A 53,910-nucleotide genomic window follows, 5' to 3' on the forward strand; every position below is an offset into this window, starting at 1 on the left:
GGGTGAGGTGTGCGTGCGCGGCCAGGGGCGGCATGATGCGCGGGCCCATGGCCCGGGGCGGCCTGGCAGCGCCGCAGCCCGACGGAGGCCGTGGCGATGAGGCCTGCGAGAACCACCAAGAGGAGCAGGGAGACCCACATCTGCAGACTTCCGGGATGGGCCCATCCGGCCCATGCCGCGGCTGCCGTCCACAGGAAGGCCCCGGCCGAGTGGAAGCCGCGAACCCGGCGCAGCTGCGAGGCTCCAGCCTGCGTACACCAGCCTCAACGTACTCATCGACATGACTAGACACTTTCTTGAACAGGATGCACTTCCGGATACGGCACGCTGGTGCCGCAGGAGAGACGGACGGCGCATGAGCAACGGTCAGTACGTGCGATACGTCGCGCTGGGCGACAGCCAGACGGAGGGGGTCGGTGACGGCGTCGACATCACCGGGCTGCGCGGCTTCGCGGACCGCCTCGCCGAGAGGATCGCGGCGGTGAGTCCGCTGGGACACGACCGGATCTCCGCCGCCCTCGCGCACGCGCTCGCCCTGCCGGGCAGCGACGACTCGTGGACCCGGGAGCTGGCGCCCGACCCGGCCGCGACCGCCGGCGCGGTACGCGCGGCAGCCGCCGAACTACGCTGGGCCCTCGCGTTCCTCGGCCCCTGGCTGCTCCGCCGCCTGCGCGGCCGTTCCTCCGGCGACAGCCGCGCCGCCCGGCGCCCGGAACCGCTGCCCGTGGAGATGCCGCCAGTCAGCCCCTGAACAACAGGAGCGCCGCGCGGCCCTCACTCGACGATCACGGTCAAGCGGAGCGAATGTGCCCTTCCGGCGGGGTAGCGCAGTGCATCCGGATCCCCCTGCGACCAGAAGTACTCGTGAGGCGTGCACCAAGCCGTCCGGGACGACACTCTGGGAGGACCGTGAAACTCCAGGCCGAACCTCCCGTGGATCACCACCTTGTACCGAGCGGGCGCCGCCCTGTGCGGTCGCACCCTGCTCGTCTTCGCTGGGTGGGCGTCGCGAGCGCCCTGAGCTCGTTCGACGCCTCAGGCGACCACCGCATCGCGGGCATGACGAGCACCACCTCGCTCAGCGCGACCCGGGCGGCGACAACGACCGACGCTGACGGTCGACGAACGGAGCTTGCCTCACCACCGAAGTAGGGCGCCTTCACGCATGTCCTCAAGGGAGGTTGTCATGACGGGCTCATGGAAACTGGACGGACGTGCCGCGGTCGTGACGGGAGCGGCCCGCGGTCTGGGCGCCGATCTGGCGCGGCAGCTCTCCGATCGCGGGATGTCCGTTGCCCTTCTCGGGCGAGAGGCCTCGACCCTGGAGTCGGTGGCCGAGACGCTCCGCACGCCGGCACACGTGGTCGAGGTCGACGTGACCGACGATGTCGCGATGGGATTCGCCGCCGAGAACGTGCAGCGTCATCTGGGCGCTCCGTCGGTCGTCATCGCAAACGCCGGGGTCGCCGAGGGAGGGCCCTTCGAGACGTCCGATCCGCAGACCTGGCGCCGCGTCGTCGAAGTCAACCTCATCGGAAGCGCGATCACCGCGCGTTCGTTCCTGCCCGGCCTGCGCGCCACCCGTGGATACTTCCTCCAGGTGGCCTCGACGGCGGCCTTCGGGTCGGCCCCGATGATGAGCGCCTACTGTGCGTCCAAGGCCGGCGCAGAGGCCTTCGCGCGGTCGCTTCGCGCCGAAGTGGCGCACGCGGGCATCGGCGTCGGCGTCGCCTACCTCCACTGGACCGACACCGACATGATCCGCGATGTCGAGCACCACACAGTGCTCCGGGAACTGCGTGGGCACATGCCCGCGCCTGCCCGCCGCGTCTATCCGGTCGCCCAGGTCTCTGCCTGGATCGCCCGCGGGGTCGACCGACGTTCCGCAGCCGTCTACGCCCCGCCATGGCTCCGACTCGCCCAACTGGGACGACCCTTCTTCCCTCTGGCCGTCGACCTGCTCTCCCGGCGAGAGCTACCGCGCCTCATGGCTGAACACCGCTTCGAACAAACCGGCCTGCTCGGCACAGGCGGCCGTGTCGAGGAGGCATCACTCGGCTGGTACACCGACGACGGCCGGGGGGACTTGCGGAAGGAGGGCTGAGCTCCCGCTTCAGAGAACTGCGGCTGATGAGGCGTGAATGACGCCCGCCAGGGCGGCGGGACGAGCCGTCGTCCCAGCTCGCATTCGTGCACGACCGCATCGGTTGACGAGCCGCCCGGGAAGCCTGAGAGACCGCCCTCGCCGTACCAGCACCCCGCTGCCCGAGCAGACCCTCCTGACGGCCCGTCCACTCCCCCGACAGCTCGCTCGTTCGAAGTGAACAATCCGAAGGCGACTCTCTGGACCTCTGCGCGTGTCCGACAGGGGCGTCGGGCCGGAGGCCAGGGACCATCCCTGCGCTGGGGCGGGGAGCAGGTGGACGAATGGCCCTCGGTGCCCTCTGCCATGGGGCTACCGCCGCGGGCATACGGGGAGCAGGCCGTGTTCGCGCCGGCCATCCACATGCGAAGAAGGGTGCGGCCCATCAGCATGGATGCATGAGCGCTCACCAGGAGGCGTGTCGTGTGGCGGTGGCAGCTTCTCTTCTCGCGGTCCTGACGGCTTGTTCGGACGCCTCCGGAGACAGCGGCCCCGCACGCTCGGCAGCCCCTGCCCACACCGGCACGCCTGCGGGGGCTCCCCCCGGCGCCGAGGTCCTCGGGACGGCACGTCCCGGTCAGCCCTTCACCGTCACGGTCCTCGCCTCAGACACCGCTGACGACCCTCACCGATGGCAGTTCACCGTGCGCACGGTGGTCTGCGGCAAGCCGCTCGATCCAGCCGTGACGGCCTACGCGGCCGACTCGGTCGGCGCACCCACCGCCACCCCCTCACCCGAAGCCGGTAAGCAGTTCTGTGTACTCACCATGGACGCGGTCAACGTCGGCGAGAGCGAGGCGTCCTGGCACGCCGACAACCGCGTGAACCTCAACGTCGCCGACACCCGATACTCGATGTCGCAGACGGACTCCGAATACACCTCGGACTACGACCAGTACGGGAACAGCAAAGGACAGACGGCGCCGGCTTTCGGCCTCAACCCCGGCAGCAAGGGGCCGGTGCACGGAGTCTTCCAGATCCCTGCCGGGGAGAAACCCACCAGCATCTGGATCACCTCCGGCACAGCCATCGAAACGTTCGACGGCGTCCAACCGGGCTATCTCGTACTCCTGACATAAGCCGGACGCCGGGACAGGTACATCCGGGTACCGATGCCTCACTCACGCACCTCGACTGCCTCGACTTCCTCATGGCGGCCGCCACGGTCGCAGGCCAGACCCGTCGGGCGGCGGTGCCGGCGGAACAGTTACGGGGCGCGGGGGCGCCGGCCGGTACGGGACGTACCGGCGGCGTCTTCGTACGGGCGGGTGTGTCAGTCGCGGATGGGCACGGGTCCGCACAGTTGGTTCCCCGGATCGGCCGGATCGTCGCTGATCCAGAACTGGATCCACAGCTCGGTGAATTCCGGGCGGCTGAGGTAGCCGTCTCCGTCCTGATCGAGGTGGGTGAAGACGTCGCCGACCTCGACGCTCTCGCCGTGCCACGTGTCGACCAACTGCTGATGCTCGGAGGGGGAGATGCGTCCGTCACCGTTCTCGTCGATGGCGTCGAAGACCGTCTCGGCGGTCGCGGCGACGACCTCACGCATCGTGGGCAGCCGGTCCACCATGGCGAGGAGCTCGTCCAGGTCCACCTTGCCGTCGCCGTCCGCGTCCACGTGGGTGGCGAGGTGGTCCCACCAGCCCAGCATGACCGAATCCACGCGTACCGACAGTTCGGATCCCGGTGTCACGCGCGGCAGACACCGCCAGCGCTCCGCCAGGGCCTGGAAGTCGCGCTGATCGAGATAGCCGTTGTCGTCGGCGTCGAACGCGCGAAACATATTGTCGATCTTGGTGCGCTGGAACTCACTCGCCACAGTCTGCCCTCTTCCGCCGGGGTCCGGTCCTCGGCGATCCTGCCCGCGAATGATCGCTCCGCAACGGCGCCCGGTGGCACGAGGAGGCTCGCGCGACCCCCGTTCGCGCCCCACCCGCGATGTTCACTCCGTGGGCGCGCGCCGCGCCACGCTCACGCCTCGGGTGCCAGCCGGCCGCCCGAAAGAGCCTGGTCAGCCCCCGAGAACCGCAACTCGATCCGTGGCGGCCGCACATGGAACCACTGCGCCACGACTCGTATCGGGTGTCGACAGGACAGGGCACTCCCGGAGTACGGCTACGGCTTGCGGCACCCGGCCTGCTTGGGCTGTGGTCGAGCGTTTCGCAATGGCTCGTGTGCGCCCGAACGCTCCGGTGGCCTGGTCACCCCCTGCCCGATACCCGCCGGGCCTCACGCAGCGGCTCAGCGTGCAACTGCTCGAGGCCGGACCTGCCGTCGGACGGCTTCGGGAGCAGCTCGACGGGGGCGAACACGCAGCCCGCCAAAGGGAAGCCTCGTCAGTCAGCTCTGATCGTCGATCCGTTGACCGATGTGTTCCAGGAACTTCTGGATGGACACCTCAGTTCCCTCGAAGCCATCGAACCAGGACGCGGTCGTCGACCTCCAGACTCGCCCGCTGGTGGCCACGGCGAACAGATGGCCGCCACCGTCACTGGCGAACACGATGCCGGGCGACCCGTCGTCCACCTGTACCGGGCCGTACCCACGCACGTGCTCGGCGACCGTTGCGGGAGAGTGGATGAAGTATCCGTTCTCGATGTCCGGCAAGGAGACCTCGCTGATCACCCGGTACAGGGTGGTCAGGTCGGAGGGGACGGGCATCAGGTCCACGAGCGCGGCCGTCGCCTCGTGGCTCTCCTCCGTCGCGAGCGCCAGAGCGTTCTCACCAGGGGGAAATCCGTGGGTCTCCAGGAACGACGACATCAGAGGCCCGAGTGCTGAAGAAACCTGCTTGCACCAGCTGTCCACCCATGGCGCACCAAGCCGCTCTGCCGCCACGTTCATCCCTTCCGCACCCGACGCTCATGCCCACAAGCTGATGAGAACCTACCGAACAGCACCGTGCGCGTAAGACCACGAGCCTTCATCCACGTCAGGCTGGACCGGCCCGGCGGATGCCAGAGCCACTGGAGGTCCTCGGCCGGTTCACCCCCGGCCGGCCGCCCTCCCGCCCCTGCGGTCGCGCCGGTGACCGGCGCCGTCCGGCAGTTCGGCACCGACCCCGGTGACCGGGCCCTCAGGGTACGTATCCAGGCCCTCGCGCCGTACGGCTTGCGGCGACGTCAGAGCTCAGCCCGTCGTGGACGGTCGCGGCCCATCGCCTCCGTTCGCGCCAGTGCGGAGAAGCTCCACGCCGCCACACCGGCACGGATCCGGATCGCTTCCCGGCCGCGTTCGGGGCCGGGTGTCCGCTGCCGGTTTCGCGGCTGCCCCGGGTGGTCGTGCGAGGTACCGGGAGCCCGAGAGTCGAGCGTGGGGGCCAGAGCTCGACGGGGCCCGAGGGCAGAGCGGGGTGCAGCCCAGAGCTCAGCGGGACGGGGCCGCGCCCGGTACCACGATGGGGCTCCGGTGCCGCGGCAGAGTTCCGTGCGACGGCGGGATTCCGGTACTGGATTCCGGTACGGCGACAGGGTCCGGACCGCGCGTCGCGGTCCGGACCCTGCCTCGTGCGGTGCTGCGGCCGCGGTGCGTCAGCTGCGTGCGGTGTCGTCGCTCGCCGCCGCGGCATCCTGCTCTGCGCGGGTCTTCTCACGCATCTTGCGCACCAGCTCTGCCTTCTTGTCCGCTGCGCCCTGACGGTCGAGGTTGCGGTGGGGACCGTTGTTCTGCCGTTCGGCGCGGGACAGCTTCTTGCGCTGGCCGCCACCCTGGCCCACGGGGTTGTTGATGTTCTTGCTGTCAGTCACGGGTTCTCCCGGTGATGGTGTGAGGTGATCTGCGGATTCATCGGTGAGGGACGGGCGACGGCGTCGAGGGACACCCGTAGGGGCCCGTCACGCCCTCACTCGTAAATCGGCTTGTGGAAGAACATGACAAAGACGTTACCCGGTCCCGTCCGCCCCGCAGACCACGCTTTCACCGCCCCGGCACCGACCGGGCCCCCGCGACGCCAGGCCTGGGCCCGGGAGCGGGGGCGGGGACCCGGGGCCAACTGATTCGTTCCGGGATGCTCTCGACACCGCCCGAATCCGCTGGCGATCACCACCCGCCCGGGACCGGGCCCGACAGCCGGACAGCCGGACAGCCGGACAGCCGGACAGCCGGATAGACCACGCCGCCGGTCCGAAGGGCACGGTGCGGGCGGACACCAGGGCAGGCTCAACAACAGGGCGCTCTCTGTCGGCGGCATACCGTTCACCCGCTGGGCCCACGTCGTTCGGCGCCCCGACGACCCACCTCGCCGATGACACCGGTCCCCGCCCCGTACGCCATCACCATCACCATCAGGGCCGAAAAGGGTCGCGGAGGGCAGCGGGACCGCGCCACCTCGACCAGCAGGGGACCCGTCGCGGATCGATCCAGGTGAGGTCTGTACCTCCGTAGTACGCGGTGACAACGCCGCCGTACGCGTCGGTCGCCCTCGCGAGCAGCCGCCCCGGGGACGCCTGGGCCCGGCTCTGGTCCCCGGGCGGGGGCGGGGTACCGCTTCCCTCTCACGCTCTACGGACCATACTGGTCGGGCCCTGATCGCCCACCGAACGGTTCCATGGACAAGAACAGCACTTCATCGACCACCGTCCCCGACACCGCCTGGCTCGGGCGTGGGCGTCACCTCGGGCCCGAGCCCGAACGGGACGTCCGGCGCAACCTGCTCGCCCTCAAGGCGGCCCGGGTGATCGACGACTTCCTGGACCTCGACCCCGTCGAGGCGGCGCGTTCCACCGACCTGTACCCCCGGGACGAGTCCGCCGACCCCGGCCCGTCCGCCCGCCGCCTCTTCGAGGCCCGCTGGCGCGTGGCCGACAACGTCACCGTACGCGCACAGCTGACCACCTACGATCCCGAGTCCCGCCGCGCCAAGAACGAAGGTGTCCACTGGGTACTCGCCGCCGAGGCCGAGCGTGCGTGGGAGGCGAGCTGGCCCTCACCGGCCACCATGTTCTGGCCCGACAGCGACCAGGTCGCATGGGACCACGAGACGGTGGAGGACGTACGCCTGCGCACCACGAACCACCTGCCCAAGGACGACGACGAGCTGCGCCGCCTGCTGCGGGCCTGCACTCGGCAGAGCTGGTTCATCCATGTCGTGGTGCACGAGGCGATGACACCGGACGCCCTGGGCCGTCGGCCGATCACGGCGTTCCTGCCACCGAGCCTGCGCCACCGGGTGGTCGAACATCGGGCCACTCCGGAGCAGGCGCTGATCGCCGACTTCGTGATGAAGCGTGAACTGGGTGTCGGACTGCCGCGCGGCGGCGCCGTCGTCCTGTCCCCGGCACCCCAGACGCCCGCTTACGACGCGGAACACTTCACGGTGCGCAATGTCTTCCTGGACGGTACGGAACCCACCCAACTCCTGGACAAGATCGTCGAGTTCGCCTCGCTGCGCCAGCCACTGCCGGCCGACGCAGAACAGGCCCTGACACGGCTGCGCCAGGGGTGGCACCTGCTCACCGCCGACGAAGAACTCGTCCACGCACAGGCCATGGTCACCAGGTACGCCAAGGCACTCCAAGCCATGACAGCGTCCTGCGACCTGTACCGGGAGGCCGCCGAGTCGGCACTCGACGCCCTGGCCGAGGCGAACAGCAGCGACGGCACCCCCCGGACAGCAACACCGGCAACGGCCAAGGACGACCCCTCACCGTGGAAGACCCTCACCAAGACACTCAGCCGCTTCCGCAGCCCCAACCCCCAGACACCGGATGCAGAGACCCAGCAGCATCCGCACAGCCTGTGAACTTCGCGAAACAACAGACCGGTCGGGCACGGGCCCGGGCTCTGGCTCGGGCCCGTCGATCGTGGATCTCGCCGCTCCCTTAGCAGGACGGGAGTCCTCGGTCCCTCCGGGACAGCGGGCGGCGGGCGCACCGAAGCCCGCCGCGCCGAAGTCCTCCGTGCCGACCGTCCGTGTGCGGATCAGGCGGCCTTCCCCCCAGGCCGCGACGCTGTCCGGGGGACGCAGAAACGCTACGGCCGAAGGGTGCGGGGGCCTTCGACCTGGCCACGCACCGGAGCGCGGTGAACGGGGCATGACTACGGAAGAGGAAACCCCCGCGCCACATACGAGATCAAGGATGTCCGCGACGACTCCGCCCGCTCAGCCGGCGGCGCCACCGGCTCCCAGCTGCCGTTCGGCGCTCTCCAGCAGCATGTCCAGCGCGACCGGGTACGCGCTGTGAGGCATGCGCTCGGCCAGCAGCCCGGCGGTCGCCGCGATGTGCGGGTACGCGTCGGCCGGCAGTCGGGCGTACGTCGACTCCCACATCTCCTCGTCCGCCTCGCGCGCCTTCGCCGTGAGCGCGAGGGCGCCCGCGTCGAGCGCCGCGAAGGCCAGGCACTGATCGATGTAGGCGTGATAGATCCGTACCGCGTCGACATCCGCGAACCCCGCGCCGCGAAGGCTCCCGAGGATCGCCTCGTCGGCGGCGATCTCCCGCGGCCGGCCGGTCACCCGGCTCGCGGTCAGCAGCGCGGCCTGCGGATGGGCGAGGTAGGCGCCGTGGATGCGCAGGCCCAGTGAGCGCAGGTCCGCACGCCACTGCCCCGTCGCGACCCAGCCGGCCAGCGCCCGGCCGATCAGCTCCTCGCCGATGGCGAGTGTGAGCCCGTCCATGCCGTCGAAGTACCGGTACAGGGTGCTGGGGTCCGCCCCCAGCGCGGCGCCGAGCCGTCGGGCCGACAGGCCCGCGCTCCCGTGCTCGCGCACCATCCGCAGCGCCGTCTCGACGATGAGCCGCTCGGAGAGCACTGTCCCCTGACGAGTGGGGCGCCGCCGTCTGCGGGCCTCCTCAGGAACCACTTCCTTCGCCATCGCCACGCTCTTTCGTGTCGCCGTACGGGTCTGCCGCCTTATGCCAACATCATTGACCTTAACTCGGCACGCCGGGTTCCATCAGCCCCCTGAGGCACTCGCCTCACCGAGAAAGGACTGTGCCATGCGTGTTCTGCTTGTGGGCGCCGGCGGTGTCGGGAGCGCGATCACCAAGATCGCTGCCCGCCGCGACTTCTTCGACGGCTTCGTCGTCGCCGACTACGACCTGGCCCGGGCCGAGGCCGCGGTCGCGGCCCTGGGGAGCGGGGAGACAAGGTTCAGCGCCTGCCGCGTCGACGCCTCCGACGAGGCGGCGGTCACCCGGCTGCTCACCGAGCGCGGGTGCGACGTCCTGATGAACGCCACCGATCCGCGCTTCGTGATGCCCCTGTTCAACGCCGCGCTGGCGGCGGGCAGCCACTACCTCGACATGGCCATGTCCCTCTCCCGCCCGCACCCCGACGACCCGCACGGCATCTGCGGGGTGAAGCTCGGCGACGAGCAGTTCGAACGGGCCGCCGAGTGGGAGAAGTCGGGCCGTATCGCGCTCGTCGGCATGGGTGTCGAGCCCGGGCTCTCGGACGTCTTCGCGCGCTATGCGGCCGACGAACTCTTCGACGACATCGAGGAGATCGGCATCCGCGACGGCGCCGACCTGTCCGTCGAGGGCTACGACTTCGCGCCGTCCTTCAACATCTGGACGACGATCGAGGAATGCCTGAACCCTCCCGTGGTGTACGAGCGAGAGCGCGGCTGGTTCACGACCGCCCCGTTCAGCGAGCCGGAGGTCTTCGACTTCCCCGAGGGCATCGGCCCCGTCGAGTGCGTCAACGTCGAGCACGAGGAAGTCCTCCTGATCCCGCGCTGGGTCGAAGCCCGCCGGGTCACCTTCAAGTACGGCCTCGGCCAGGACTTCATCGGCAAGCTCCAGACCCTGCACGCCCTGGGCCTGGACTCCACGACGCCGGTCACCGTCCGAGGAGAGGACGGCAGCCCCGCCCGTGTCTCGCCCCGCGACGTGGTCGCCGCCTGTCTGCCGGACCCGGCGGCGCTCGGAGACCGGATGACCGGAAAGACCTGCGCCGGAACCTGGGTCAAGGGCACGAAGGACGGCCTGCCCCGCGAGGTGTACCTCTACCACGTGGTCGACAACCAGTGGTCCATGCGCGAGTACGGCTCCCAGGCCGTCGTCTGGCAGACCGCCGTCAACCCGGTGGTGGCCCTCGAGCTCCTCGCCACCGGCGCCTGGTCCGGGCCCGGTGTCCTGGGCCCCGAAGCCCTCCCTCCGCGCCCCTTCCTCGACCTGCTCACCTCGTACGGCTCCCCCTGGGGCCTGCGCGAACAGGAACCGATCTCCACCAAGTCGGACGGCGCCCCCGGCCCCGCCTGACACCGCCTCGGCGGCCGCGCCCATCCGGAGAGCGGCCGCCCGGCTCCGGCCGCAGGCGTGTCGGGAAAGTTCAATACCGACGCGGGCAGGGTCCCTAGCGTGGGCGGCATGAACGAGATCCACGCACACCTCGCAAGCAGTGCCGCCGAAGCCGCCCGGGTCGCCTGTGGCGTCAGCCCCGAGCAGCTCGCCGGGCCCTCCGGCTGCACCGACTGGACCGTCCGCGAGCTCGCCAACCACCTCGTCCTCTACACCTCGCATGGCCTCGAACACCGCGCCTTGCGCACCCAGCTCCCCGACGAGCTGGTCGCACGCGACTTCACCGCCGACGCCGACTGGTCCGAGCAGTACGCCGCCCAGCTCGACCGGGCACTCGCCGCCTGGGCGAAGCCCGAAGCATGGGACGGCGACATCACCCTCGGTGGCGACGACACGATGCCGGCCGGCGAGATCGCCGCCATGCTGCTCGCCGAACTCGCCCTGCACGGCTGGGACCTGGCCCGAGCCACCGGCCAGGACTTCACACTCCCCGAGGACACCGGCACCTACCTCCTCGACGTCGTCCAGCGCTACGCCGAGACGTACCGCGCGTACGAAGGCTTCGCCGCCCCGGCTCCGGTGGACGCCGACGCACCCGCCTTCACTCGCGCCCTCGCCGCCAGCGGCCGCACCCCCTGAAGCCCGCCACGCCCAGGCGCGGCCGAGGACAGGCCGGTCGGATTCTGGTGCACGGGCCGGTGTGCCGACCCGTGCACGCAGCAGTTCGAGGGCGAGATCCGGCGGTTCGAGACGGGCGGGCAGCGGCGGGAGGTGCCGGACGGAGTTCGGCGCCTGGTCGACCGCCCACAACCGCTTCCGGCAGTGGCATGACGCCGGCGTCAACACCGTCGAACGCCTGATCGACAAGCTCACAGCACGGTGCCCCCGGGCGACGCGCTCAGGTGCCGGACGCCGGGGGCAGGCAGGGCTTGAGTCAACGGTCGACCAGCCGTGGACGCGGGCCCTCACCCGTGGATTCCGCGTCGGTGTCGTCGGTGCCGACCGGGCCGCGGGGAAGCATCCGGTCCAGCCACTTCGGCAGCCACCAGTTGGTCCGGCCGAGGAGTGTCATGGTCGCCGGAACCAGCACCATGCGTACGACCGTGGCGTCGATGAAGATCGCGGTGGCCAGGCCGAGCCCGAACATCTTGGTGGAGGGGTCCTCGGCGACGGCGAAGGACAGGAAGACCGCCACCATGATGAGGGCGGCCGAGGTGATGATCCGGGCGGTGCCCGAGACGCCCTCGACGATCGCCGTGCGGTTGTCGCCGGTGCGCAGGTACTCCTCGCGTACGCGGGAGAGGAGGAACACCTCGTAGTCCATCGACAGGCCGAACAGGATGGCGAAGAGGAACATCGGGATGAACGACACGATCGGAACCGTCGCTTCCAGCCCGATGAGTGCGCCTCCCCAGCCCCACTGGAAGACCGCGACCATGATGCCGTAGGACGCGCCGATGCTCAGCAGATTCAGCAGTACCGCCTTGAGCGGTACGAGGATCGAGCGGAAGGCCAGCATCAGCAGCAGGAACGACATCGCCAGCACGGCGGCGACGAACACCGGCAGGCGCTGGCTGGTGCGTTCGCCCACATCGGACAGGCTCGCGGCGGCACCGCCGACGTGGGCCCTGGCCGGGCCGGGCCCGATCGCCGTGGGCAGCACGTCGGTGCGCAGCCGGGCGATGGTGTCGGCCGTGGCCTTGTCCTGAGGGCTGGTGGTCGGGAACACCACGAGGGTCACGACGCCGGTGGCCCGGTCGATGTGCGTCGGCGCAACGGACGCGATCCCCGGATCCGCCGCGACCGTCCCGACGAGACGGTCCAGCACTCCCGGATCACCGGCGGGGTCCGCGGCGATGACGAGGGGACCGTTGGTGCCCGGGCCGAACCCCTCGGCGACGAGGTCGTAGGCCCGGCGCTCGGTACGGCTGTGGGGCAGTGAGCCGTCGTCGGGCAGGCCGACGCGCAGACCCAGCACGGGCAGCGTCGCCGTCAGCAGCAGCGCCGCCGCGCCGACCGCGTACGGCACCGGGTGCCGGCTGACGTGCCCGATCCAGCGACGCCACCCGGCGGCGTGGGCGGCGCCTGCCGCCGGGTCCCGCCGCCGTGCGAGTCGGCCCGGCTTCCTGGCCTGCAGAGCCCGGCCGATCCGGCCGGCACGGGCCAGGCGTGGGCCGGCGGCACCGAGGAAGGCCGGCAGCAGCGTCACCGACGCGACCACCATGATCAGAACGACGATCGAGACGGCGAGCCCGCCCACCGTCATGAACGGTACGTTCGCGACCGCCAGGCCGAGGATCGATACGACGACGGTGCCCCCGGCGAAGACCACGGGCCTCCCCGCCGTGGCCACCGCTCGTCCCGCCGCCTCGCGGGGATCGAGCCCGCGCGCGAGGTACTCCCGGTGTCTGGCGAGCACGAACAGTGCGTAGTCGATGCCCACTCCGAGCCCGACCATGCTGCCCAGGACGGGGGCGAAGGTCGGGACGTCCGTCACCCCCGCCAGTACCGTCATCGTGGCAACGCCGACGGTCAGCCCGAAGACCGCCATGCCGATCGGCAGCGCGGCGGCGACGAGCGAACCGAACGCCAGGAACAGAATCGTGGCCGCGGCGAGGAGGCCGATCAGCTCGCTCGCGCCGCCGTCGGGGTCGGAGAAGGCGTAGAAGAGGCTCCCGCCCATCTCGATGCGCAGGGGCAGCTCGGCGCGCAGCCGGTCGCCGAGATCGACGAGGGCGTCGAGGTCTTCGGCCGACAGCCGGCTCTGGTCGGGGTACTGCACCCGGACGACCGCGATCCGCCCGTCGGCCGAGACGAGGCCGCCGCGCACGGTGGTGTCCCCGCCTGCGCCGAGTGCCCCCGCCGGGTCGCTCGTGCCGAGCACGTGCGGCAGCCGCTGAACCTCGGTCTGCAGCCGTGTGAGAGCGGTGCGCGCGGTGCCGTGGTCGAAGAACGTCGCACCGCCGTCGAGGGGGGTGACGACCACTTGGGCGGTCATGCCCTCCTGGCCGGTGCCGGCCCGCTCGATCAGTTGCGCGGCCCGTTGGGAGTCCAGTCCCGGAGCGGTCATCGAGTCCGCGGTCCGCCCGCCGACGGCGACGGCGGCGAGGACGGCGAGCGTGGCGGCGACCAGCCATGCCGCGATCACCCGCCAGGGATGGCGGGCGGCGCTTGTGCCCAGGCGCAACAGGGCTTTCGAGAGCATCGGGTCCTCCAACCACCTCGTCGGCCGTCCTTGTACGGCCTCCGATGCCGAGGTTCGTCGCCGCGGCGCTCCGCGGCATCGGCTCGCGGGCCGCGGATCCGTCGACCCCAGGGCCGAGTGACACCCCGTACTTTCGGCCGATGCGCGGCACGGCGCGGCCTCTAAGCTGAGAACCGTGCTGCGAGACGACCTGCGAACCCTGTGGACCGAACCCCGGCCGGCCGACGCGCCCGCCCGGGTGTGGCGGGACTGGGCGCTCCTCGCCGCGAGCCTGGGCGCTGTGGTGCTGGAGGCCATCCTGCGCGAGAACGTCGTGTGGCGGCCGGTGGCGGTGGTGTTCGCCGTATGGCTGTGCCTGCTGCCCCTGTGGCGCCGGACCCGCCCTCTGGCGATGGTCACGCTGGGGTTCGGCTCGGTGATCCTGCTCCAGCTGGCCTCGCTGGTCGCCGCACCGCGCGAGCACGTCGGCCTGGACACCGGCCTGGTCGTGCTCGTGCTGGTGTACGCGCTGCCCCGGTGGGGATCGGGACGGGAGATCGTGCTGGGCAGCGCGGTGATCCTCACGGCCTTCACGCTGGGGGTCGTCGCGGACGACATCCCGGCCGCCGAACAGGTCGGGGGCTTCGTCTTCCTGTGGCTGCCCGGCTTGATCGGGGCGGTCGTGCGGTTCTGGGGGACCGCTCGCGAGCGGCAGTTGGAGCAGGTACGCTCCCGCGAGCGTGAGCAGCTCGCCCGGGAACTGCACGACACAGTGGCCCACCACGTGTCGGCCATGGTGATCAGTGCCCAGGCGGGTCGGGTCCTCGCGGGCACCGACCCGTCCGCCGCCGTCGAGGCGCTGGAGGGGGTCGAGGAGGAAGGGGCGCGCACGCTGGAGGAGATGCGGGCCATGGTCGCCGCGCTGCGCGACCGCGAGGCCGGCGCCGAGCTGGCGCCGCCTGCCGGTGTCGCGGATCTGGAGCGGCTGGTGCGCACCCCGGGTGGTCGCCTCAGGGTCGACCTGGGTCTCGACGGCGAACTGGACGCGCTGCCCCCGGCCGTGGACGCGGCCGTCTACCGCATTGTGCAGGAGTCCGTGACCAACGCGATGCGCCATGCGGTCGACGCGACCGAGGTCGTCGTCCGGGTCACCGCGGAACGGCAGACGGTACGGGTGAGCGTGCGCGACAACGGCCACCGCACCGGCCGAGGCCGTGTCGGGTACGGACTCACCGGACTGCGCGAGCGCGCGACGCTGCTCGGCGGCACACTACGGGCCGGCCCCGGCGCCGACCAGGGCTGGCATGTCGAAGCCGAGCTGCCGAGAGGGAGGACCGAGAGCGGTGCCCATCCGCGTCCTCGTCGCTGACGACCAGACCATCATCCGCACCGGGCTGCGGATCATGCTGAACGCCCAGCCCGGCATCGAGGTGGTCGGCGAGGCCGCCGACGGACAGGAGGCGGTACGTCTGGCCCGCGAACTGCGCCCCGACGTATGCCTGTTCGACATCCGCATGCCCGTGATCGACGGGCTCGAGGCCACCCGGCTGGTCGCCGGCCCGGGCGTCGCCGACCCGCTGGCCGTGGTCGTCATCACCACGTTCGACCTCGACGAGTACGTCTACGGCTCACTGCGTGCAGGCGCCCGCGGATTCCTCCTGAAGGACACGGGAGCGGACCTTCTGGCCCAGGCCGTACGGTCGGCGTCCGACGGCGAGGCGCTCATCGCGCCCAGCGTCACCGTCCGTCTGCTCCAGGCATTCGCGGACCTGCCCGCCGGCCGGCCCGCGGCCCAGCCGGTCTCCCCCGTCACCGCCCGCGAGGAGCAGGTGCTCCTCGCCGTCGCCCGCGGGCTGACCAACACCGAGATCGCCGATGCACTGCACATCAGCCTCAGCACGGTGAAGACGCATCTGGCCAGCCTGATGGCCAAACTCGGCGCCCGCAACCGGGTCGAGATCGCGATGTGGGCCTACGAAACGCGCCGCATCCTCCCCGGAACCTGAGCCGGGTGCCGGGCCATGTCCCATGAGTCCCCGCCCGGCACCGGTGCACCGGTCGGCTCGCGTCGGCTCCACGTGCCTGGCCGGGCCGCTGGGGGTCAGAGCCCCGTCGGGTCGGTGTCGCAGGTGGCGCGGCGGCGGCCGATGGTGACCAGGGCCGCCCAGAGAGCGTCGAGCTCCCCGCGGCGCACCTCGTGGATCGATCCGTCCAGGGGTTCGGCGCCCGGGCCCAGCGGCCGGTCCGGCTCTCCGGCGTCCCTGCGGAGGACGATCCCGGTGGGTGGATCCAGGGCACGCAGGTCCCGTAGGAGACGGTAGCGGGCGAGGTCGGCCTCGGGGTGGGGCAGGTGGCGGGTGATCACCGCGATGTCGGGCAGCAGCACACGGGCCTGGGCCAGGGCGATCCGGGGCTCGTAGGCGTGGGCGACGATGCGGAAGTGCGGGCTGGAGTGGACGCGGGCGCGCACCGATTCCAGTTCGGCGCCCTCGGGCAGGCCTGCTATCAGCACGGTCATCATCGAAGCCATTGTCCCTCCATCCGGCCGCCCGTGCCTCGCCGTGACGGCGGTGGAGGCCGCCCGGCGTGGTCCGCCCGCGGGCCGACGCCTCTCAGCCGCTCATCGTGCTGCCCGCCGCCGAAGGAGGCAGCCGCCGGTGGTCCTGCCGGCCCCGGATGACGACTCCGCCGGCCGCGCTCGCACGCCGCCCGGGTCCGAGGCGCCCGCAGGAGGGTGCGGGTGGTCCTCCCGAGGGCTTCCCCGGGTCACGTACCGGGACCAGCCGGCCACCGGCCGGGCCCCACCTCCGTGCCGGGTGGGGCAAGACCGCCTCAGTCCACCAGCACCCCCGGGTTGAGGATGCCGTGCGGGTCGAGGGCGCCCTTGGCGGCGCGCAGTGCGAGGGCGAAGGGCTCCGGCCGCTGGCGGTCGTAGCCCGGCCGGTGGTCGCGGCCGACGGCATGGTGGTGGGTGATGGTGGCCCGATGGCGGTGGAGCACCTCCCCCACCACGGCCTTCAGCTCGTCCCAGAAGGCGACCTCGTCCCCCGGGCGGCCCGCGGCGAGCACGGTGAAGTAGGGTGCCGCGCCGTCCGGATAGACGTGCGTGAGACGGCAGTTGACGGTGGCCGGATGGCCCGAGATCTTGAGCGCCGCCTCGCTGACCGTTCTGCGGACGTCCTCGACGAGGGCGGGTATACGGTCCCAGGTGGCCGCCGTCTCGAAGGTCTCCGCGACGGCGCCCATCCGCGCCAGGCCGTCCCGGAGGTAGGGCATCCGCAGGAAGGCCGACCGCCACGCGTTCACCGCCTCGTCGGCGGGAGCACCGTCCGTACCGGCGCCGGACGGCTCGCGTCGGCCCCCGTGGGAGCGGGCCAGGTCGACTGCCTGGGCGAGCCGGGCGTCGACCGGGGCGTCGGCGGACTCGAAGCCGAGCACGAGGACGGCCGAGCCGTCCCGAGCGGCGCCGGCCAGCGCGGCTTCGCCGGAGTCGAGCAGCCGGCAGTTGGCGGGGCCGAGGTCGGACTGCGCGAGGGCGCGGACCGCCCCGAGTGCGGCGCCGAATTCGTCGAAGGCGAGCGAGGCGGACGCCTTGTGGACCGGGCGGGCCTGGAGCCGTACCCACGCCTCGGTGATGATGCCGAGCGCTCCCTCCGAGCCGAGGAACATCCGGTCCGGCGAGGGACCCGCGCCCGAGGCGGGCAGCCGCCACGACTCCGCGGTGCCGGCCGGGGTGACCACCCGCAGCGACTGGACGAAGTCGTCGATGTGCGTGCGGCCGGTGGCGTAGTGGCCGCCGGCCCGGGTCGCGAGCCAGCCGCCGAGGGTGGAGAACTCGAAGCTCTGCGGGAAGTGCCGGAGTGTCAGGCCGTGCGGACGCAGCTGGTTCTCCAGGCTCGGGCCGAGCGTCCCCGCCTGGATGCGGGCGGCCCTGCCCTCGGTGTCGACCTGCAGCACCCGGTCCATCCTGGTCAGGTCGAGGGAGAGCACCGCGCGATGCCGGTCGCCTCGGTACTCGACCCCGCCCACCACCGAGGACCCGCCGCCGAAGGGCACGACGGCGACCTGGTGTCCGCCGGCCCAGTCCAGGAGGTCGACCACCTCCCGCTCCTCCGTCGGGAAGGCGACCAGGTCGGGGATCCGGCCCGGACGGCCTCGTAGGGCTCGCGCGATGTCCCGGTACGCCTTGCCCATCGCGTGGGCGGCGCGGTCGTCCGGGTCGGTGCTGATCAGCCGCGACAGGCTCGCGGTGGGCTGGACCACGGGTGCCCCGATGCCCAGATCGGCGATACGGGGCACGGGGAGCGGGCGGGCCAGGGTTCCGGGCAGCAGGGCTCCCATCGCCGCGCACTCGGCGTCGTCGGGGTGGGCGCTTTCCCATCCCCAGCCCCACCAGGACCGGAGGGGGGCGGGCGGGATCGACTGCGTCGTCGTGCCGGACATGGGCGCTCCAGAGGCCGCGAGTGAATTTACCGAGAGGTAAATTACTTACTGATAATATCCGCGCATGGCAACCCCTCGTTCGAAGGCAGGCACCAAGGGCGTCCCCCGGCACCTCCGTCGGCAGCAGATGCTGGAGGCCGCCACGGAGGAGTTCGGAAGCCGCGGATACGCCGCCGCCTCCCTGGCAGCCGTCGCGGAACGCGTCGGGGTCACCAAGACGCTGCTGCACCAGTACTTCGGCACGAAGGAAGACCTGTACGTCGCCTGCCTGGCGCCCGTCGGGGAAGGCCTGCTCGACACGATCCGCACGGCAATGGGCGACGAGGGAACGACCCCGCACACTCCCCTGCGGGTACTCCGCGGCATCTTCGTCGCACTGGAGGGACACCGGGAGGCCTGGTTCGTCCTCTACGACCGCACCCTGCCGCCCGACGGTGAGGCCGCCCGGACGGCGGCGATCCACCGGTCGGCCATCGACGCGCTCGCGGCCGACGGCACCACCGAGCTGCTGCGCGCCGCCGGATCCACCGACCCCATGGACGCCGACGTGCTCCGCCACGTCTGGACGGACCTGGTCGGGACCCTCGTCCGCTGGTGGGTCAAGCATCCCGAGGAGACGCCGGAGGCCATGACACGGCGCTGCGCCCGTCTCTTCACGGTCGCCGCCGCACTCGCTGCCGATCCCGCACCTCCGAGCTGACCAGGAGGAGCAGGAGGAACCGGCAGCCGGGAGGGGAGACGCCCCTCACGATGCCCGCACCACCGAAGCACGCTTGCAGTCGCTGCAGCGCCACCAGCGCCCGGTGCACCGCACCCACCGCATGCACCGACGGCTGGAGCGGGGTCTGCGACGGTCACACCCTCCGGGCGGCTCGCCCGAAACGCACCGCCCCGCGTCGCAGACGCCGCCCACACTCGCACCTGCGGCGTGGAAGTGGCGGTCCGCACCGTGCGGCTCTCTTCACCGTCACATGCCGGTGACGTCCCTGGCCCGCTGGAGTACGGAGTCGAGCGCGGCCACCCTGCCGTCGCGCCGCCTCGCGCGCACCGCCCGGTCCTCCGGAACCAACCGTTCGGCGGTCAGCACGGCGTAGGCGTCCGGGTCACCGAAGGCGGCCCGCGGGTGCTCCCCCGTCTCCGCGCAGTGCGTCGTGACCTCCTTGACCGCCCGAAGCACAACCTCCCGGTCCACGCCCGGCTGCATGGCGAGCCGTACCTGGAAACGCGCCATCCACTTCTCGCGGTCCCTCTCTCCCGCCGTATCCGCCGTCCGGTCCTTCTTCGCCACGTGTTCTCTCCCGTGTGATCGGCAGCCGTCCGTCACGGAGTGGGACGTCGAGACCTGCCGGTGGGTTGCCCGAGCGAGACTCCTTCCGGCCGCCGACGACACCCCGCGACGGCCGGAGGACAGCCGAGCCGCCCGCCTGCGCAAAGGCTCACGCGGCGGACGGCCACCCGGCTTCGATGAGGAGCGGCACAAGAAGCGCAGCACCGTCGAGCGGGCGGTCAACCGCCTGAAGCAGTCGCGGGCAGTCGCGACTCGGTACGACAAGCCCGGCTACGCCTCCCTCGGCACCGCCACCGCGGCCTCCGTCGCGATCTGGCTACGAACGTGGTCCCGGAGGCGCTGCCTCGGTGTCGTTGCAGCCGTGGTCGGCCCACTCGGTGAGCAGCTCGGCCAGCCTGGTGAGCGGCGTCGTCATCGGCCAGGGCGCGCATTCTTCCCGGCCTGTCCACGTCAGGTGAACCACAGCCCAGGGAAACGACCGGTTCGCGACCTTGAACAGGACGTCGTCACACCCTTCGCATTGCGCCGCAGCGGAGACCTCTGCTTCGTGCAGTGGGTGCCCAAGGGAGAGCTCGCGACGCAGTTCCAGCTCGAACTCGTACATGCCACGATCGGGCACCCACCACGGAGCGGGCAGGAACGACGGCTCATCCGGCATGTGCTGCATCCCAGCACCCTTGCAGCACCTCTTGGGTTAGCCATGATCGCCCGACATGTCCTAGCCGATGAGGGCCTCGGTGATCTGGCGGGTGGTCTGCGCGGCGACTCGGGGGTTGACGGCGGCGTAGTGGGTGTAGGCGTTCAAGCCCGTGGCCAACGCCCAGCCGCGGCCCCGCATCCAGGTGGCGTCGTCCACGCCGAGCGCCGCGCGGAAGGCGGCCCGGGGCTCCGCCGACATCAGGGTGAAGGCGATCATCAGGTCGCAGGCCGGGTCGCCGATGCCCAGCCCGCCGAAGTCGATGACCGCGCTGAGGCGGCCGTCGACGGTCAGCAGGTTGCCATGGTGGAAGTCACCGTGGAACCAGACAGGTGGGCGGTCCCACCCGGGGGCGCTCAGGGCCGCATCCCACAGCCCCGTCATGGCCGCGGCATCGAACGCGCCGTCGGCCTCGGCGATGGCGGCCCGCGTCGCGCGGTCCCGTGCGGCCAGCGGCCGCATGGCGAGATCCTCGCGGGTCCCCAGGGCCGGCGTCTCCTGGGGCTCGAACCGCTGGAGGGCGGTCAGGAATCCGGCCAGTTCGACGGCTGCCTCGGACGAATGGGCCAGCTCCTCGACGGTCGCCACCTCACCCGCCAGCCAGCGGGACACCGACCACGTCCATGGATAGCCGAAGCCGGGCTTCCCCACCCCCACAGGAACCGGGACGGCCAGCGGGAGATGCGGGGCGAGCCGGGGCAGCCACTCGGACTCCTTCCCTGCCTGCCCGATGACCCCGGACCGACGGGGCAGCCGGACGGACAGGTCCTCGCCCAGCCGGTAGATCACATGGTCCGAACCGGCCGGGTCGACCAGCTCCAAGGACAGGCCGGCCCACTGGGGGAACTGCGCATCGACCAGGCGCCTGACCAGTGCGGCATCGATCGCGGTACGGGTGTCCGCGACTCTCTCGGTTGTCACGCGCGCCTCCTGGCGTCGGCCCGCCCCGTGCGGCGGCCTGTCGGGGCAATCACAGCGGTTCGCAGGTTCGCCTGTCGACCGGGTTTCCCCAACAGCGCCTTCCGCTGGGGGCTTTGCGCGCCGGCACCTCACGGCCGACCCAGCCTGCCCCCCCCTGGCCCCACGGATCCACCCTCTGGGTCCGGCAGACCCAACCCACCTTGAAGAGTGCCGCGCCGACCGCTCGGGCACACGCTGAACTTCCCTCGGTCCGGAGTCTTGCGTCCGTCGACACAAGGGGCACACCATGCATATGACTGACCGGTAGTTCAGTAGTCCCGAGCCGCCCAGACGCTGAGGGACGACCTCCTGAGGGTCGGCAGGGGTGCGCCGCTCCGCCTATGGGCGATGACGACAGACGTCACCACCACGCCATTTCACCCCATAACCGAAAAAGCAGGTCGGAATCATCTTTCGGCGCGCTACGCTCCCCTTCATGCCGACCATGGACATGCCAATTCGAACGGCCGCCCGTCTCGGTGCGGCCCTGCGGTCCGGACCGCGCCCGGCCGGGACCGCGTTCTCGACGAGACCCGTCCGGTTCTCCTTCATCCTCCTTCTCCTGCTGAGTCTTCTCGGGGCGCCGGCCCTGGCCAGTGCCGCACCGCCCCCGCCCGACCGGTCCGTCGCGTCCACCGCCGCGACAGCGAACGGCTCTGCCGTGGCCCAGGCCCAGGCACGCTGGGGCGACCGGCGGCTCGACCAGGTCTCCTTCCTCGGAACCCACAACGCGTTCACCAACTACGAGGACTCCCGATGGAGTTCGGTGTCCCAGTCCGAGTCCCTACGCCACCAGCTCGAGAACGGCGTGCGCGGCCTGAGCCTGGACACCCACTGGTACGAGCGCAGCACCTGGCTCTGCGTCATCAGCTTCGGCAGCGACTGCTACCCGAGCGACGTCCACCTCTGTCATGGCGAGTGCAAGACCTTCGCGGGGGTCACGTACGCGCTGCCCCGGCAGTCCTTGCAGGGCAGCATGCAGACCGTGGTGGACTTCCTCGCGGCGAATCCTCAGGAGGTGGTGACCATCTTCCTGGAGGACTACGTCAGCGCCCAGCAGCTGGGGAACTCACTCGGCCGGGTGCGCGGCCTCGATCAGCTCCTCTTCCGGCCGGATGCGTGGAGCGTGCGCCGGCAGGGCTGGCCGAGGATGACCGACCTCGTCGGCTCCGGGAAGCGCCTGCTGATCTTCAGCGACGAGCCTGACCGTGAGCACCTGGGGGTCATGTACGACAAGGCCTGGACCGTCAGCAACTTCTGGAGCCTCGGCGACCTCGGCAACGACCTCTCCTGCGTCAGCCGGTGGTCCGACGTACCGCTGGACCGTCAGGAACCGGGATTCCGAAGGCTTTTCACCATGAGCCACCATCGGAACGTACCCACGGTCATCAACGCAGCTCTCGACAACGGAGCCACACTGCGGGACCGCATCGACCAGCGCTGCCGCCCGGCGGCCGGCGACCGCGACCCGAACTTCGTCTCGGTCGACTTCCACCGGATATCCGACGGGAGCGGCCACACGCCGGCCTCGATCGTCGCGGAACTGAACGCCCGCAACTGAGACCCCGACCGCACACCCCCGCAGCCCCCCTGCCCGCGCGCGGGCAGGTCGCTCTTCCGGCCGTCGACGGCTCCGGTCCACTGAACCGGTAGCGGCGTACTGCATCGTCGTCGCCACCGGTTCGGTGGACAGGTAGCGGCGTACCGCATGGCAGTCGCTACCGGTTCCTTGGACGGGTGGAGACGACCGTGCGGCCGTCGCTGCGGGCGATCCGCTCCGCGTCGTAGATCAGGTGGATCTCGTCACAGACGGCGGCGAAGGTCCGGCCGGACGAGGCCACGGGACGGCATGGCTCTAAGGTATCCGGCATGACGAGCGCAGCCGGTGAGCTGGTGGGTGGGCGTTACCGACTGGTCCAGGCGATCGGTCGCGGCGGCATGGGCCAGGTTTGGCGTGCTCACGATGATCGCCTCGACCGTGAAGTGGCGGTCAAGGAAGTACTGGTGCCGGGTGACGCGGCAGCGGGTCTGCGGTCCGAGTTGATCGCGCGGACGGAGCGGGAGGCGCGGGCCGCTGCCCGGCTTCGGCACCCGGGTGTGGTGGCCGTGCACGACGTGGTCCACGATCGTGGTGTTCCGTGGATCGTCATGGAGTTCGTCGCCGGTCCCTCGCTCGGGGAACTCGTCAGGACACAGGGCCGCCTCGGCTGGGAGCTCGTTGCAGGCCTCGGCGTCGGAATCGCGGATGCCCTCGCACACGCCCATGCCGCCGGGGTGGTGCACCGCGATCTCAAACCAGACAACGTCCTCCTCGCCGGTGAACGGCCTGTCATCGCCGACTTCGGCATCGCGCGACTTCTCGACGCCACACAGCACCTGACGGCAACACACACCATCATCGGGACACCACAGTTCATGCCTCCCGAGCAGTTGGAGGGCCGGCGCGTCGAGGCTCCGGCGGACCTGTGGGCGCTCGGTGCCACGCTGTACGCGGCCGTCGAAGGACGGCCGCCGTTCGACGGGCCGACCCTCACCGCGGTCATCACGGCCGTACTGACGCAACCCGTCCCGGCGCCCGCGCATGCGGGACCGCTGGCAGAGCTGATCGGTGAACTCCTTCACAAGGACCCGGCATCGCGTCCTGACGCCCGCGCCGCCACTCAGAGGCTGCGTTCCCTCATGGGCACGGCAAGCGAGCCCGAAACCCCCGCGCGCACGCCCACGGTGGTGGACCTCGCCCGTGCACCGGATCGCGCACGCGCCTCCGGTGCCGGTCGCGGGTTCGCCGACATGCCCACCGCCTCCGCCGTTCCGGACACGGCCCAAAGCGCCCCCCGTCGCACGGATGCCCCCGGGCCGCGCCGTCGCAGCGTCCTCCTGGGCGGACTGGCCGCCCTGGCCGCGGTGGGGGGAGCTTCCGCCCTCGCTGCGCGCCAGTTCACCGGGGACGAGGCCAAGGCACCCCCGCCGTGGACCGCACTCACCGGCGCTCAGAACCCTGTCCTGTCGCTGGCGTTCAACCACGACGGAACTCTCCTGGCCGGCGGGTGCAAGGACCGCACCGTACGGCTCTGGGACGTGGTCGCCGGCACCCTTGCCGCCACCCTCGAAGTGCCGCCGGACCCTGCCCGGGACGACTATCCGATCGAGGTGTACGAGGTCCGCTTCAGCCCCGACGGCAAGACCCTGGCCGTCAGCACCAACGGCCCGATACCCCGCGTGCACCTCTGGAACGTGGCGACCCGATCCCTCACCCGTACCCTGGACCGAAGTGGCCCCGTGTCGTACCCGGTCGAGTTCAGCCCCGACGGCAAGACCATCGCGACCAACGGCGACAGGGATGTCCTGATCTGGAACGCAGCCACCGGTGCCCTCGTCGAGACGCTGGGCGACGACTGGGAGGCGGTGACGACCCTCGCGTTCAGCCACGACGGAAAGGCCCTCGCCATCGGCGACGAGGACGGGAGACTCCGCCTGTGGGAGCCGGGGTCGGGCTCGAAGACCACGGAGTTGGAAGCCGTGGACAGGGGCTTGCTGTCCATGGCGTTCACGCCTGACGGAAGCGCCGTCATCACCGGTAGCGACAGGCTGCGCCTGCACGACCGGGACGACCGGAGCATCGCGCAGTTCGGCGATGAGAAGGCCGACTGGGTGACGGCCGGCCCGGACGGCGACTCGATCGCCGCCGTTTCCTACTTCGTCGGATCCGCGAAACTGCGCCTGTGGTCCACCGCGACCCGAGCCGTCACCGGCGAGGCCGAGATCGCCGAAGGGCTGGGCTCCGTGCCAGTCGCCCTCAGCCCCGGCTGGGAGAGACTGGCCACAGGTGGGGACGGCAACTCGGTGCGACTGTGGCCCTTCTCGCCTCACAACCCGCCCGGGTACATCCACACACCCGCGCCCACAGCCTCCAGCGGCTGACCCTTCGGCACCGGCTGCCTGCTCAGCGGGCCCCGGGACAGGCTCTTGGGGCGCGGCGTTGCAGGTGAACCCGGGAGTTGTCAGGTCGGGCGCGCCGAACCGGCGTCGTAGGGCCCAGCGGCGCGGGCCGGACCAGCGAGCGTGTCCCGGCGGCGATCGGGCGTGCCGAACCGGCGTCGCAGAGCCCGGTCGCAGGACCGGTCGCGCGGGCTGGCCGCAGGGCCGGCTCGCCTCAGCCCCCCTGCCCCGCGCTGCCGATCGGACCGACTTCCACCGGGGATCCGGGGTCCTCCGTGACGGGCAGGGTCGCAGCGCCCGGCCAGGCCAGAGCGACCGTCTTCGTCTCGTTCGGCGGGGTCACCAGGAGTCCCGTGATGCGGGCGCCGGAGCCGCCCGTCTTGTTCACGGGGTAGCTGATGGCGAAGGCCACCGACTTCCCGCTCTTGAGGGTGACCGAGGCGCCTTGCACACCCGTGCGCTTCGCGGACAGCGTGCCCGCGGTCGTCCGGAGGTCGACACCCGCGTAACCGGACACCACGCAGTCCCGGCCCCCATCGTTCGTCAGCTCCACGACGACGGTGCCGTCGGGGTCACCCTCGATGGTGTTGTCCGTCGCGGTGATCTCCAGCTCGTCGGTGCGGCACTGCCCGGTCTTTCCAGTCTTCCCGGCCTCCCCGGACGTCCCGGTCCCCTCGGTCTTGCCGCTCTCGTCGGAGCCGGTCCCGGCTGCCGCACCCTGCCCTCCGGAGCTCGGCCCTCCGGGACCCTTCCCTCCGGGGCCCTGTCCACCCGAGTTCTGTCCACCCGAGTTCTGTCCGGCGGAGTCCTGTCCCGCGGAGTCCTTCCCCTGGCCCTGACCCGCGTCGCCCTGGTCCGTACCGCCGGCCGAGGCGGCCGCGGTGGAGGACGGCAGAGCGCCCTGCCCCTTCGCGTCGCCGTCGTTGCAGGCCGTCAGCGAGAGCCCCGCAACGATGGCCAGGGCGGCGGTGAAGGTGAGCTTGTGAACGCGCATGGTTTCTTCCTCGGTGTCGGTGGCGGGTGCCCGGTTGCTCGGTGGAAGTCAGCGTTTCCGAAGCCCAAGACCCGTCCCGACGCCGGGCCGTTCCGTCCCACCGACCCGCGGTACAGCCCTGTTACAAGCCCGGGTCATGACAGACCGCCGGGGCCAGGAACACCCCGCCCCCACACGGCGCCCGTGTCGTTTCCCGTACGTCGCCCTCTGGGGCAGACCCGTGACCCGGCGATCCTTGACCTCGGACGGCCCCACCACCCGGCCGTCACTGCCGGGCGGTCAGAACAACCGCCATGGGCGGAGTCTGCCCTCCGACCGGGACCTCGCGTACCAGCGCCGCCGGAGGTCTGCCAGGACGACGTCCTCCACGTCCGCGAGGGATCCCAGCAGCCGGTAGGCGACGTTGAGCAGCTGCCGCCGCTCGCTCGTGGTCGCGCGCAGGCCCGGATCCAGCTGACCCCACCTTGTCTGCGTTCGCGGCCTCCCGCAGAGCCCGCGCCGGCTCCATCACGGCCTGCATCTGCGACCAACACGTCTCCGGCGCCCGGTCGAGGCAGCCGCCGTCCGTATCGAACTCGGTGACCGCGGCCTTCAAGGCGGCAGTCGTGTCCTTCACGCTCGGCGCCGCCGGCGTGCTCGGCGCGGCCGGCTTCTCCGCAGTGCTGTCCCCATTCGAGCTGCAGCCGCTCACAGCCGCCACGGTCACGGCCATGGGGCGATCATGGGGAGCGGTAGCGGCCGGCGCGTAACTGCTCGCACCGGGATCGGAACTGCTCGAAGCGCTCGCGCCGCTCATCCGTGGGGAAGAGCAGCGGCAGGCTGACGTCGAGGAGGAAGTCCTGGCACGGAAGGCTCTGGGGCAAGGGGTCGAAGATGGCCAGGAGGGTGCCGGATTCGTCGACCAGCGGGACGCCGGAGCAGTATCGGGCATCGCCCACGCTCCAGCCCACGGTCACCCGGGTCCGGTACATGTCGGTGACCTCGACCATGGCTCGCTCGAGGCCGGGCAGCCTGGCCGAGTGCCGAGCCAAGGCGCCTCGGGTGTGGTCGATGCGCGCGATGAGTTCCGCCTCGCGTGCCAAGTCACGGGCCCACTGGCGTGCTTCGGCGCGGAGTCCTTCCTCTTGTGCCGCGAGCCGTTCCTGCTCCTCCTCACGCAGCTTCTGGGCCTCCGCCAAGAAGCATCCGGGTGATGCCCACATCACCTCGATCGGTTCCTCGCGGTACCGCTGCGGCTTCCGCGTAGCGCGTGCGACCAGGCGAGAGGTGAGAATTCTGCGTACGAACTCAGCAAGCGGCATGGACGGGGCGGGGTGCCAGGAGGCACGAGCGAACCGAGCCATGGGCTCGACGGCCATCAGCTGGTCCTGATCCCGGTCCAGGCGTACGGAGGGAACCGCCCCGAGCCAGTGAATACGGCTGCGGTCACTGAACCAGCAGCAACGCACGCCGCTGGCGCTCATTCTCGCCGTGCGGGCGCGTATCTCGTCCACGGTGATACCGGCCAGCTGCGCCTCCAAGGCCATGCGGCGGCCGGTCGCAGTGGAGGCGAGTACGTCCGCACGCCAACTGCCGTCCGGACCGGTCACCTCCAAGTCTGCTGTCCACCCCGCGGCGCGGGCCGCCTGGGCAAGCTCGAGCTTGAGCAGGTGGTGGGCCATGGATTCCTCCGACAGCGCGCAGGCCGGCGAACCTGGCCTGTGAGCGAAGAACCGTAGGCCCAACTGCGACTTCTTGGCGTTCATGCCGTGGCCGCACTCCGGGCACGCCAGCGGGGCGGGAGGCTGCGCTCGGTGAATCATGGTCCAGTCCCAGCCGCAGCCGAGGTCAGGCAGTGTGGCGTCAAGGCGCCCCTGATCCGGATGCATCGCAGTGAAGCTCATCGGTATCCCCCCTGTGGCAATCCCTCATGCCACGGTTCCGCGTCCGAACCTGTGTGCCGTGGCGGGATGCGCCAAACCGGCTCCGCCGATGGCATCGGCAAGGCAGCCGGCAACTGGCCCGCACTCGTGCCCTCGACCACTCCCTGAACCGCCGATGCGCCGCCGCCCCTGACAGCCGAGAGACGCCGTCGGCAGTCGTTGCCATGTACAGCCCGACGTGGCCACGAACCCGATCGCGGCCAGGACCTCTCGGTTGCCGTGCCGACGTCGACCACCACCCTGAGGCCGCGACGGTGCTTCCGGCACCCGCTGGATCAGCTCCCACAGCTCATCCGGCACCAGTCGTTCCACGATCACCACGACCTGTCGCGCCTACGACTCGCTTGAGCAGTCGGTCTCAGTCCAGGTCGCCCGTAGGTCACGGCAGACGATGCTGAGTGTGCCGTCCCCACAGGCGATCTCGTGGCTGCAGCCGTCTCCGTGCGGCAGGATCTCGTCGAGGATCACAGGCCCGAGGTCGGTTCCCCGGTCCTCGTCGGCGGGATCGATGACGAAGCTGGACACCCCTGTGTAGCGGATGAGCAGGTCTTGGTCGTGCTTCCAGCAGTTGTGCTGGAACCCGACCTCGACCTCCTCACCGCCGGCACCCCGGACGGCCTGAAGCGTCAGGTCCTTCACACATCGCCTGCTGTGAAAGTCGTAGTGGTCCGGATCGGTGGCGAAAGCCCGGGCGCCCGGCGGCAGATCACCCGAGATCGAGAGGAGGTGGTTCAGGTAGCGAGCCGGGTCCAAGAGACCTGACAGGTCACCGACCTGCGCATCTCGATCGACGTACTGCATCGGCCTGCGCCCCCGTTCTTGGCTTCCCACTGGCCGACGAATCGTCGCACAGACCCACCAACTGAGATGACGTCCTGGAAGGCCGACGCATCATCCGCCTTTCCCTCGGTGACACGGAGGGCCAAGGGCCGGGCGCGACTGTCGCTGACGAGATGGGCTTTCGTACTCAGCCACCGCGGGAACGTCCGAGCGCATGATCGTCCGGCTCAGCCTGATCCGGAGCCCCTCTTTTCCAGCTCCGGCGGCGTACTGGTGGGCTCGGCAGACGGTGGAGTCCACTGCGACACCGTCCACCCGACGTCGTCAGCGTCGTCGGCTGTTGCGAGGAGCGTGGTCTGCTGTCCTGCTGCGCAAGCGTTCCCTCCCACTCCCCCTGCCCGGCCTCTGGACCTGGTCAGGGGCCGTTTCACCTGCAGTTGCTCGAGCTCAGCGTGCATGGCCCAGAGAGGGCGCGACGGGTAGGTTCGTGGGCGGGTACTGCCTGAGGGGTGATGCGCGGCCGGCGCTGGCAGGTTGCCTCCTGGCCATCAACGAAGCCCGACCGTCGGTTAGGTCCCGGACGAGTCTCCGGGCCGCCCCCAGACAGGCCGGGGATGCAACCATTCCCTTCAGAGCTGGAACCCCCGGAAGCCGACCGCGCGCTTGAAAGCATAGTGACCAGCACTGACAACGGCCCTGCAAGTGCGGCCCCTCGCCCAGATACTCACCGAGCGCCGCAGCGGACGGCCTACGCGCTGCCCAGCACTCGATCCGACGCGGTTGCCCCATCGCCTGCGCCTGAGACCCGATTTCGGTTCCAGGTAGCCGGCCCCGTACCCCGGCTCCCGGACGCGGGGAGCGGATCAGCCCCGGTCAAGCCGCGGCAGCGACGCGCAGAGGCGCACGGGCAACTCCGGGAGCGCTTTGTGAATGCCCGCGCACCCCGCGTCACCGTTCGTGGTGACCGGCCGCCAGCCCGAGGCCTCGGCCCGGTAGAACCAGCGCTGGGAGACACCCGAGGACGAGCATCCGTCGCCGGCGTCACCGCACACCGGCCCCATTCGGGTCGAGAGGTCGAGCACCAGCCACGTGTCGTCGCAGCCGCGTTCCTCCCAGCTCGTGTGTTTGGGGATGTCCGTATCGTTGACTGCCTGCTGGTACGAGGACGAATCGCACCGCGGGGGCGTGGGGTCGCAGCCGTTCTCACCACACTTCCGCAAGGCGGGAGGGGTGGCACCGGCGGGGGTGTACACGTCCCAGCTGTTCACCATGACCTTGCGGGAGCTCAGAGGCTCGCCCAGCTTCACCGTCGCTTCGACCAGTTGCGTCTCGGTGCAGCCGGATTCCCGGTCCTGGGAACGGGTCTCGTAGGTGACCTTCACGTACAGCGTGCCGTGTTCGACAGTTTCGAGTTCACCGCGCAGGCCGCGCACGCAGTCGCGTGCACCGTCGGGCACTTCGGCGTCGACCACCAGGGACCGGCCGCCGTCGGCGGTACGGACACCGTCGATGCGGATCGGCGCGGCAAGCGTCCAGGCCGTGGCGGCCGTCGCCGAGCCCGAAGCCTCCGCAGCGGTCTCGACTGTCTCGGAACCGCAGCCGGCGAGGATCGCCAGAACCGCGCCGAGCACGGCCATCCGTATGCCCCGCTGCCGCATGCCAAGCCCCCGTTCGCCGAAGATCGGCAGCCTAGCGTGCCCCAGGGTGCCCCTCGCAGTCTGCTCCGGGACAGTTGCACGGCCGAGCAGTCTCTTCCCCGGACAGCCTGCGGGCGGACAGACGAGTTGATCCGGAGTGACTCGGTGGTCGCAGGCGATCAGTGAGCGGGTGACGGACGCGCCGGTGCTGTTGTTGTTGTGCCAGAGCGCGGCGGTCATCGCCAGGATGCGTTGGGCGAACTCGTACAGCGACGCCCTCGACGTCTCTTCTGGTTGGAAGAGGACGCCCACCAAGAAGCTCCGAGGCTCTGCCCAAGCTGTAGACCTCGCAGGCGTTCAGAAGGTGACGGCAGCGGGTCAGGAACGGGACCAGGGCCGGTGGCCGTTGGCGCGGCGGGAACGGCCGGCGCCGACGCCCGCGATGTGCAGGGCAAGGGCTGCGAGCCCGAGCAGCATCACGTTCGTCGAGGAGAAGACGTCATTGGTGACGATCTCCGCGGCGTTGATCAGGAAAGCGACGAAGAACAGTACTGCGGCGGCTATGCCGAGCATGGCGGGGCTCCTTCCGTAGGGTGCCGTCCGTATGCCCCCGCAACACCCCCGCACACCTGTACGACCACGAAGCGGGTCCTGGCTTGGGGAACGGCCGCTGACGGAAGAGCGGCAGGAGGAGACGTGGGGAGGTCGGGAGGTGGGGCAGCGTGATGCGACGGACGCGCGGTCGTCCTCTCCCGTGTCATGGGACGTTCGCGTCCTGGCGCCTCGCGACGTGCACGGAGGCGGCTGCCGGGAGTGGCCTTGCTGACTCTGTGCCGGAACTCTGCCGTAGCAGGCGTGGGGCCGGTAAGACAGACCCAGGCGGCACAGGGAAGGGGTGGGCTCGGCACGTTCTCCTGGTGGAGTCCACGTCGGGGACTCGTTCCATCGCGGTGGCAGGTCTGGAAGTCCGTTTCGAGACCGGGCAGAAGAACTGCTCCGTGTACTGCACAGACGCCGGCGGAGAGGTGTACAGGGCGAAGTACCCTCACCATCCGCCGGCGTCCGACCCGGAAGAGCAGCGTTTCGACGAGGACCAGGTGCGCGACTTCGCCGTGACGATCCAGAACACCATCGCGCGGGAGAACACTTTCCGCGCTCGGCGGCAGAGCGGCCACCCTCATCGGCCCCCGCAGTCTGTCAGCTCCCCTCCGTTTCGAAGGTGCGCAGCAGGTCGGCGGCGACACTCACGGCGATCGTCGCCGGCTCCTTGCCGGTGATGTCGCCCAGTCCGATCGGGGTCTTGATCCGGTCGAGGGTGGACTCGGTGTGACCTCCCTCGGTGACGAGGCGTCTGCGAAAGCGTCCCCACTTGGCCGCCGATCCGATCAGACCGATCGAACCGAGGTGGGTGGTGCGCAGGGCGGCGTCGCACAGAGCAGCATCCTCGGCGTGATCATGGGTCATGATCAGGACGTGGGTGCCGTGCGGCAACCTCTCGAGCACCTCCTCGGGCAGCAGCGGTGTGTGGTGCACGTGGATCTGGGCCACCGCGTCCCCCAGCACGTCGAGCCGTTCCTCGGTGAGGAGGTCGGAGCGGGTGTCGATCAGATGGAGGTCGAGGTCCTGGCGTGCGAGGATGCGCGCCAGTTCCATACCGACGTGGCCGACTCCGAAGATCGCCACCGCTCGTACCACCGGGAGGGGTTCGAGCAGCACCGACACGGTGCCGCCGCAGCATTGCACGCCGTGCCGGTTGGTCACCTTGTCGTTCAGGGCGAAGTCGAGCAGTTCCGGATCGGGTTCGGCCGCGGCGATCATCTCCCGGGCTCGGTCGATGGCGACCGCCTCGACATTGCCGCCACCGATCGAGCCCCATGTTTCGGTCTGTCCCACCACGAGCTTCGCACCGGCGTCGCGGGGTGCGTGGCCGCGCACGGTCGCGACGGTCACCAGCACGCCGGGCTCCCGGCGTACGCGCAGCCGGGTGACCGCGGCGACCCATGTCATGTCAGGCACCACTCAGCGCTTCTGCCTCGGTGCGGGTCGTGCCGTCGGTGGCAGACCCGCCGCCCGTGGGACCGTGCCGGCGGTGACCGCTGTGGGAGGTGTCGTTCCGGCGAGCCGCCTGGATCGCCCAGTACACCGCCTCGGGCGTCGCGGGTGAGGCCAACTCGACGCTCACCCCGCCCGGGCCGAAGGCGGCGGCGGCCTGCCGCAACGCTTCTCGTGCCGAGAACGCCAGCATCAGCGGAGGCTCGCCCACTGCCTTGGACCCGTACACCGCGCCCTCTTCGGTGGCGTTCTGCAGCAGCGTGACGTGGAACTCCTCGGGCATCTCCGAGAAGCTGGGCAGCTTGTACGTGCTCGCGGCCTGCGTCAGCAGCCGGCCGCGGTTCGGCCCGTCACTTGCGTCCCAGCGCATGTCCTCGAGGGTCAGCCAGCCCGCGCCCTGCACGAAGCCGCCCTCGATCTGACCGATGTCGATCATCGGGGAGAGGCTGTCGCCGACGTCGTGCACGATGTCCACCCGCCGGATGCGGTACGCGCCGGTGAAGCCGTCCACCTCCACCTCGGCCGCGGCGGCGCCGTGGGAGAAGTACTTGAACGGCGATCCCTGGAACGCCTTCGCGTCCCAGTGCAGGCCCTCGGTGCGGTAGAAACCCGCTGCCGACAGCTGCACTCGTTGGAAGTACGCGGTGCGCACGAGCTCGTCCCAGGCCAGCTCCTGGTCGCTGCCCAGGGTCCGGGCGACGCCCTCGACGATGCGTACGTCCGAGGCGTTCGACCCGAGTCGGGTGGCCGCCACCTGCAGCAGCCGGTCGCGCAGTTGCTCGCAGGCGTTCTTCACCGCCGCGCCGTTGAGGTCCGTGCCCGCGCTCGCGGCCGTGGCGGAGGTGTTGGGCACCTTGTCGGTACGCGTCGGGGCCAGCCGTACCTTGTGGAGCGGGATGCCCAGCGTGGTCGCCGCCACCTGCAGCATCTTGGTGTGGAGGCCCTGGCCCATCTCGGTGCCGCCGTGGTTGATCAGGACCGAGCCGTCCTTGTAGATCAGCACCAGTGCGCCGCCCTGGTTGAAGGCGGTGAGGTTGAAGGAGATCCCGAACTTGATGCCGGTGATCGCGAGCGCCCGCTTGGTGTGCGGGTGCGCGTCGTTGAAGGCGGCGATCTCGCGCGTGCGGGCGGCGATGCCCGCGTTGTCCTTGACCTGCTGCCACACGGCGGAGATCCGCTCGGGCTGGACGACCCGCTGCCCGTACGGAGTCGACTGACCCCGCTGGTAGAAGTTGCGCTCCCGCAGCTCCATCGGATCCAGGCCGAGCAGCGGTGCGCACCGGCCCATGATGTCCTCGATCACCAGCATGCCCTGCGGTCCCCCGAAGCCGCGGAAGGCCGTGTTGGAGACCTTGTTGGTCCTGGCGATGCGACCTGCGATGCGCGCGTTCGGGATCCAGTAGGTGTTGTCGATGTGGCACAGCGCGCGGGCGACCACCGGCTCGGACAGGTCGAGGCTCCAGCCGCCGTCCGCGGTCAGGGTGGCGTCCAGGGCCCGGATGCCGCCGTCCGCGTCGAAACCGATCTTCCACTGGGCGTGGAAGCCGTGCCGCTTGCCGGACATGGTCAGGTCCTGTGTCCGGTTGAGCCGTACCCGGACCGGCCGGCCGGTCAGCTTGGCACCGAGCGCGGCCACCGCCGCGAACCCGTGCGGCTGCATCTCCTTCCCGCCGAAGCCGCCGCCCATCCGGAGGCACTGCACCGTCACCTCGTGGCTGTGCAGCCCGAGCACGTGCGCGACGATCTCCTGGGTCTCGGAGGGGTGCTGCGTACTGCTCTGGACGAACACCTGCTCGGCCTCGTCGATGTGGGCCAGCGCCGCGTGCGTCTCCAGGTAGAAGTGCTCCTGATCGGAGAACTGGAGCTCTCCCGTGAACACATGCGCGGAGTCGGCGAAGCCTGCGTCGACGTCGCCTGTCAGCATCACCGGACGGGCACCGTGGAAACTGCCGGCCTCGATGGCCTCCCGCAGCGTGACCAGAGCCGGCCGCTCGTCCAGTTCCACCTCGACGGCCGCCGCTCCGAGCCGGGCCGCCTCCAGGGTCTCGGCGAGCACCCAGGCGACGGCATGGCCGTGGAACATGACCGTGTCGGGGAAGAGCGGCTCGTCGTGCTTCATCCCGGCGTCGTTGACGCCGGGCACGTCGGCGGCGGTCAGGACACGGACCACGCCGGGCACGACGAGCGCGGACCCGGTGCGCAGGGCGGTGATCCTGCCGTGGGCCTTCATGACCTGGACCGGGTAGGCGTGTAGGACGTCCTTGGTGCGGTGGACCAGGTCGTCGGTGTAGAGCGCGGCGCCGGTGACATGCAGCGCGGCGCTCTCGTGCGGCATCGGGACGCCGACGACCGGCTTCTCCGGACGCTGGGACAGATGACTCATGACGACACCGCCTCGGTGGTCTGCGCGTAGGTCTTCAGCAGGCTCTGGCCGAGCATCGCGGAGCGGTAGTCGGCGCTGGCGCGGTGATCGTTCATGGGGGTGCCCTCATCCCGCAGCACCTCGGCCGCGGCCTCGACGGTCTCCGCCGCCCACGGCTTGCCCTCCAGGGCCGCCTCGGTCGCGAGGGCGCGGATCGGGGTGGCTGCCACGCCTCCGAGGCCGATGCGTGCCGTGCGGACGATGCCGTCCTCGACGTCGAGTGCGAAGGCGGCCGCGACGCTGGAGATGTCGTCGAAGCGCCGCTTGGCGATCTTGTGGAAGGCGGTGACCGGTGCCAGCGGCAGCGGAATCCGTACCGTCCGGATCAGCTCGTCGGGCCGGCGCACGCTCTGCCGGTAGCCGGTGAAGTAGTCCGCCAGAGGGACCTCGCGCTCACCGTCGGCATCGGCGAGCACCAGTGATGCCTCCAGGGCGAGCAGTACCGGCGGGCTGTCTCCGATCGGGGATCCGGTGCCCAGGTTGCCGCCCAGGGTCGCGCCGTTGCGGATGAGCCGGGACGCGAACTGCGGGAACAGATCGGCGAGGAGCGGGACTCCGCCGTCGAGGCGACGCTCGATCTCGGTGAGCGTCAGCGCCGCCCCGATCTCCACGTACTCGGACTCGACCCGCAGTTCCCTCAGTTCGGGCAGCCGGTCGATCGCCACCACGCAACCGGCCCGACGAGAACGGATGTTGACCTCGACGCCCCAGTCCGTGGAGCCGGCGACCACCACCGCCTCGGGGCGCTCGCGCAGCAACCGCAGCGTTTCGGCCAGGGTGTTCCTGCGGAGGAACGCGCTGTCGTGCTGGACGTGGTCGGTGGCGACCGGCGCGGGCGGGGACTGCTCCCGACGCTGGGCGAGAGGGTCCTCGGCGATGGGCGCACCGACGGCGAAGGCGGCGTCACGGATCGGGCGGTAGCCGGTGCAGCGGCACAGGTTTCCGCTCAGCGCGTGCAGGTCGAAGCCGTTCGGGCCGTGCTCATGGTCGGCACCGTCGCTGCTGCGGTGGCTGCGGCTGCTGCGGTGGCTGTCGCCGAGGGTGGGGCTGTCGCTGGGGCTGGGGGCGGTGTCTATGGTGTCGGCACGGTTGGCGCAGTCGGTGCTGTCCGCCACGGCTTGGGCCGGCTCCGCGTTCACGCTGCGGTCGGAGCGGTAGTACTCGGCGGCCATGCTGCAGACGAACCCCGGTGTGCAGTAGCCGCATTGGGACCCGCCACGGACCGCCATCTCCTCCTGCACCGGGTGCAGGGTAGGCGCCGTGCCGGGCCGGCCGGCCGTGGCGAGACCCTCCGAGGTGATGAGTTCCTGGCCGTCGAGCGCCGCGGCCGGGACCAGGCAGGCGTTGACCGCCACCCAGTCGGTGGGCTTGTGCACCCCCGGACGGGCCACCAGGACGGAACAGGCGCCGCATTCGCCCTCGGCACAGCCCTCCTTGGTGCCGGTGAGGCCCCGTTCCCGCAGGAAGTCCAGCACAGTGGTGTGGGGTGCGGCAGGAGCGAGGGGCGTTTCGTTCCCGTTGACGGTGATCCGCGCGGCTACCATGACGGGCCTTCGATTCGGTGCGAGATCGGTCGATTCATCATGTTCGCCAATGTTCGGGCAACTTTCTGTGCTCAGGGGCGCGCCGCGGGACGAGAGAGTGCCGGGCGCGAAGCGGCGCACGACAGCGATGTGCCGCGGGCGGGGCGGTGATGGATGAGCGGAACGTGCCGGGGAGCGGCACAGCAGGACGGCGTACTAGCAGCCGTGCGCGATACGACCCGGAACCCAGACCGTGGTGTGGGCGAGGCGACTCAGATCAGAGCAGGTGTACATCCGCCGGTCGCCTCCTCTCGGTCCCCATGGGTGAACGTTGACCGCAAGCTAGTGGCTGACGCCGAGGAGGTCAAGCACGCACGCCCAGCGCTCCCTCGTACGGCCCACGCTCCATCGGAACCGCCGACGGCCAGGGAGAAGGCCGTCGAGTCGCCCGCTCCCCGCACGTACGAGCTCCTCACGAGCGAGCGAGCGAGGGCGACCGAGCACTCAGGTCCTGAGCGCTCCTTACCGAGGACACATCCCCTCCCATGCACCATGTCGAGGTAGTGGTCGCCAACCGTCAAGGAGCATGGTGCGTAGCCCCGTTGGTCTTGACCTCATGCACTCGGTCGATTCAGCTCAGGCACGTCGGAGGAGATCGTGAGCAGGCCGCGGAAGAGGATCCGGATGCGGCTCACGATGCTGTACGGCGGGATGTTCCTGATCACCGGCGTCCTCCTGCTGTCGATCGTCTACGCGTTCAGCGCACGGGCATTGCAGCAGGGGGGTGAGCCGCCGTTCGCTCTTCGTCCAGGCAGCACCGTTCAGCTGACCAGCGAGTCGTGCGCGGGTCTCGAGTCGGGGCAGTCCGCCGCGCTGGCCGACGGCGTGCTGAACAAGTGCAAGGACGAACAGCGCGAACTGGCCTTGGACGGTCTCCGGCGCACGTCCCTCTTCACCCTGCTCGGGCTGAGCATCGTCGCCTTCGTCTTCGGCTACGTCATGGCGGGCCGGGTGCTCTCCCCTCTCGGGCTGATCGTCCGCTCCGCCCGCCAGGGTGCCGGCTTTCCTCACTCGGATCCGTCCACGTCGAAGCGGTGGGACTCACGTACTCACTAGCCCCCGGCATCCGCCCGCCCCGACGACAAGGTGGCCGTGGCCGACTCCGGCCACCTTGCTCTCACGACCGAGTTGATCGCTGCCCGCTGTCGGCCAACAGCTGAGCGCTGAGGGTGTCGTACGCCCATTGCTCCCACGTGGCCGGTGACCACGCGCGGTCGCGGGTGAGAACCAGGAAGAGCTCGGGGCTGAGAAGGGCGTAGACGATGTCCGCCGCTGTGTCAGCGGGGACGGCGTGGCGGAAGCCCGGCTTCTCGGCCAGGGACTTCGCCGCCGTCGAGACCACCGTGTACCGGGGGTCCGCCTCGTCCGGCCACAGCTCGCGGATCTCCGGGTTGGTCGCAGTCGCGGCGCGGACCATCTCGTTGATGGCCGCGACGCGTTCGAGTGTCCTGCGCGTGCCGAGAACCAACGCGGCCAGCGCGGACTCCGCGGTCGGCGCGGTCATGACCTCCCTGAACCACGGCCGGTCCATCGTGGAGACCGGTTCGTCGTCGCCCGCGACCGCGACATCGACGAGTTCCTTGAGCAGCGACGGCTTGTTCCGGAAGACGAAGTAGATCGTCTGGACCGCCACGCCCGCCCGGTCGGCGATCTCCTGCAGCTTGGTCGCGCCGTAGCCCTGCTCGACGAAGAGAGCGCCGGCGGCTTCGATGATCCGGCGCCGCGTCTCCTGGGCCTTGCTTCTCTGGTTCCCCTTGCCCTCACGCATGACTGGAGTCTATATCTAGAGTTGAACTCTAGAACTAAGCTCTAGAGCTGGACTCGAGGACAAGAGGTGAGCTGTGCACGCGATCACCAACCGTCAGCAGGCAGAGGCGTGGAACGGCTGGGAGGGCGTCCACTGGGCCGAACACCCCGAGCGGTACGACGGGATGATGGGCTCGTTCAACGGCCCCCTGTTCGCCGCAGCGGACATCGCGGCTCAGGACCGGGTCCTCGACATCGGCTGCGGCACCGGCCAGACGACGCGCCTTGCAGGGCGACGGGCGTACGAAGGAAACGTCGTGGGCATCGACCTGTCCGGGCCGATGCTGGAACGCGCCCGCCGTGACACGGCCGCGAAAGGTCTCGGCAACGTCACCTTCGAGCAGGGCGACGCACAGGTGCACCCCTTCCCCGACCAAGGGTTTGACGTCCTCGTCAGCCGCGGCGGTGTCATGTTCTTCGCCGACCACGTCGCAGCCTTCACCCATCTCAGGAACGCGCTCGCTCCGGCCGGCCGCATCGCGTTCCTCGGCCCGCAGCCTGGGGGCCCGGACAGCGCGTACGCCCGTGCGACCGCCGCGCTCGCACCGTTCCTCCGCGAGGCATCCCCCGCTTCCCGGGGGATGGGGTCACTCCTCGACCCCGCGCGGATTCGCCACGTGCTTGCCGCCAGCGGGTTCACCGACATCAGCGTGGTCGCGTCCGAGGCGCCCATGACCCTGGGCGCGCATGCGGGCGACGCCGCGGACTTCATCTTGTCCATGGGCCCGACGCGCCACAACCTGCGCGAGGTCGCCCCGGCGACCGTCGACCGCATCCGCACTGAAGTACGTGACGCGCTCAGCGAGTTCGAGACCGCGGGCGGCGTCCGAGTCCCCGGGACGGCCTGGATCACGACGGCAACGCGAGAACGGTCGAGTTGAGGGACGCTCCGAGGCGCCGGTGTGGTGTTCAGCCTCGTAGGTCTCGTCCTTACGGAGCAGCACCTGTCAGAGGGGCGTTCGTGTTCGGCATGCGTCCGACGGATCGGGCTCGTTGCCGGCGCGCCGGGGATCGGTTGGACGACCGGCCGGGACAGCGACCGGCGCGCACCACGGGCAGGGCTCACGGCCACTCCCCGCTCGGCGTGGGCGTGATGGCGGCCAGGGCGGTGCGTGTGGCGCAGGTCTGGGGATGGTCTGCTCCCAAGGTCCGGGCGCGGCGGGCAAGGACCTGGGCCAGCTCCGCCGTCGCCTCAGCGGTCCGGCCGGACACCGCAAGGATCTCGGCGTGGGTGTGACGGGTGGCCAGGGTGTAGGAGTGGTCGTCACCGAGTACCTCTCGCTGCGCGGCGAGGACCAGACTCGTCTCCGACTCGGCCTCCTCGTCGTGGCCTTGGGCGAGGACGGCCCGGGCGAGCTCGTGGCGCGTGGCAAGGGTGTAGTAGTGGCGTTCGCCGAAGATCCTCCGCTGGTCGGAGAGGACGGCACGCAGTTCCCGCTCGGCGTCCGTGTACCGGCCTCGGGCGAGGAAGGCCAGGGCTAGGTTGTGGCGGGTGGTGGTCACCAGGGGGTGTTCCGGGCCGAGGACTCGCTGTCGGTCCCGGAGCACGGCCTCGAACTCCTCCGTCGCCCTCTCCGCGTCGCCCTGGGCCAGCAGTACCCGGGCACGATGGTGACGTGTGGTCAGTGTGGTGGGGTCGTCCGCGTGCTCGCCTGCGCCGTAGAGCACCGCGTCGAACTCGGCGAGCGACTCCGCGTATGCCCCTTGGGCGAAAAGCACCCGGGCCAGCCGGTGCCGGGTCCTGAGCGTGACGGGATGCCGCTCGCCGAGGAGTTCCACCCGCGCGTGGAGTACGCATTCGAATTCGGCCCGGGCCTCGGCGCGCCGGGCGAGGGAGTTCAGGACCGCACCGAGGTCGTGCCGGGCGGCCAGAGTCGCGGGGTGTCGCTCTCCGGATGTACGGCGGCGGACGTCCACCACCTCCCGTAGTCCCTCCTCGGCCTCCCGCAGGCGGCCCATCGTCCGCAGCGTCGTGGCTCGGGCGTGGGCGGCCGCCTGGACGACCAGGTGTTCGCGATCCCAGCGTCGATCCGCGGCGCCGCGGATGAACTCGATGTCCGCGTGGGCCTGCTGGAACAGACCGCTGTCGCGGTGGTGCACGGCCGCGCCGAGCGCGGCTGTGAGGGCGGGCTCGACGACGGCGTCGTCGGCGTTCGTGTCCACGGCGTGCCGGGCCAGATGGAGGGCATGCGCCGCGAGCACGTTCCAGTCCGGCTGCCGCCGTGCCTCAGGGGGGTCGGATGCGCGGTCGGCTCCGGCCGCGTGGCTCAGGAGCCGGATGGCGAGCGGGAGCAGGGAGCGGTCGGCGTTGAAGCTGCGGATCAGTGGGTGGAGGTACAGCAGGTGCGGGGCATCGTCCTCGGGCACGGGCAGGTCGAGGAGTCCCAAGTCGGCCATGGACCGCAGATGGGTCCAGATGCCGGGACCGTCGAGGCCTGCGAAGCCTTCCTCGGCGGCGAGCGTCTGCGAGTGCAGCAGGAGGACGTACGGTACGGGGGCGTCCGCGAAAACGGAGATCAGTCCGAGCAGGCTGCGGGCCCGAGGCAGGCCGCGTCGGTCCAACAGGTCGAGGGAGAGGTCCCAGGTACTCGCGATCGACCCGTCGGGGTCGAGCAGTTCGGGCCTGGCGTCCAGGGTCTCCCCGTACGCCGAGAACGCGGTGGGCACCGTCGCGTCGCGGAAGGCTTCGGGAACGGCCGTCGCTTCCGCGAGGTACCGTCCCGCGGTGCGCAGGGCCAGAGGGAGCCCGCCGAGCCTCCGCGCCAGTCCGGCGGCGGCCGCCGGCCCTCCCGCGCGGGGGCCCGCGTGGTCCAGCAACACCCGGGCCGCGTCGTCTTCCCCCAGGACGCCGAGACGGTGCGGGGTCGCCGCCGTGCCCCAGGTGCTCACGGCGGCGTCGCGGCTGGTGACGATGACGTGCCCGTACGGGGCGAGATGGGGCCGGACCCATCCCGTACCGGCCACCAATCGGCCGCAACCGTCCAGTACGGCAGGGTCGTCGGCATTGTCCACGACGAGCAGCCAGGGTTGCCCGAGGTGCGTCAGCCGGTCCCAGAGGCCGTCGGCCGGATCACCGGTGCCGTGGTCGAGGGAGGCGCCCAGGCGCCTGGCGACGGCAAGGAGCCCGGCCTCCAGGGAGGACCTGTGCCTGGCATCGACCCACCAGCGGCGGAACGGGACCTGGTGGGCCACTTCGAGGGCGAGGGCGGTCTTCCCGCACCCTCCGGGCCCGCACAGGACATGGACAGTGCCGTCCGAAGGCCCGGAGAGCAGCCGGGTCAGGCGGTCGAGTTCCTCCCGCCGACCGCGCAGGGGACGTGCTGGGTCCCGCAGCCCGAACGGAGGCGCGGTGCTCACCACGAGGCCTGATGTCGGGACCGGGTCGCCGGGGATGTCGAAGTGGACGTGGACATCGCCGCCGGCCTGAACCACCGGCATGCGGAACGCGCCGCCGGAAATGCGGTTCTCGCGCTCCGCCGATCCGTCCGACCTCATGCCGCGCCCCCGATCCCGCGCCCTTCCCGCTCCCGCGTTTTCGCTCGGTCGCGCGCTCTTCCCTCGGTTCCAGGCCCTTCCCCCCTGTTCCCGCGCCCTCCCTTGGTCCGACCGGCTGAAGGAAGTAGACACCCTGTGGTCCGCCCCGTCGAGAAGATTGCCTCAGCCGCAGTGGCCGCGGTCTTCTGACGCACGGCGCCCCAGACGCGGCGCGCTCCGGCGGGTACGCGCTCCGGTGCGGACGCGCTCCGGTGCGGACGCGCTCCGGTGCGGACGCGCTCCGGTGCGGACGCCGGATCTTCTCGACGATGCGCCACCGGATCTCCGAGCCTTGCTCTACCGTCGATGTGCACGCCAGATCGCCTGACCCATCGGAGGAAAGCATCCGTGGAAACCATCGCGCCCGAGTTGCTGATGGCCCTCGCGGGAGGAACGGCAGGCGCTGCCGGACAACACCTCTGGACCTCGTTGCGGGACCTGGTGAGACGCCGTTCGTCAGGACAGGAACCGCACGGCGAGGGCGAGCTGACCGTCCTCGAAGAGCAGCCGGACGACACCACGCGGGCGCGGGAACTGTCCCGGACGCTTACGCTCCGCGCCAGTCAGGATCCGGCATTCGCCCAGGCGCTACAGGCCTGGCGCCAGGAGGTCGAGGCCCTGCCCACCCTCCGGACGGGCTCAGGCGATGTACGCAACGAGATCTCCGGGGGAACCTTCCACGGCCAGGTCGTACAGGCAAGGGACATCAATGGGCCGCTGACCTTCGGCGGGTAGGTTCGACTGCGTTCTCGACCGGCGCTCCCTCGAACGCGACCTGACGATCTCGACGGAACACCCCTCAGGCGGCTGCGTCCAGCCGACGTGGGGCATCCACGACCGTCCCCCGGTCCGAGGAGTGGCACTTCGAGACCACGACGGTCGACGCGGGCGCGAACCTGGAGTCGGCACCCTCGCTGCGCAACGTGCCTGCCAGGCATGGCCTGTCGGGAGGGGCCCGGGGGGGGGAGGGGACGGTTCGCATCGGTCCCTGAGTTCGGCTCGTGGTGGCTCAGATCTCCGCCCACACCGTCTTACCGTCGTCTGCGTAGCGCACGCCCCAGTTCTTCGCGACGGTGGCGCAGATGAGGAGTCCGCGGCCGCCTTCGTCGACCGCTCTGGCGTGCCGGAGATACGGGGCGGCCAGGCCGGCGTCGCTGACCTCGCAGATGAGCCCCGCTGAATCCGCCGAGTCCGCGATGAGTCGGAGCGTGATCGGGGCCTCGCCGTAGCGGATCGCGTTCGTGACGAGTTCGCTGGCGACGAGCGTCGCCGTGAAGGGGTCCGTAGGATGTCTCCACTGCCTGAGGCACGACGCGACGTGACTCCGGGCAGTGGCGACGGCCGAGAAGTCGAAGGGAACCTCCCACTGGGCCAGTTCGCTCTGCGGCAAGTGGCGCGTGCGGGCGACCAGCAGGACTCGATCGGGGGCCAGGAGTCGGTCCACGTCGTCCGCCATCGCCTCCGGGGTGCGTACAGGGTGGACAAGGGCGTTGACGACGGCCGCCGTCGGCGGGCCGTCGGCGACGGACGCCGCCGCAGAAGCCATGCAGAGGACGCTTCCCTCGGGCAGGTAGTGCGAGGAGCAGGCGAAGGGCGGTCCGTCGGCCCCGAGCAGGGGGCCGTCGTCGACCGGCTTCGTGTCGACCGTTCCGTCGGGGCGGACGACGACGAACAACGAACGGCCGGCGCGTGCGATGTCGAGCCGCCCCCCGACCGGGTCGTGGACGGCGATCGTGCAGCTCGCGGTCGGGACGCCAGAATCGGACGGATCATCCTGTTCGGCTGCGAGCCGGAGGGTGGTGGCGTGGAGCCGGGCGAGCAGTTCGTGCGGGTCGAGATCAAGGGTCGCCAGACTGTTGACGGCGGTGCGCAGCCTGCTCATGGTGGCGACGGTGCTCAGCCTCGCTTGCTCGACCTGGCCCACGACGAGTGCCACGCGGGCCCCCGGAAGCGGGATGACGTCGAACCAGGAGCCGGCACCGCGACCGCCGGACCGGTGCCGTTGGGCGACTTCGACGGCCCTCTGCGTGACCTGCTCCTGGCGCAGCGGCCAGCTCTGCAGCGCCGTCATCACGATGTGCTCGCGGGTGAACCGCAGGGCGTTCTCCAGGCAGGTCACCGTCCGGGCGGCCATGCCGTCGACGAGATCGAGGTCTTCGGCCGCGTACGGATCGGCCCCCGCCACACGGTGGAAGGCGACGGCGCCGAAGACCTGCCCGCGTATGGTCAACGGCGCCGCGACCCCGGTACCGGCGACTCGTCCGTCATTACCTGATGTGAGCAGGAAGGCCTTTGCCGACAGGTCGTATCCGAAGACGCCCGGCAGCAGGATGGCTCCCGCTTCCGGAACGGGCATGTTCCCGCCCGCTCTTCCGGCCGCCGCACAGCGCAGCAGCGGAAACTCGTCCTGTGCCTGCAGGCCGGGTTCCCTGCCTTGCAGTACGGCGTCGGTGAGGGCGACGACGGCCCAGTCGGCGAAGTTGGGCACCGTCACCTCGACGAGTTCCCGGGCCGTACGCTCCACATCGAGGCTGGAACCGATCCGTTCGCGGGCAGTGTGCAGCAGTCGAAGCCGGGCCTGTGCGCGTTCGCGTTCGGTCACGTCCGTGCTCGTGACGACCAGGCCGAGTACATGTCCCGCGTGATGCTGGAGTCGGTGCACGGAGACCGAGAAGACCCGCCTGCTCCGCGGATCGGCAGGAGGACGGCTCGCGACGAGTCTTTCGATCACCGGGCGTCCCGTGGCGAGGACCCTGCGCAGCACACTCTCGTCGACGCGAACCCCGGCAGGGGCATACGCCTCCGCCGCCGACAGCCCGACCAGGCGCTCCGCCCGGAGGCCGAGCGGGCCGATGGTGACGGCGTTCACGCGGACGATGCGCAGATGCGTGTCCAGGACGTGGAGTCCCACGTCGGACTGCGCGAAGACCGCATCGAGGATGGCCTCGTCCCACACACCCCGGCGGCTGTACGCCGCATCGGTGGCGTCGGGTTCCGGTCCCCCACGGCGTCCAGGCCCGAAGCCGCCGTCCTGTTCGCGAGGCACTTCAGGGTGTCCGTTCACCCGTCCCTCCCACCCCTCACAGCGTGCGGACACATGGACCTGGCCGGACCGTCTCCGACCGCCGGATCCCTCGGGGCTCGTCGCCTGGGCCGGCCGACTCGGCCGGCGCGCTCTTCCCGGTGTCGGCCTGGGATGCGTGGGCCATGCGTGTTCCTCTCCGAGGTGCGGCCGCGCCGGGCGACTCGGCGCGGCCCTGATCCCGAGCCTCGCGCAGGGCGGGCGCGTTCAGCGAGGCGAATGGGGCCGTTCGAGTGAGATCGAGTGGATCGGAGGTCCTTCGTACAGTCGTCTACTGCGACGGGGCCGGTGAGGAGCAGGCCGCCCAGCGTGATGGTCGATACGCCGACCGTGGCCTGAAGGCCCCCCTTGTCGAGGCCGGAGCCCATCCAGGCCGGCGTGGCCCGCCGGCGTTCGAGGGCGCTGAGGACGGCTGCGGCCTCGGTGCCGGGCGAGTGGAGGTTCCGGCCGCAGTCGGTGGGGATCGCGGACGGCGGCCCGTCCGCCCGGCAGACCCGGGTGGCACTCTGGACTGCCGGGCGTCAGGGGCATCGTCCGCAGGTGCGGCCTGCGGCATCCCCTACAGCGGCTGCCCGCTCGGCCGGGTCCGCCAGAAGCAGACCGACGCCCAAGGCCGGTCCCGAGGCCGGCAGTGTGCGCGCCGCGGCGACCAGCGCGCCGACCGGGGCAGCACGCAGGCATCACCGGCAGCCGGGCTCCCGCACCGGCCCCTTCGGGCCGGTACACGTCCAGCAGAGACAGTCCTTGCTGACGGCCCCGGGGTCGGCGAGGCCGAACGGCGAGAACTGCACACAGACAGGCGCCTGGCGGTCCTCCTCCCGCACACCGCGCCAGCGGTGCGGCGCACGGGGCGCCCGCAGCCGGGCCTCCCCGACCGGGGGCGCGGCGTAGGGGACGCCGAGGAACTCCTGCGCGCCGTCGTGCTGCTGTCCGTGCAGCTTGCCCTGCGCCACGGTGATCACGGGGCGCGGTCCCTCGTCCGACGCCGCGGCCGGGGTGATGGGCGCCGCTGTGATCGGCGCCGCTGATGCGAACGGTGCTACCAGATCAAGGGACCTACCGAGCGGGGTCTTGCCGAAGTGGATCGCGTTACGGGCCGCTTCATCCGTCCTCCTCCTGAGTTGGCTGGTGTGGAGCGGAGCGGTGAGTCAGGGACGCAGACCGGCGATCAGGGCAGCGGTGGTGGCGTGGTCGGCGAGGCCGGTGTTCCAGTCGGCACTCATCGGACTGACGGCGATCCGGCCGGCGCTGACTGCCTCCAGGTCACCGCCCCTCGCCGGCGAGCGCAGGTCCACCCTCACCTCGACCTTCCAGGTGCCGTCCCCGGCATCGGTGAAGTCCTGTTCGAGAATCGTCTGCGCATCCTGGAAGGTGGTGGACATGCCCGCGGCAGTGCCCCTGCCGTCGGTGCCGACGACGGGATGGTTCACGTTCAGGCCGACGCCCTTGGGCAGCAGCGGCCCCGACGTGGCCCGTACACGCAGCCGGTCGATGAGCTTGACGGCGAAGTCGAGTGTCGGACCCATCGCGTTGACGGTGGTGACCGGGTCGGGCACGGACAGACCGCCCGTACTCAGCGCGATGGCAGGTACACCCGACTCCAGCGCGGTGACGGCGCCGCCGACCGTACCGGAGTGGGTGGCGAGCCCGGCGACGTTCGGCCCGAAGTTGGTTCCGGACACCACCAGGTCGGGGGCTTCGCCCTCGAAAACCTCGGAGAGACCGAAGGTCACCGAGTCCCCCGGGCTGCCGTCGACGGCCCATACCTTCGGCTCGGGGTGCCTCACCGTGATCGTGGGGGCGTTCGACATCTTCGTACCCGCACCGCTCTGGTTGGTGAGCGGGGCGACGATGGTGACGTCGTGTCCGGCGGCGGTGAGCCGCTCGAACGCCTTGCGGATGCCGGGCGCGTTGTAGCCGTCGTCGTTGGTGAGCAGGATCCGCAGTGGGGCGGCGTGCCGCGGCGCGGGCGCCGAAGCGACCTGCGGCGAGGCGACGGCGGGTGCGGTACCGGCGACGGGTGCGACGGGTGCGAGGGCGGGTGCGGTACCCGTGACGGGTGCGACGGCGACGGCAGGTGCGGTACCGGCGATGGTCGCCGTGCACAGGATCAGCATGGCCGGCGGCAGAACTCGCTTGCGTCTCATAGGAGGCTCCTTGGGAGGGGAGAGGGGCGGGGAGGGTGCCGGTGGGCGGTGTGTGGGTGGTGGGGCTGGTGGAGTTCGTGGATCTGTTGGGGTTGGCGGGGTTGGCGGCCTGTCGGGGTGCTGAGCGTGGCGTCAACCGGCGGGCACGTGACCCTCGGCATGCGCCCGCCGGAGCACGGGCGGCCGGGCCGCGTCGGCTCGGGCAGCAGTGGGCTCGGGCTGCGGCGGGCCCGGTGGGCTGTCGGCGCGGGTTGCGGCTGCCCCGACGCCGACCGACCGCGATCAGCGCACCCCGCGGATCGGGAGGATGGCGAGCGCGCCGATCAGCGACAGGGCGCCGCCGGCCAGGAAGAGCGGGGTGTACCCGTCCAGGCCGGTGACGATGGCGGAGGCGACGAACGGGGCGATGATCTGCGGCCCGGCGTTCGCCACGTTGAGGACGCCCATGTCGCGGGCCGCGTCCTCCGCCCGGGGCAGGACCAGGGTGACGAGCGCGGTGTCGACGGCCATGAAGCAGCCGAAGGCGAGGCCGTTGAGGGCGCTGAACACGAGCATGCCTGTCCAGGTCGGGCTGACGACGGGCACCACCATGACCAGCCCGGCCAGCGCGGCAGACACGCCGACGAACACCTTGCGGCGGTTCCAGCGGTCGGACAGCAGCCCGCCGACGACGGTGGACAGCGCCACGGCGACCATCGACACCGGCGTGAGGATCGCCATCGCCGCGGGCGGGTTCAGCCCGGCGGGCAGCGCGATGTGGTCGCCCAGGATGTACAGCTGGTAGCCGACGACGGAGAAGTAACCCAGGACCATCAGAGCGCGGCCGATGAAGGCCCAGCGGAAGTCGTGGTTCGCCAACGCGGACAGGAACGCGGCGAGTTGGGAACCTTTAGGGCCCTTCGACCCCGTCGGCCCCTTCGACCCCGTCGGCCCCTTCGACTCCTTCGACTCCTTCGCCAAGGCTTCGGTGCGGGGAGTGTCGCGACAGAACACGGAGAGGAGCAGCGCGGCGACGGCAACGATCGCACCGAAGACCAGGTAGCCGGTACGCAGTTGGGTCGAGGTCTGTGAGGCGATGAGGACGCCGACGGTGCCGCCGATCGGCATGCCGAGGCCCACCAGCGCCGATGCCGTCCCGCGACGGGCGGCGGGGACGCGGTCGGGGACGATCGCGGTGACCGCCGCCTGGTAGGTGTTCATCGTCGCCTGGACGAGGCACCAGCCGATGCCGACGAGCAGCGCGGTGGAGACGCTGCCGAGGAAGGCCAGGGCGAGCAGCGCGCCGATGGCACCGCCGAGGATCCACGGGTTGCGGCGGCCGCTGCGGTCGGAGAGGGCGCCCGCGATCGGGTTGAAGGCCGTTGCGAAGACGGCGCTGACACCTCCGATCAGGCCCAGGACGGCGACCTTGTCGTCGGGTGCGATCGCGGCGACCTGGGTGGGCAGAAGGACGGAGCCGACTCCCATGTACACCGCCATCATGGCGGAGTTGGCGACCAGTAGCAGAGGCATGAGCCCGCGTTGGCGCGGAGCTTCCGGTTCCGAGGTGGTGGCAGCGGTACCGGTGCCGGCGGAGGGCGGATCGATCGGATCGGTGAGCTCGTTCGTGGCCATGACGACTCCTGGGAGGACGGAGCGGGGAGATGGGCGTGTTCCGGAACCGGGCGGGGCGGGGTGGGGTACGGGAGGGCGAGGGTGAGGCCCTTTCCCGGGTGCGCGGGTGGCGGCAGGCCGCGTGACGGAGCCGCCGCCTGAGCGGCCGAACGGGTCGGCGGTGTCACCGAAACCGAAAGCCGTCGCCATCCGCTGCGGCCGATACGACTTCGTTACACGTGTCACCCGCAGCGCTTGAACACTGTGTAGCACCCATTTCAGGACTCGGCTAGAGCCTGTGCGGGGTCACTACGCAGATCGTGACCGAGGGGGTATCCGCACGTCGTGCACGTGTAACCAACTGCTCGCCGCTACTGACCAGGGCGAATGCGCCTCGAATCCCTCTTGCCCTTGTGGCGGCGGTCACGCATCCGCAGCACTCCGCGCCCGAGCCGGAGAAGCGTCTGAGTTCTTGGGTCCTCCCGGCGGCTGGAGAGACGTTCGCCCGGGACGGCGACGTCGTGATGATGAGCGTCAACTACCGCATCGGGGAACTCGGTTATCTGTACGCCGGACCCGAGGAGGGCAACACCGAGGGCGCGGGCAATCCCCGGCTCAGCGACCAGCCGGCCGCCCTCCGGTGGATCGCGGCACACATCGCCTCCTTCGGCGGCGACCCGGGGAACGTCACCGTCGCCGGCCAGTCGGGCGGCGCCCTCTCGACGGCCGCCTGGCCGGGCTCCCCGAGACCCAGGGACCCATCAAGGCGCGTGATCCTGCAGAGCCCGCCCCTCGGCCTCGGTCTCCCCGGCCTGGACACATACGCGGACCGCACCGCCTCCTTCCTGGAACTGGCCGGCGTCAAGACCGTCGCGGAGCTGCGCGAACTGCCCTGGCGCGCGCTGATGCGTGCTGATGCGTGCGACCGGCCGACTCTTCGCCCGTACGACACGGTGGGGCTGCTGGCCGACGCCCTTCCTGCCCGTCATCGACGGGGGTCACCCTGACCCGCCACCCGGTGGGCGCCCTGCCGCACGGAGCCGCGACCGGTGTCGACGTGATGATCGGCTGGACCCGCGAGGAGGCCGACTTCGGCTTCGCCCTCGACCCGGGGTACGCCGCCGCAGACCGGGAGCAGGCGGCCTCCCGGATCGCCGAGACCTTCGAGGCCGACGCGGCACGCGGGGTGTAGGCGGCGTACGAGCGGGCCCGGACCGGCGGCGCCCCGTCGACGTCCTGATGGACCTGATCACGGACGAGCCCTTCCGCGTACCCGCCGTACGACTCGCCGAGGCCAGGGCAGAGTCCGGGCGGCCCGTCCGGGCCTACCAGTCCGATCTCGCCACGCCCGCGCACGACGGCCACCTCGGCGCCGCCCACTGCCTCGAACCCCCCTTCGCCTTCGCCAACTTCGACCAGTTGGCACGCACACGCCGTTCGTGGCCGCGCACTCGCCCCCGCCGTCCGTGACGGCCTGGCGCGGACCACGCACCGGGCGTGAATCGCCTTCGCCCGCACGGCCGACCCCCACCATGCGGCGATGCCGGCATGGGCTCCGTACGACAGGGAGCGTCGCACCACGATGCGCTTCGGCACGGCGGTGACCGCCGTCGGGGACCTCGCCGGCAACTCGCGCCGCCTGCACGGAACGGGGGCACAGGACCGGAGATCGTGACCGACGGGTCGCGCGCATGCGACGTGCGACCCACACGCCCGTAACTTAACTCGTGTAACCTCGACGGGAAGGCAGGCAGGACCACAGACACGAACCTCGCAAGGAGCGTCACGGGACGTCATGGCAGAAGAAACCCCCGTCCGCGCCTCGATCACGAGCGCCGATGTGGCACGCCTCGCCGGCGTGTCACGAGCCACCGTCTCCTTCGTTCTCAACGACACCCCGGGCCACCGCGTCAGCGAGAGCACGCGCGCCCGCGTCCTCGACGCGGCCGACCGGCTCGGATACGTCCCGCACGCCGCCGCCCGGTCCCTGCGTGCCGGGCGCAGCAATCTCGTCCTGATGCCCGCGTCGATCTCCGCGATCGGCCGGCTCGTCAGCGACTGGGTCGACGACCTCCACAGCGAACTGGATCGTCACGGCTACACGGCAGTCCTCCACGCGGGTCGTTTCAGCGACCCCGTCGACGCCGCCCGGGCCTGGGCCGAGCTGCGCCCTGCGGCGGTCGTCGCCCTCGACGGCGACCGACTCACGGGGCAGGCCGCCGAGTTGCTGCGTCGCGCCGGGGTGCGCGGTGTACTCGCCTTCGCGTCCCACCCCGTGCCCGGCGTCCACACCATCGGCTTCGACCACGCCCACATCGGCGCCACGGCCGCCGAGCACCTGATCGCCCGCGGCCGAACCCGGATCGGCGTCGTCGTGCCCCAGGAGCGCGGCCTCGGCGCACTCGCCCAGCCGCGCCTCGCGGGAGCCGAATCGGTGGCCGCCCGGCACATGGCCACCGTCGCCCCTCTGGAGCTCGCGTACACCCGGGAGTCGGCGACCGCGCTCGCCCGGCGCTGGGCGAGCCTGGACCTCGACGCCGTCTTCGCCTACAACGACGAGTACGCCTCCCTGCTCCTGCACGCACTCCTGGCCGAAGGGATCTCCGTACCGGACGAGGTGGCGATCGTCGGCTCCGACGACCTCGTCCTCTCCGCGCTCCAGCAGCCCGCGCTCACCACGGTCCGCCTGGACCTCGCCTCGCCGGCGCAGATCGCGGACGCACTGCACGAGCTGATCGAGACCGGTTCGACCGCACCCCTCCCCGCCATAGAGGCCGTTCTCGTCCATCGCCAGACGTCCTGAGCTTTCGCATCCGCACGCGGTACGAACCCCCGACGGCGCCCGACCAACGGATCCCGACGGCATCCGACGGCACCCGGGCCCGCGCGGAGCCAGCGGCGCCGTGGACGTGCGCGCGCTCGAGGAGGCTGCTGCTACGAACCCGCGGGGCGGCATCCTATGCCGCTACGGCCGCCCCCCGGCGGTCGCGAGCGGCTTCCCTGGAGAGCGCCGGAGCACAGAGCCACCACGCCAGCAGGCCCGCGCCCGCACCGGCAGCCGCACCGGCAGCCGTGTCGGTGAGCCAGTGTGCGTGAAGCCATGTACGGCTCCACATCATGGCCAGCGTGAACACCACTCCCCCGAGCCACCATGCCCGCCGCCGCGCGGCCGGGACCAGCAGCACCCCCACGAGGACGACGAGCAGCGCCGCCCCCGCCGCGTGCCCGGACGGGAACGAGCCGTGGTCGACCCGGACCAGCGGGTTCGCCGGTCGTGGCCGGTCCACGAGGTGCTTGAGCCCCTGGACGACGATCAGATTGCCTGCGAGATACACACCGAGCAGGAAGCCGGCGGAGACCCAGCGCCCGCGGAGAAGCAGGAAGAGCAGCAGGGCGAGCGGTACGACGACGCCCAGCGGACCGCCGAACCAGTTCAGGACCTCGGCGAGAACGGCGTACGGGCCGCCGTGCGGGCCGCCCATCCAGGCCAGCCACTGATCGTCCAGATCCTGGAACGGCGGGTTCGCCGGGTCGGGCCGGACGACGAAGGCGGGCAGCGTGGCGACGCCGAGCAGCAGGAGCCCCGCCGCGAGGACACCGGGCCGACGCGCCGACCCCGCCTCGGGCGGGCTGTCCGTGCTGGACGGCGTCTCGGTGAGCGGCGGTCTCTCGGGGTGCGGGGAAGGAATGACCGGAGGGGTGGACATGAGTGCCTCTCGCGAACCGCGGAGATGGCCGCGGCCCTTCAGAGTGGTCGGCGTATCCGCAGGGCCTGCCCGTGGGGAACGGACCCGCTTCGACGACGGCAGCGGAAAGGGGAAGGGAACAGGAAACAGGTAAGGAGCGGAGCGAAAGGGGAAGGGAAGGGAAGGGAAGGGAAGCGCAGGCAGGAGGGGCGGATGGTGGCGCGCCGGCTCGGGAGCCTTCCGGCCCTCGAGCCCTACCGCCCACCGCCCACCACGCACCCCCACCTGCCCGCCCGTCCGCGCGCCTCAGTCCTTCGCGTCCAGGTGGTGGGCCAGGAATGCGACGCTTTCGGCGACGATCCCGGCGATGTCCGTGGAGCCGAGGAAGATGTGGTCGGCGCCGTCGACGGGTCGCAAGGTCACGTCGCCGCCCGCCCCCATGAGCGCCTCGGCGAGCACCTCGCTCTGGCTGTACGGGACCAGACCGTCCCGCGTGCCGTGGATCAGCAGGAACGGCGGCGGCGCCGAATCCGCCGCGTACGTCACCGGGCTCGCGGCCCGGGCCAGTTCCGCGCGCTCCGACTCGGCCCCGCCGAGCAGGGCGTCGTACGGGTCGGGAAAGTCTCCGCCCGAGGGCATCCCCGGCAGGGGGTGGCCGGCCAGGGCGGCGAGGTCGGAGACCCCGTACCAGTCGACGACCGCCCGGACACCCGTGTCCCCGGCGCCCACCCCGTGCGCGCCCTCCAGCGCCTCGGCGTCGGCATTGTCCGGACCGACCAGCCCGGCGAGGGCGGCCAGATGGCCGCCCGCCGACTCACCCCAGACGGCGATCCGGCCCGGGTCGATGTCGAGGTCTGCGGCGAACCGCCGGACGTAGCGGATGGCGGCCTTCACGTCGTGCAGCTGGGCCGGGAAGGGAGCTTCGAGGCTGTGCCGGTAGTCGATGGAGACGAGCGCGAGCCCGGCGGCCAGGACCGATCCGTGCAGCAGTGTGACCGGCACGGTCGGCGGCGGGTAGCGGCGGTCGCCGTCCAGCCATCCTCCGCCGTGGATCCAGACGACCGCGGGGAACGGCCCTTCGCCTGCGGGGACTTGGGCATCGAAGAGCCGGGGGCGGTAGCCGGGCGTGGTGGCGTACGTGACCCCGTGGAAGTGGCGCACCCCGTGCTCGTCCGTCACGGGCGGCACCGGGGGCTGATACGGCGGGGGCGGCCAGGTCATGTCGGCCAGGTCGAGCTCGGCCGGGTGGGATTGCGTCATTACGGCCCTTCTACCAGTCCCGGAGCTCGGCGCGCTTTGTCCGAAATGCTTGCACCTGACACCCGGGGAACGGAAACGCGTTACACGTGTAAGCGCGACTTTAGCGAGGCGTCTCCGTGAACGACAAGCCCGAAGGCTGTCCGATTCCCGAGTCAGTTACACGAGTTATCTACGACCGCGTTGCGTATCCCTCTGGAAGCACGTCATGCTCACCGCCACCGCTCGTCCCGCATCCTGCGTTCCGGCCACCGACCGCCTTCCGGCCGCCGTCCCGGACCGCACCCCGAATCGCTCTGCGGACCGCACCCCGAGCCACGCTGGTGGACCACGCCCAGAGTCATGCTTCACACCGCGCCCCGATTCGCGCCGCAGACCACGTCCCGAGTCGCAACCAGGACCGCACCCAGGCCGCCACTCCCCCCTAGTCTTCTGAGTCAGGAATTCTGTTCAGATAAGAGGCGAGGCGTTCCAGGATCTCGTCTGCGGTCTTGGTCCAGACGTAGGGCTTTGGATCG

General features: G+C 70.9%; 46 protein-coding genes and 2 pseudogenes. 19 read left to right on the plus strand and 29 right to left on the minus strand.

Annotated elements, in window-relative coordinates; genetic code table 11:
- Positions 1-355: 355 nt before the first annotated feature.
- The 3 genes from ACZ4XX_RS21510 to ACZ4XX_RS21520 all read left to right on the plus strand — a co-directional run bounded on the left by ACZ4XX_RS21510 (position 356) and on the right by ACZ4XX_RS21520 (position 3,222).
- The gene (locus ACZ4XX_RS21510) at positions 356-751 is read left to right on the plus strand and encodes a hypothetical protein (protein ID WP_468509454.1); all 396 of its coding nucleotides are present in this window, start codon (positions 356-358) and stop codon (positions 749-751) included.
- A 435-nt stretch (positions 752-1,186) separates the two neighbouring features.
- Positions 1,187-2,104 (plus strand): SDR family oxidoreductase, encoded by a 918-nt coding sequence (locus ACZ4XX_RS21515; RefSeq protein ID WP_468509455.1) that lies wholly within the window; start codon positions 1,187-1,189, stop codon positions 2,102-2,104.
- 470 nt (positions 2,105-2,574) lie between these two features.
- Positions 2,575-3,222, plus strand: coding sequence for a hypothetical protein (locus tag ACZ4XX_RS21520; RefSeq protein ID WP_468509456.1), 648 nt, complete (start codon positions 2,575-2,577; stop codon positions 3,220-3,222).
- 194 nt (positions 3,223-3,416) lie between these two features.
- Here the strand turns inward: ACZ4XX_RS21520 and ACZ4XX_RS21525 are convergent, their stop codons facing one another.
- From ACZ4XX_RS21525 to ACZ4XX_RS21535, 3 genes are all read right to left on the minus strand, one after another.
- Complete coding sequence (locus ACZ4XX_RS21525; RefSeq protein ID WP_468509457.1) at positions 3,417-3,962, minus strand: EF-hand domain-containing protein; 546 nt, start codon at positions 3,960-3,962, stop codon at positions 3,417-3,419.
- 521 nt (positions 3,963-4,483) lie between these two features.
- On the minus strand, positions 4,484-4,987 hold the full coding sequence (locus ACZ4XX_RS21530) for a hypothetical protein (RefSeq protein ID WP_468509458.1): 504 nt from the start codon (positions 4,985-4,987) through the stop codon (positions 4,484-4,486).
- A 686-nt stretch (positions 4,988-5,673) separates the two neighbouring features.
- Complete coding sequence (locus ACZ4XX_RS21535) at positions 5,674-5,889, minus strand: DUF6243 family protein (RefSeq protein ID WP_468509459.1); 216 nt, start codon at positions 5,887-5,889, stop codon at positions 5,674-5,676.
- Positions 5,890-6,689: 800 nt separating this feature from the next.
- On the opposite strand from ACZ4XX_RS21535, the gene ACZ4XX_RS21540 reads away from it, so the two are divergent.
- On the plus strand, positions 6,690-7,883 hold the full coding sequence (locus tag ACZ4XX_RS21540; protein ID WP_468509460.1) for a hypothetical protein: 1,194 nt from the start codon (positions 6,690-6,692) through the stop codon (positions 7,881-7,883).
- 360 nt (positions 7,884-8,243) lie between these two features.
- On the opposite strand, the gene ACZ4XX_RS21545 is transcribed toward ACZ4XX_RS21540, so the two are convergent.
- The gene (locus ACZ4XX_RS21545) at positions 8,244-8,957 is read right to left on the minus strand and encodes a TetR/AcrR family transcriptional regulator (protein WP_468509461.1); all 714 of its coding nucleotides are present in this window, start codon (positions 8,955-8,957) and stop codon (positions 8,244-8,246) included.
- Between the two features lie 124 nt (positions 8,958-9,081).
- Here ACZ4XX_RS21545 and ACZ4XX_RS21550 point away from each other — a divergent pair, with 124 nt between their 5' ends.
- Both ACZ4XX_RS21550 and ACZ4XX_RS21555 read left to right on the plus strand, forming a co-directional pair.
- Entirely contained in the window at positions 9,082-10,347 is a 1,266-nt protein-coding gene (locus tag ACZ4XX_RS21550; RefSeq protein WP_468509462.1) for a saccharopine dehydrogenase family protein, read from the plus strand.
- A gap of 108 nt (positions 10,348-10,455) precedes the next feature.
- Positions 10,456-11,025: a TIGR03086 family metal-binding protein gene (locus ACZ4XX_RS21555; protein WP_468509463.1), complete on the plus strand. Its 570-nt coding sequence runs from the start codon at positions 10,456-10,458 to the stop codon at positions 11,023-11,025.
- A 295-nt stretch (positions 11,026-11,320) separates the two neighbouring features.
- On the opposite strand, the gene ACZ4XX_RS21560 is transcribed toward ACZ4XX_RS21555, so the two are convergent.
- Positions 11,321-13,591, minus strand: coding sequence for an MMPL family transporter (locus tag ACZ4XX_RS21560; RefSeq protein ID WP_468509464.1), 2,271 nt, complete (start codon positions 13,589-13,591; stop codon positions 11,321-11,323).
- Between the two features lie 175 nt (positions 13,592-13,766).
- Between ACZ4XX_RS21560 and ACZ4XX_RS21565 the strand changes: the two genes are divergently transcribed.
- Both ACZ4XX_RS21565 and ACZ4XX_RS21570 read left to right on the plus strand, forming a co-directional pair.
- Complete coding sequence (locus ACZ4XX_RS21565) at positions 13,767-14,939, plus strand: sensor histidine kinase (protein ID WP_468509465.1); 1,173 nt, start codon at positions 13,767-13,769, stop codon at positions 14,937-14,939.
- Entirely contained in the window at positions 14,914-15,576 is a 663-nt protein-coding gene (locus tag ACZ4XX_RS21570) for a response regulator (RefSeq protein WP_468509466.1), read from the plus strand. The genes ACZ4XX_RS21565 and ACZ4XX_RS21570 overlap by 26 nt, the downstream gene beginning before the upstream one ends.
- Positions 15,577-15,671: 95 nt before the next feature.
- On the opposite strand, the gene ACZ4XX_RS21575 is transcribed toward ACZ4XX_RS21570, so the two are convergent.
- Together ACZ4XX_RS21575 and ACZ4XX_RS21580 are read right to left on the minus strand one after the other, a co-directional pair.
- Positions 15,672-16,100: a hypothetical protein gene (locus ACZ4XX_RS21575; RefSeq protein ID WP_468509467.1), complete on the minus strand. Its 429-nt coding sequence runs from the start codon at positions 16,098-16,100 to the stop codon at positions 15,672-15,674.
- Between the two features lie 302 nt (positions 16,101-16,402).
- A complete protein-coding gene (locus ACZ4XX_RS21580; protein ID WP_468509468.1) occupies positions 16,403-18,013 on the minus strand; it encodes an FAD-binding oxidoreductase in 1,611 nt (536 codons plus the stop codon).
- Positions 18,014-18,077: 64 nt separating this feature from the next.
- Between ACZ4XX_RS21580 and ACZ4XX_RS21585 the strand changes: the two genes are divergently transcribed.
- On the plus strand, positions 18,078-18,713 hold the full coding sequence (locus ACZ4XX_RS21585) for a TetR/AcrR family transcriptional regulator (RefSeq protein ID WP_468509469.1): 636 nt from the start codon (positions 18,078-18,080) through the stop codon (positions 18,711-18,713).
- Between the two features lie 267 nt (positions 18,714-18,980).
- Here the strand turns inward: ACZ4XX_RS21585 and ACZ4XX_RS21590 are convergent, their stop codons facing one another.
- From ACZ4XX_RS21590 to ACZ4XX_RS21600, 3 genes are all read right to left on the minus strand, one after another.
- Complete coding sequence (locus ACZ4XX_RS21590) at positions 18,981-19,301, minus strand: hypothetical protein (protein ID WP_468509470.1); 321 nt, start codon at positions 19,299-19,301, stop codon at positions 18,981-18,983.
- Between the two features lie 316 nt (positions 19,302-19,617).
- Entirely contained in the window at positions 19,618-19,968 is a 351-nt protein-coding gene (locus tag ACZ4XX_RS21595; protein ID WP_468509471.1) for a hypothetical protein, read from the minus strand.
- 51 nt (positions 19,969-20,019) lie between these two features.
- Positions 20,020-20,919 (minus strand): aminoglycoside phosphotransferase family protein, encoded by a 900-nt coding sequence (locus tag ACZ4XX_RS21600; RefSeq protein ID WP_468509472.1) that lies wholly within the window; start codon positions 20,917-20,919, stop codon positions 20,020-20,022.
- Between the two features lie 475 nt (positions 20,920-21,394).
- On the opposite strand from ACZ4XX_RS21600, the gene ACZ4XX_RS21605 reads away from it, so the two are divergent.
- Complete coding sequence (locus ACZ4XX_RS21605) at positions 21,395-22,519, plus strand: PI-PLC domain-containing protein (protein WP_468509473.1); 1,125 nt, start codon at positions 21,395-21,397, stop codon at positions 22,517-22,519.
- A 157-nt stretch (positions 22,520-22,676) separates the two neighbouring features.
- Here ACZ4XX_RS21605 and ACZ4XX_RS21610 read toward each other — a convergent pair whose 3' ends face one another.
- Positions 22,677-22,799 carry a hypothetical protein gene (locus ACZ4XX_RS21610; protein ID WP_468509474.1) on the minus strand — a complete coding sequence of 41 codons (123 nt, stop codon included), beginning with the start codon at positions 22,797-22,799 and terminating at the stop codon, positions 22,677-22,679.
- Positions 22,800-22,827: 28 nt separating this feature from the next.
- Here ACZ4XX_RS21610 and ACZ4XX_RS21615 point away from each other — a divergent pair, with 28 nt between their 5' ends.
- Positions 22,828-24,879, plus strand: a complete 2,052-nt coding sequence (locus ACZ4XX_RS21615) for a WD40 repeat domain-containing serine/threonine protein kinase (protein ID WP_468509475.1) — start codon at positions 22,828-22,830, stop codon at positions 24,877-24,879.
- A 232-nt stretch (positions 24,880-25,111) separates the two neighbouring features.
- Here ACZ4XX_RS21615 and ACZ4XX_RS21620 read toward each other — a convergent pair whose 3' ends face one another.
- From ACZ4XX_RS21620 to ACZ4XX_RS21665, 10 genes and pseudogenes are all read right to left on the minus strand, one after another.
- Positions 25,112-25,891: a DUF4232 domain-containing protein gene (locus ACZ4XX_RS21620; protein ID WP_468509476.1), complete on the minus strand. Its 780-nt coding sequence runs from the start codon at positions 25,889-25,891 to the stop codon at positions 25,112-25,114.
- Between the two features lie 719 nt (positions 25,892-26,610).
- Positions 26,611-27,774 carry a competence protein CoiA family protein gene (locus tag ACZ4XX_RS21625; RefSeq protein WP_468509477.1) on the minus strand — a complete coding sequence of 388 codons (1,164 nt, stop codon included), beginning with the start codon at positions 27,772-27,774 and terminating at the stop codon, positions 26,611-26,613.
- A gap of 115 nt (positions 27,775-27,889) precedes the next feature.
- A pseudogene (locus ACZ4XX_RS21630) lies at positions 27,890-28,134 on the minus strand (transposase); the annotation flags it as partial.
- A 12-nt stretch (positions 28,135-28,146) separates the two neighbouring features.
- Positions 28,147-28,614, minus strand: a complete 468-nt coding sequence (locus tag ACZ4XX_RS21635; protein ID WP_468509478.1) for a hypothetical protein — start codon at positions 28,612-28,614, stop codon at positions 28,147-28,149.
- Positions 28,615-28,676: 62 nt separating this feature from the next.
- A pseudogene (locus ACZ4XX_RS21640) lies at positions 28,677-28,943 on the minus strand (IS5/IS1182 family transposase); the annotation flags it as partial.
- A 513-nt stretch (positions 28,944-29,456) separates the two neighbouring features.
- Positions 29,457-30,542 (minus strand): hypothetical protein, encoded by a 1,086-nt coding sequence (locus ACZ4XX_RS21645; protein ID WP_468509479.1) that lies wholly within the window; start codon positions 30,540-30,542, stop codon positions 29,457-29,459.
- Positions 30,543-30,608: 66 nt separating this feature from the next.
- Positions 30,609-30,803: a hypothetical protein gene (locus ACZ4XX_RS21650; protein ID WP_468509480.1), complete on the minus strand. Its 195-nt coding sequence runs from the start codon at positions 30,801-30,803 to the stop codon at positions 30,609-30,611.
- A gap of 624 nt (positions 30,804-31,427) precedes the next feature.
- Positions 31,428-32,237, minus strand: coding sequence for a xanthine dehydrogenase accessory protein XdhC (gene xdhC / locus ACZ4XX_RS21655; RefSeq protein ID WP_468509481.1), 810 nt, complete (start codon positions 32,235-32,237; stop codon positions 31,428-31,430).
- Between the two features lies 1 nt (position 32,238).
- Positions 32,239-34,665, minus strand: a complete 2,427-nt coding sequence (xdhB, locus tag ACZ4XX_RS21660) for a xanthine dehydrogenase molybdopterin binding subunit (RefSeq protein WP_468509482.1) — start codon at positions 34,663-34,665, stop codon at positions 32,239-32,241.
- Complete coding sequence (locus tag ACZ4XX_RS21665) at positions 34,662-36,248, minus strand: xanthine dehydrogenase small subunit (protein WP_468509483.1); 1,587 nt, start codon at positions 36,246-36,248, stop codon at positions 34,662-34,664. Before ACZ4XX_RS21665 ends, xdhB begins: the two co-directional genes overlap by 4 nt.
- 636 nt (positions 36,249-36,884) lie before the next feature.
- Here ACZ4XX_RS21665 and ACZ4XX_RS21670 point away from each other — a divergent pair.
- Positions 36,885-37,343, plus strand: a complete 459-nt coding sequence (locus ACZ4XX_RS21670) for a hypothetical protein (protein ID WP_468509484.1) — start codon at positions 36,885-36,887, stop codon at positions 37,341-37,343.
- A 61-nt stretch (positions 37,344-37,404) separates the two neighbouring features.
- Here the strand turns inward: ACZ4XX_RS21670 and ACZ4XX_RS21675 are convergent, their stop codons facing one another.
- Positions 37,405-38,055: a TetR/AcrR family transcriptional regulator gene (locus ACZ4XX_RS21675; RefSeq protein ID WP_468509485.1), complete on the minus strand. Its 651-nt coding sequence runs from the start codon at positions 38,053-38,055 to the stop codon at positions 37,405-37,407.
- Between the two features lie 73 nt (positions 38,056-38,128).
- Here ACZ4XX_RS21675 and ACZ4XX_RS21680 point away from each other — a divergent pair, with 73 nt between their 5' ends.
- Entirely contained in the window at positions 38,129-38,974 is an 846-nt protein-coding gene (locus ACZ4XX_RS21680; protein WP_468509486.1) for a class I SAM-dependent methyltransferase, read from the plus strand.
- Positions 38,975-39,155: 181 nt separating this feature from the next.
- On the opposite strand, the gene ACZ4XX_RS21685 is transcribed toward ACZ4XX_RS21680, so the two are convergent.
- Positions 39,156-41,588, minus strand: coding sequence for a tetratricopeptide repeat protein (locus tag ACZ4XX_RS21685; RefSeq protein ID WP_468509487.1), 2,433 nt, complete (start codon positions 41,586-41,588; stop codon positions 39,156-39,158).
- A 387-nt stretch (positions 41,589-41,975) separates the two neighbouring features.
- Here ACZ4XX_RS21685 and ACZ4XX_RS21690 point away from each other — a divergent pair, with 387 nt between their 5' ends.
- Entirely contained in the window at positions 41,976-42,362 is a 387-nt protein-coding gene (locus ACZ4XX_RS21690; protein ID WP_468509488.1) for a hypothetical protein, read from the plus strand.
- 274 nt (positions 42,363-42,636) lie between these two features.
- On the opposite strand, the gene ACZ4XX_RS21695 is transcribed toward ACZ4XX_RS21690, so the two are convergent.
- The 4 genes from ACZ4XX_RS21695 to ACZ4XX_RS21710 form a co-directional block, all read right to left on the minus strand.
- The gene (locus ACZ4XX_RS21695) at positions 42,637-44,673 is read right to left on the minus strand and encodes a SpoIIE family protein phosphatase (RefSeq protein WP_468509489.1); all 2,037 of its coding nucleotides are present in this window, start codon (positions 44,671-44,673) and stop codon (positions 42,637-42,639) included.
- A gap of 716 nt (positions 44,674-45,389) precedes the next feature.
- Entirely contained in the window at positions 45,390-45,671 is a 282-nt protein-coding gene (locus ACZ4XX_RS21700; protein ID WP_468509490.1) for a carboxylesterase family protein, read from the minus strand.
- 186 nt (positions 45,672-45,857) lie between these two features.
- Positions 45,858-46,856, minus strand: a complete 999-nt coding sequence (surE, locus tag ACZ4XX_RS21705) for a 5'/3'-nucleotidase SurE (RefSeq protein ID WP_468509491.1) — start codon at positions 46,854-46,856, stop codon at positions 45,858-45,860.
- Positions 46,857-47,138: 282 nt separating this feature from the next.
- On the minus strand, positions 47,139-48,470 hold the full coding sequence (locus tag ACZ4XX_RS21710) for an MFS transporter (protein WP_468509492.1): 1,332 nt from the start codon (positions 48,468-48,470) through the stop codon (positions 47,139-47,141).
- A gap of 392 nt (positions 48,471-48,862) precedes the next feature.
- On the opposite strand from ACZ4XX_RS21710, the gene ACZ4XX_RS21715 reads away from it, so the two are divergent.
- The 5 genes from ACZ4XX_RS21715 (at position 48,863) to ACZ4XX_RS21735 (ending at position 51,252) form a co-directional block, all read left to right on the plus strand.
- Positions 48,863-49,456, plus strand: coding sequence for a carboxylesterase family protein (locus tag ACZ4XX_RS21715; protein ID WP_468509493.1), 594 nt, complete (start codon positions 48,863-48,865; stop codon positions 49,454-49,456).
- An 11-nt stretch (positions 49,457-49,467) separates the two neighbouring features.
- Complete coding sequence (locus ACZ4XX_RS21720; RefSeq protein WP_468509494.1) at positions 49,468-49,641, plus strand: hypothetical protein; 174 nt, start codon at positions 49,468-49,470, stop codon at positions 49,639-49,641.
- A 47-nt stretch (positions 49,642-49,688) separates the two neighbouring features.
- A complete protein-coding gene (locus tag ACZ4XX_RS21725) occupies positions 49,689-49,919 on the plus strand; it encodes a hypothetical protein (protein ID WP_468509495.1) in 231 nt (76 codons plus the stop codon).
- A gap of 70 nt (positions 49,920-49,989) precedes the next feature.
- Positions 49,990-50,124, plus strand: coding sequence for a hypothetical protein (locus ACZ4XX_RS21730; RefSeq protein WP_468509496.1), 135 nt, complete (start codon positions 49,990-49,992; stop codon positions 50,122-50,124).
- A 120-nt stretch (positions 50,125-50,244) separates the two neighbouring features.
- Positions 50,245-51,252 (plus strand): LacI family DNA-binding transcriptional regulator, encoded by a 1,008-nt coding sequence (locus tag ACZ4XX_RS21735; protein WP_468509497.1) that lies wholly within the window; start codon positions 50,245-50,247, stop codon positions 51,250-51,252.
- A 154-nt stretch (positions 51,253-51,406) separates the two neighbouring features.
- On the opposite strand, the gene ACZ4XX_RS21740 is transcribed toward ACZ4XX_RS21735, so the two are convergent.
- Both ACZ4XX_RS21740 and ACZ4XX_RS21745 read right to left on the minus strand, forming a co-directional pair.
- Positions 51,407-52,156 (minus strand): phosphatase PAP2 family protein, encoded by a 750-nt coding sequence (locus ACZ4XX_RS21740; protein WP_468509498.1) that lies wholly within the window; start codon positions 52,154-52,156, stop codon positions 51,407-51,409.
- A 285-nt stretch (positions 52,157-52,441) separates the two neighbouring features.
- Positions 52,442-53,395 (minus strand): alpha/beta hydrolase fold domain-containing protein, encoded by a 954-nt coding sequence (locus ACZ4XX_RS21745; RefSeq protein ID WP_468509499.1) that lies wholly within the window; start codon positions 53,393-53,395, stop codon positions 52,442-52,444.
- Between the last annotated feature and the right edge of the window lie 515 nt (positions 53,396-53,910).

Source organism: Streptomyces sp. NPDC029956, assembly GCF_055574655.1.

What these genes read in the sequence shown, in the direction of transcription:
- ACZ4XX_RS21550 (WP_468509462.1), top strand. Translation starts at nt 9,082, where the DNA reads ATGCGTGTTCTGCTTGTGGGCGCCGGCGGTGTCGGGAGCGCGATCACC.
- ACZ4XX_RS21595 (WP_468509471.1), bottom strand. Translation starts at nt 19,968, where the DNA reads ATGCAGCACATGCCGGATGAGCCGTCGTTCCTGCCCGCTCCGTGGTGG.
- surE (WP_468509491.1), bottom strand. Translation starts at nt 46,856, where the DNA reads ATGAGACGCAAGCGAGTTCTGCCGCCGGCCATGCTGATCCTGTGCACG.
- ACZ4XX_RS21615 (WP_468509475.1), top strand. Translation starts at nt 22,828, where the DNA reads ATGACGAGCGCAGCCGGTGAGCTGGTGGGTGGGCGTTACCGACTGGTC.
- ACZ4XX_RS21625 (WP_468509477.1), bottom strand. Translation starts at nt 27,774, where the DNA reads ATGAGCTTCACTGCGATGCATCCGGATCAGGGGCGCCTTGACGCCACA.
- ACZ4XX_RS21735 (WP_468509497.1), top strand. Translation starts at nt 50,245, where the DNA reads ATGGCAGAAGAAACCCCCGTCCGCGCCTCGATCACGAGCGCCGATGTG.
- ACZ4XX_RS21515 (WP_468509455.1), top strand. Translation starts at nt 1,187, where the DNA reads ATGACGGGCTCATGGAAACTGGACGGACGTGCCGCGGTCGTGACGGGA.
- ACZ4XX_RS21710 (WP_468509492.1), bottom strand. Translation starts at nt 48,470, where the DNA reads ATGGCCACGAACGAGCTCACCGATCCGATCGATCCGCCCTCCGCCGGC.
- ACZ4XX_RS21585 (WP_468509469.1), top strand. Translation starts at nt 18,078, where the DNA reads ATGGCAACCCCTCGTTCGAAGGCAGGCACCAAGGGCGTCCCCCGGCAC.
- xdhC (WP_468509481.1), bottom strand. Translation starts at nt 32,237, where the DNA reads ATGACATGGGTCGCCGCGGTCACCCGGCTGCGCGTACGCCGGGAGCCC.
- ACZ4XX_RS21540 (WP_468509460.1), top strand. Translation starts at nt 6,690, where the DNA reads ATGGACAAGAACAGCACTTCATCGACCACCGTCCCCGACACCGCCTGG.
- ACZ4XX_RS21730 (WP_468509496.1), top strand. Translation starts at nt 49,990, where the DNA reads ATGCCGGCATGGGCTCCGTACGACAGGGAGCGTCGCACCACGATGCGC.
- ACZ4XX_RS21580 (WP_468509468.1), bottom strand. Translation starts at nt 18,013, where the DNA reads ATGTCCGGCACGACGACGCAGTCGATCCCGCCCGCCCCCCTCCGGTCC.
- ACZ4XX_RS21665 (WP_468509483.1), bottom strand. Translation starts at nt 36,248, where the DNA reads ATGGTAGCCGCGCGGATCACCGTCAACGGGAACGAAACGCCCCTCGCT.
- ACZ4XX_RS21740 (WP_468509498.1), bottom strand. Translation starts at nt 52,156, where the DNA reads ATGTCCACCCCTCCGGTCATTCCTTCCCCGCACCCCGAGAGACCGCCG.
- ACZ4XX_RS21745 (WP_468509499.1), bottom strand. Translation starts at nt 53,395, where the DNA reads ATGACGCAATCCCACCCGGCCGAGCTCGACCTGGCCGACATGACCTGG.
- ACZ4XX_RS21650 (WP_468509480.1), bottom strand. Translation starts at nt 30,803, where the DNA reads ATGCTCGGCATAGCCGCCGCAGTACTGTTCTTCGTCGCTTTCCTGATC.
- ACZ4XX_RS21635 (WP_468509478.1), bottom strand. Translation starts at nt 28,614, where the DNA reads ATGCAGTACGTCGATCGAGATGCGCAGGTCGGTGACCTGTCAGGTCTC.
- ACZ4XX_RS21675 (WP_468509485.1), bottom strand. Translation starts at nt 38,055, where the DNA reads ATGCGTGAGGGCAAGGGGAACCAGAGAAGCAAGGCCCAGGAGACGCGG.
- ACZ4XX_RS21560 (WP_468509464.1), bottom strand. Translation starts at nt 13,591, where the DNA reads ATGCTCTCGAAAGCCCTGTTGCGCCTGGGCACAAGCGCCGCCCGCCAT.
- ACZ4XX_RS21685 (WP_468509487.1), bottom strand. Translation starts at nt 41,588, where the DNA reads ATGAGGTCGGACGGATCGGCGGAGCGCGAGAACCGCATTTCCGGCGGC.
- ACZ4XX_RS21605 (WP_468509473.1), top strand. Translation starts at nt 21,395, where the DNA reads ATGCCGACCATGGACATGCCAATTCGAACGGCCGCCCGTCTCGGTGCG.
- ACZ4XX_RS21620 (WP_468509476.1), bottom strand. Translation starts at nt 25,891, where the DNA reads ATGCGCGTTCACAAGCTCACCTTCACCGCCGCCCTGGCCATCGTTGCG.
- ACZ4XX_RS21510 (WP_468509454.1), top strand. Translation starts at nt 356, where the DNA reads ATGAGCAACGGTCAGTACGTGCGATACGTCGCGCTGGGCGACAGCCAG.
- xdhB (WP_468509482.1), bottom strand. Translation starts at nt 34,665, where the DNA reads ATGAGTCATCTGTCCCAGCGTCCGGAGAAGCCGGTCGTCGGCGTCCCG.
- ACZ4XX_RS21530 (WP_468509458.1), bottom strand. Translation starts at nt 4,987, where the DNA reads ATGAACGTGGCGGCAGAGCGGCTTGGTGCGCCATGGGTGGACAGCTGG.
- ACZ4XX_RS21725 (WP_468509495.1), top strand. Translation starts at nt 49,689, where the DNA reads ATGGACCTGATCACGGACGAGCCCTTCCGCGTACCCGCCGTACGACTC.
- ACZ4XX_RS21555 (WP_468509463.1), top strand. Translation starts at nt 10,456, where the DNA reads ATGAACGAGATCCACGCACACCTCGCAAGCAGTGCCGCCGAAGCCGCC.
- ACZ4XX_RS21575 (WP_468509467.1), bottom strand. Translation starts at nt 16,100, where the DNA reads ATGGCTTCGATGATGACCGTGCTGATAGCAGGCCTGCCCGAGGGCGCC.
- ACZ4XX_RS21545 (WP_468509461.1), bottom strand. Translation starts at nt 8,957, where the DNA reads ATGGCGAAGGAAGTGGTTCCTGAGGAGGCCCGCAGACGGCGGCGCCCC.